This window comes from Hymenobacter aranciens (assembly GCF_030580865.1).
Lineage (GTDB): Bacteria > Bacteroidota > Bacteroidia > Cytophagales > Hymenobacteraceae > Hymenobacter > Hymenobacter aranciens.
The window spans coordinates 111,380-166,057 of the sequence record NZ_JAUQSY010000009.1 but is presented as its reverse complement, the minus strand read 5'-3'; the positions used below and the strand labels follow the sequence as shown (position 1 = coordinate 166,057).

Annotated in this window: 63 protein-coding genes and 1 tRNA gene (2 of these 64 only partly in view); 45 read left to right on the top strand and 19 right to left on the bottom strand. The window is 62.5% G+C overall.

The features are described from left to right. Nucleotides 1-497, bottom strand: the 5' portion of a protein-coding gene (locus Q5H93_RS14950; RefSeq protein WP_305007386.1) for a nucleotidyltransferase domain-containing protein. 265 nt of this gene lie to the left of the window's left edge; the window shows 497 of its 762 coding nt (coding positions 1-497); the start codon lies at nt 495-497; its stop codon lies beyond the left edge, outside the window. A gap of 16 nt (nt 498-513) precedes the next feature. Beyond that, nucleotides 514-3,315, bottom strand: coding sequence for a polynucleotide kinase-phosphatase (locus tag Q5H93_RS14945; RefSeq protein ID WP_305007385.1), 2,802 nt, complete (start codon nt 3,313-3,315; stop codon nt 514-516). Between the two features lie 70 nt (nt 3,316-3,385). Here Q5H93_RS14945 and Q5H93_RS14940 point away from each other — a divergent pair, with 70 nt between their 5' ends. After that, the gene (locus Q5H93_RS14940) at nt 3,386-3,772 is read left to right on the top strand and encodes a hypothetical protein (protein WP_305007384.1); all 387 of its coding nucleotides are present in this window, start codon (nt 3,386-3,388) and stop codon (nt 3,770-3,772) included. Nucleotides 3,773-3,857: 85 nt separating this feature from the next. Here Q5H93_RS14940 and Q5H93_RS14935 read toward each other — a convergent pair whose 3' ends face one another. Beyond that, complete coding sequence (locus Q5H93_RS14935; protein WP_305007382.1) at nt 3,858-4,136, bottom strand: hypothetical protein; 279 nt, start codon at nt 4,134-4,136, stop codon at nt 3,858-3,860. A 106-nt stretch (nt 4,137-4,242) separates the two neighbouring features. On the opposite strand from Q5H93_RS14935, the gene Q5H93_RS14930 reads away from it, so the two are divergent. Together Q5H93_RS14930 and Q5H93_RS14925 are read left to right on the top strand one after the other, a co-directional pair. Next, a complete protein-coding gene (locus tag Q5H93_RS14930; RefSeq protein WP_305007381.1) occupies nt 4,243-4,791 on the top strand; it encodes a Crp/Fnr family transcriptional regulator in 549 nt (182 codons plus the stop codon). Between the two features lie 152 nt (nt 4,792-4,943). Beyond that, complete coding sequence (locus tag Q5H93_RS14925) at nt 4,944-5,693, top strand: SDR family NAD(P)-dependent oxidoreductase (protein WP_305007380.1); 750 nt, start codon at nt 4,944-4,946, stop codon at nt 5,691-5,693. 64 nt (nt 5,694-5,757) lie between these two features. On the opposite strand, the gene Q5H93_RS14920 is transcribed toward Q5H93_RS14925, so the two are convergent. The 13 genes from Q5H93_RS14920 to Q5H93_RS14860 all read right to left on the bottom strand — a co-directional run bounded on the left by Q5H93_RS14920 (nt 5,758) and on the right by Q5H93_RS14860 (nt 20,188). Beyond that, entirely contained in the window at nt 5,758-6,498 is a 741-nt protein-coding gene (locus tag Q5H93_RS14920) for an SDR family oxidoreductase (protein ID WP_305007378.1), read from the bottom strand. A gap of 79 nt (nt 6,499-6,577) precedes the next feature. Beyond that, nucleotides 6,578-7,474 carry a helix-turn-helix domain-containing protein gene (locus Q5H93_RS14915; RefSeq protein ID WP_305007376.1) on the bottom strand — a complete coding sequence of 299 codons (897 nt, stop codon included), beginning with the start codon at nt 7,472-7,474 and terminating at the stop codon, nt 6,578-6,580. Between the two features lie 611 nt (nt 7,475-8,085). After that, a complete protein-coding gene (locus Q5H93_RS14910; protein WP_305007374.1) occupies nt 8,086-8,451 on the bottom strand; it encodes a hypothetical protein in 366 nt (121 codons plus the stop codon). Nucleotides 8,452-8,528: 77 nt separating this feature from the next. Beyond that, nucleotides 8,529-9,926: a phage integrase SAM-like domain-containing protein gene (locus Q5H93_RS14905; protein WP_305007372.1), complete on the bottom strand. Its 1,398-nt coding sequence runs from the start codon at nt 9,924-9,926 to the stop codon at nt 8,529-8,531. 112 nt (nt 9,927-10,038) lie between these two features. Beyond that, complete coding sequence (locus Q5H93_RS14900) at nt 10,039-11,904, bottom strand: T9SS type A sorting domain-containing protein (protein WP_305007370.1); 1,866 nt, start codon at nt 11,902-11,904, stop codon at nt 10,039-10,041. After that, nucleotides 11,904-12,149 carry a hypothetical protein gene (locus Q5H93_RS14895; RefSeq protein ID WP_305007368.1) on the bottom strand — a complete coding sequence of 82 codons (246 nt, stop codon included), beginning with the start codon at nt 12,147-12,149 and terminating at the stop codon, nt 11,904-11,906. Before Q5H93_RS14895 ends, Q5H93_RS14900 begins: the two co-directional genes overlap by 1 nt. A 118-nt stretch (nt 12,150-12,267) precedes the next feature. After that, nucleotides 12,268-14,073 carry a T9SS type A sorting domain-containing protein gene (locus Q5H93_RS14890; protein WP_305007366.1) on the bottom strand — a complete coding sequence of 602 codons (1,806 nt, stop codon included), beginning with the start codon at nt 14,071-14,073 and terminating at the stop codon, nt 12,268-12,270. 544 nt (nt 14,074-14,617) lie between these two features. Continuing rightward, nucleotides 14,618-15,001 (bottom strand): hypothetical protein, encoded by a 384-nt coding sequence (locus tag Q5H93_RS14885; RefSeq protein ID WP_305007365.1) that lies wholly within the window; start codon nt 14,999-15,001, stop codon nt 14,618-14,620. 62 nt (nt 15,002-15,063) lie between these two features. Further along, nucleotides 15,064-15,837 (bottom strand): ion transporter, encoded by a 774-nt coding sequence (locus Q5H93_RS14880; protein WP_305007364.1) that lies wholly within the window; start codon nt 15,835-15,837, stop codon nt 15,064-15,066. Nucleotides 15,838-15,903: 66 nt separating this feature from the next. Then, complete coding sequence (locus tag Q5H93_RS14875; protein ID WP_305007363.1) at nt 15,904-17,226, bottom strand: hypothetical protein; 1,323 nt, start codon at nt 17,224-17,226, stop codon at nt 15,904-15,906. 260 nt (nt 17,227-17,486) lie between these two features. After that, nucleotides 17,487-18,263, bottom strand: coding sequence for a hypothetical protein (locus tag Q5H93_RS14870; RefSeq protein ID WP_305007362.1), 777 nt, complete (start codon nt 18,261-18,263; stop codon nt 17,487-17,489). A 205-nt stretch (nt 18,264-18,468) separates the two neighbouring features. Further along, the gene (locus Q5H93_RS14865) at nt 18,469-19,551 is read right to left on the bottom strand and encodes a type I restriction endonuclease (RefSeq protein WP_305007360.1); all 1,083 of its coding nucleotides are present in this window, start codon (nt 19,549-19,551) and stop codon (nt 18,469-18,471) included. A gap of 163 nt (nt 19,552-19,714) precedes the next feature. Next, nucleotides 19,715-20,188 carry a helix-turn-helix domain-containing protein gene (locus tag Q5H93_RS14860; protein WP_305007359.1) on the bottom strand — a complete coding sequence of 158 codons (474 nt, stop codon included), beginning with the start codon at nt 20,186-20,188 and terminating at the stop codon, nt 19,715-19,717. 138 nt (nt 20,189-20,326) lie between these two features. Here Q5H93_RS14860 and Q5H93_RS14855 point away from each other — a divergent pair, with 138 nt between their 5' ends. The 3 genes from Q5H93_RS14855 to Q5H93_RS14845 are packed head-to-tail and all read left to right on the top strand — an operon-like array spanning nt 20,327 to nt 21,318. Further along, entirely contained in the window at nt 20,327-20,593 is a 267-nt protein-coding gene (locus Q5H93_RS14855) for a hypothetical protein (protein ID WP_305007358.1), read from the top strand. A gap of 1 nt (nt 20,594) precedes the next feature. Beyond that, nucleotides 20,595-20,957, top strand: a complete 363-nt coding sequence (locus Q5H93_RS14850; protein ID WP_305007357.1) for a hypothetical protein — start codon at nt 20,595-20,597, stop codon at nt 20,955-20,957. Between the two features lie 13 nt (nt 20,958-20,970). Further along, complete coding sequence (locus tag Q5H93_RS14845) at nt 20,971-21,318, top strand: hypothetical protein (RefSeq protein WP_305007356.1); 348 nt, start codon at nt 20,971-20,973, stop codon at nt 21,316-21,318. Between the two features lie 8 nt (nt 21,319-21,326). Here Q5H93_RS14845 and Q5H93_RS14840 read toward each other — a convergent pair whose 3' ends face one another. Then, the gene (locus Q5H93_RS14840) at nt 21,327-21,650 is read right to left on the bottom strand and encodes a hypothetical protein (protein WP_305007355.1); all 324 of its coding nucleotides are present in this window, start codon (nt 21,648-21,650) and stop codon (nt 21,327-21,329) included. A 138-nt stretch (nt 21,651-21,788) separates the two neighbouring features. Further along, nucleotides 21,789-22,106: a hypothetical protein gene (locus Q5H93_RS14835; RefSeq protein WP_305007354.1), complete on the bottom strand. Its 318-nt coding sequence runs from the start codon at nt 22,104-22,106 to the stop codon at nt 21,789-21,791. A 144-nt stretch (nt 22,107-22,250) separates the two neighbouring features. Here Q5H93_RS14835 and Q5H93_RS14830 point away from each other — a divergent pair, with 144 nt between their 5' ends. From Q5H93_RS14830 to Q5H93_RS14655, 36 genes are all read left to right on the top strand, one after another. Continuing rightward, on the top strand, nt 22,251-22,514 hold the full coding sequence (locus Q5H93_RS14830; protein WP_305007353.1) for a hypothetical protein: 264 nt from the start codon (nt 22,251-22,253) through the stop codon (nt 22,512-22,514). Next, nucleotides 22,514-22,846, top strand: coding sequence for a hypothetical protein (locus Q5H93_RS14825; RefSeq protein ID WP_305007352.1), 333 nt, complete (start codon nt 22,514-22,516; stop codon nt 22,844-22,846). The genes Q5H93_RS14830 and Q5H93_RS14825 overlap by 1 nt, the downstream gene beginning before the upstream one ends. A gap of 5 nt (nt 22,847-22,851) precedes the next feature. Next, the gene (locus Q5H93_RS14820; protein ID WP_305007351.1) at nt 22,852-23,247 is read left to right on the top strand and encodes a helix-turn-helix domain-containing protein; all 396 of its coding nucleotides are present in this window, start codon (nt 22,852-22,854) and stop codon (nt 23,245-23,247) included. A 22-nt stretch (nt 23,248-23,269) separates the two neighbouring features. Continuing rightward, the gene (locus tag Q5H93_RS14815; RefSeq protein WP_305007350.1) at nt 23,270-23,548 is read left to right on the top strand and encodes a hypothetical protein; all 279 of its coding nucleotides are present in this window, start codon (nt 23,270-23,272) and stop codon (nt 23,546-23,548) included. 46 nt (nt 23,549-23,594) lie between these two features. After that, entirely contained in the window at nt 23,595-23,768 is a 174-nt protein-coding gene (locus tag Q5H93_RS14810; RefSeq protein ID WP_305007349.1) for a hypothetical protein, read from the top strand. A gap of 87 nt (nt 23,769-23,855) precedes the next feature. After that, complete coding sequence (locus Q5H93_RS14805; protein WP_305007348.1) at nt 23,856-24,068, top strand: hypothetical protein; 213 nt, start codon at nt 23,856-23,858, stop codon at nt 24,066-24,068. After that, a complete protein-coding gene (locus Q5H93_RS14800; protein WP_305007347.1) occupies nt 24,068-24,241 on the top strand; it encodes a hypothetical protein in 174 nt (57 codons plus the stop codon). The genes Q5H93_RS14805 and Q5H93_RS14800 overlap by 1 nt, the downstream gene beginning before the upstream one ends. A 224-nt stretch (nt 24,242-24,465) precedes the next feature. Then, on the top strand, nt 24,466-25,770 hold the full coding sequence (locus Q5H93_RS14795) for a hypothetical protein (RefSeq protein WP_305007346.1): 1,305 nt from the start codon (nt 24,466-24,468) through the stop codon (nt 25,768-25,770). Between the two features lie 26 nt (nt 25,771-25,796). Next, nucleotides 25,797-26,075 carry a hypothetical protein gene (locus Q5H93_RS14790; protein WP_305007345.1) on the top strand — a complete coding sequence of 93 codons (279 nt, stop codon included), beginning with the start codon at nt 25,797-25,799 and terminating at the stop codon, nt 26,073-26,075. Continuing rightward, on the top strand, nt 26,072-26,467 hold the full coding sequence (locus tag Q5H93_RS14785) for a hypothetical protein (RefSeq protein WP_305007344.1): 396 nt from the start codon (nt 26,072-26,074) through the stop codon (nt 26,465-26,467). The genes Q5H93_RS14790 and Q5H93_RS14785 overlap by 4 nt, the downstream gene beginning before the upstream one ends. Before the next feature lie 92 nt (nt 26,468-26,559). Further along, entirely contained in the window at nt 26,560-27,084 is a 525-nt protein-coding gene (locus Q5H93_RS14780) for a hypothetical protein (RefSeq protein WP_305007343.1), read from the top strand. A 66-nt stretch (nt 27,085-27,150) separates the two neighbouring features. Continuing rightward, entirely contained in the window at nt 27,151-27,831 is a 681-nt protein-coding gene (locus tag Q5H93_RS14775; RefSeq protein ID WP_305007342.1) for a hypothetical protein, read from the top strand. A 3-nt stretch (nt 27,832-27,834) separates the two neighbouring features. Further along, complete coding sequence (locus Q5H93_RS14770) at nt 27,835-29,151, top strand: hypothetical protein (protein WP_305007341.1); 1,317 nt, start codon at nt 27,835-27,837, stop codon at nt 29,149-29,151. Next, complete coding sequence (locus tag Q5H93_RS14765) at nt 29,148-29,855, top strand: LamG-like jellyroll fold domain-containing protein (protein WP_305007340.1); 708 nt, start codon at nt 29,148-29,150, stop codon at nt 29,853-29,855. The genes Q5H93_RS14770 and Q5H93_RS14765 overlap by 4 nt, the downstream gene beginning before the upstream one ends. A 57-nt stretch (nt 29,856-29,912) precedes the next feature. After that, complete coding sequence (locus tag Q5H93_RS14760; protein WP_305007339.1) at nt 29,913-31,274, top strand: S49 family peptidase; 1,362 nt, start codon at nt 29,913-29,915, stop codon at nt 31,272-31,274. Nucleotides 31,275-31,330: 56 nt separating this feature from the next. Continuing rightward, the gene (locus Q5H93_RS14755) at nt 31,331-32,287 is read left to right on the top strand and encodes a hypothetical protein (RefSeq protein ID WP_305007338.1); all 957 of its coding nucleotides are present in this window, start codon (nt 31,331-31,333) and stop codon (nt 32,285-32,287) included. A 76-nt stretch (nt 32,288-32,363) separates the two neighbouring features. Next, the gene (locus Q5H93_RS14750; RefSeq protein WP_305007337.1) at nt 32,364-32,723 is read left to right on the top strand and encodes a hypothetical protein; all 360 of its coding nucleotides are present in this window, start codon (nt 32,364-32,366) and stop codon (nt 32,721-32,723) included. Between the two features lie 52 nt (nt 32,724-32,775). Then, the gene (locus Q5H93_RS14745) at nt 32,776-33,354 is read left to right on the top strand and encodes a hypothetical protein (RefSeq protein ID WP_305007336.1); all 579 of its coding nucleotides are present in this window, start codon (nt 32,776-32,778) and stop codon (nt 33,352-33,354) included. A 1-nt stretch (nt 33,355) separates the two neighbouring features. Continuing rightward, nucleotides 33,356-33,625 carry a hypothetical protein gene (locus tag Q5H93_RS14740; RefSeq protein WP_305007334.1) on the top strand — a complete coding sequence of 90 codons (270 nt, stop codon included), beginning with the start codon at nt 33,356-33,358 and terminating at the stop codon, nt 33,623-33,625. Nucleotides 33,626-33,701: 76 nt separating this feature from the next. Further along, on the top strand, nt 33,702-34,325 hold the full coding sequence (locus Q5H93_RS14735) for a hypothetical protein (protein WP_305007333.1): 624 nt from the start codon (nt 33,702-33,704) through the stop codon (nt 34,323-34,325). After that, entirely contained in the window at nt 34,303-34,977 is a 675-nt protein-coding gene (locus Q5H93_RS14730; protein WP_305007332.1) for a hypothetical protein, read from the top strand. The genes Q5H93_RS14735 and Q5H93_RS14730 overlap by 23 nt, the downstream gene beginning before the upstream one ends. Then, nucleotides 34,955-36,640: a hypothetical protein gene (locus Q5H93_RS14725; RefSeq protein ID WP_305007331.1), complete on the top strand. Its 1,686-nt coding sequence runs from the start codon at nt 34,955-34,957 to the stop codon at nt 36,638-36,640. The genes Q5H93_RS14730 and Q5H93_RS14725 overlap by 23 nt, the downstream gene beginning before the upstream one ends. Nucleotides 36,641-36,877: 237 nt before the next feature. After that, nucleotides 36,878-37,246, top strand: a complete 369-nt coding sequence (locus tag Q5H93_RS14720) for a hypothetical protein (RefSeq protein WP_305007330.1) — start codon at nt 36,878-36,880, stop codon at nt 37,244-37,246. After that, on the top strand, nt 37,243-38,634 hold the full coding sequence (locus tag Q5H93_RS14715) for a hypothetical protein (RefSeq protein WP_305007329.1): 1,392 nt from the start codon (nt 37,243-37,245) through the stop codon (nt 38,632-38,634). Before Q5H93_RS14720 ends, Q5H93_RS14715 begins: the two co-directional genes overlap by 4 nt. Beyond that, nucleotides 38,631-39,650 (top strand): DUF6712 family protein, encoded by a 1,020-nt coding sequence (locus Q5H93_RS14710; RefSeq protein WP_305007328.1) that lies wholly within the window; start codon nt 38,631-38,633, stop codon nt 39,648-39,650. Before Q5H93_RS14715 ends, Q5H93_RS14710 begins: the two co-directional genes overlap by 4 nt. Further along, the gene (locus Q5H93_RS14705; RefSeq protein ID WP_305007327.1) at nt 39,650-40,162 is read left to right on the top strand and encodes a phage holin family protein; all 513 of its coding nucleotides are present in this window, start codon (nt 39,650-39,652) and stop codon (nt 40,160-40,162) included. Before Q5H93_RS14710 ends, Q5H93_RS14705 begins: the two co-directional genes overlap by 1 nt. Nucleotides 40,163-40,173: 11 nt before the next feature. Next, nucleotides 40,174-40,686: a DUF5675 family protein gene (locus Q5H93_RS14700; RefSeq protein ID WP_305007325.1), complete on the top strand. Its 513-nt coding sequence runs from the start codon at nt 40,174-40,176 to the stop codon at nt 40,684-40,686. Between the two features lie 5 nt (nt 40,687-40,691). After that, nucleotides 40,692-41,186, top strand: coding sequence for a hypothetical protein (locus tag Q5H93_RS14695; RefSeq protein WP_305007324.1), 495 nt, complete (start codon nt 40,692-40,694; stop codon nt 41,184-41,186). Between the two features lie 292 nt (nt 41,187-41,478). Beyond that, nucleotides 41,479-42,288 carry a hypothetical protein gene (locus Q5H93_RS14690; protein WP_305007323.1) on the top strand — a complete coding sequence of 270 codons (810 nt, stop codon included), beginning with the start codon at nt 41,479-41,481 and terminating at the stop codon, nt 42,286-42,288. 7 nt (nt 42,289-42,295) lie between these two features. Further along, the gene (locus Q5H93_RS14685; protein WP_305007322.1) at nt 42,296-42,826 is read left to right on the top strand and encodes a hypothetical protein; all 531 of its coding nucleotides are present in this window, start codon (nt 42,296-42,298) and stop codon (nt 42,824-42,826) included. Between the two features lies 1 nt (nt 42,827). Further along, complete coding sequence (locus tag Q5H93_RS14680; protein WP_305007321.1) at nt 42,828-44,903, top strand: hypothetical protein; 2,076 nt, start codon at nt 42,828-42,830, stop codon at nt 44,901-44,903. Continuing rightward, a complete protein-coding gene (locus Q5H93_RS14675; RefSeq protein ID WP_305007320.1) occupies nt 44,900-46,345 on the top strand; it encodes a hypothetical protein in 1,446 nt (481 codons plus the stop codon). The genes Q5H93_RS14680 and Q5H93_RS14675 overlap by 4 nt, the downstream gene beginning before the upstream one ends. Further along, nucleotides 46,342-46,824, top strand: a complete 483-nt coding sequence (locus tag Q5H93_RS14670; protein WP_305007319.1) for a hypothetical protein — start codon at nt 46,342-46,344, stop codon at nt 46,822-46,824. Before Q5H93_RS14675 ends, Q5H93_RS14670 begins: the two co-directional genes overlap by 4 nt. A gap of 23 nt (nt 46,825-46,847) precedes the next feature. Continuing rightward, nucleotides 46,848-50,459: a phage tail tape measure protein gene (locus Q5H93_RS14665; RefSeq protein ID WP_305007318.1), complete on the top strand. Its 3,612-nt coding sequence runs from the start codon at nt 46,848-46,850 to the stop codon at nt 50,457-50,459. A 147-nt stretch (nt 50,460-50,606) separates the two neighbouring features. Continuing rightward, the gene (locus Q5H93_RS14660; RefSeq protein ID WP_305007317.1) at nt 50,607-51,074 is read left to right on the top strand and encodes a BLUF domain-containing protein; all 468 of its coding nucleotides are present in this window, start codon (nt 50,607-50,609) and stop codon (nt 51,072-51,074) included. After that, nucleotides 51,022-51,642 carry a recombinase family protein gene (locus Q5H93_RS14655; RefSeq protein ID WP_305007316.1) on the top strand — a complete coding sequence of 207 codons (621 nt, stop codon included), beginning with the start codon at nt 51,022-51,024 and terminating at the stop codon, nt 51,640-51,642. The genes Q5H93_RS14660 and Q5H93_RS14655 overlap by 53 nt, the downstream gene beginning before the upstream one ends. Nucleotides 51,643-51,742: 100 nt before the next feature. Here Q5H93_RS14655 and Q5H93_RS14650 read toward each other — a convergent pair. Continuing rightward, nucleotides 51,743-51,816 (bottom strand) — tRNA-Asp (locus Q5H93_RS14650). Between the two features lie 304 nt (nt 51,817-52,120). Here Q5H93_RS14650 and Q5H93_RS14645 point away from each other — a divergent pair. The 3 genes from Q5H93_RS14645 to Q5H93_RS14635 all read left to right on the top strand — a co-directional run. Next, nucleotides 52,121-53,068 (top strand): acetyl-CoA carboxylase carboxyltransferase subunit alpha, encoded by a 948-nt coding sequence (locus Q5H93_RS14645; RefSeq protein WP_305007315.1) that lies wholly within the window; start codon nt 52,121-52,123, stop codon nt 53,066-53,068. 93 nt (nt 53,069-53,161) lie between these two features. Further along, nucleotides 53,162-54,010 carry an MBL fold metallo-hydrolase gene (locus tag Q5H93_RS14640; protein WP_305007314.1) on the top strand — a complete coding sequence of 283 codons (849 nt, stop codon included), beginning with the start codon at nt 53,162-53,164 and terminating at the stop codon, nt 54,008-54,010. Between the two features lie 60 nt (nt 54,011-54,070). After that, nucleotides 54,071-54,678, top strand: the 5' portion of a protein-coding gene (locus Q5H93_RS14635; RefSeq protein WP_305007313.1) for a patatin-like phospholipase family protein. It continues 178 nt past the right edge of the window; only the first 608 of its 786 coding nucleotides appear in the window; it begins with the start codon at nt 54,071-54,073; its stop codon lies beyond the right edge, outside the window.

Sequence of the window (54,678 nt, the reverse complement as noted above, 5' to 3'; positions counted from 1 at the left end):
TCCCGAATCCAGCGGGCCGCCAGCGCTGAGCGCAGGGCGTAGAACAGCCGCTTGAGGCGCACTTCGGAACCCGCCATATCTTCCGTCACGCCGCGCCGCAGCTGGCCCAGGTAGTGGTGCAGCCCGGCCTTTAGGTTGAACGCGGCCGGTAGCAGCGGCATCAGCCGCGCCCGGAAATCCAGCGCTTCGTGGTAAATGACTGGTGATTGCAGCCACTCGAACAAGGCGGCATTAGAACTGCGCAGCAGGCGCAGGGCTTTGCGCAGCTCCCAGCCACCCAGGTCCAAGAGCTCATCGACGGGGAAGTTCAGCGTATCCGGCCCCTCGTCCAGTGCCAGGTACCACGCCGCCGGGTGGCAGTAAATGAAGCGCACGTCATAGTCCGAATCGGGTGAGGGAAAGCCCCAGGCCCGGCTGCCCGACTCGCAGGCGTAGAGAATGCGGATGCCGTGGGTGGCTTCGAGCTGGGCGAGGGCGGTGTGGATGCGGGGGAGCATGGGGCGTGCAATTATGTTACAGCCGCGGGTCCACCGCCTCACTTTCCAGCGCCAGCACGCCGAACACGCACTGATGCATCCGGCGTAGCGGCTGCCCGGCCACGAAGCGCTCCAGGCCCTCGACGCCGAGGGCGAACTCGCGCAGGGCGAGGTTGCGCTTGGCTTTCACGTTGCGCTGGCGCAGGCGTTCGAGGTTGCCGGGCAGCAGGTAATCGGGGCCGTAGATGATGCGCAGGTACTCGCGTCCCCGGCACTTGAGGGCAGGCTGCAGCAGGCCGCCTTTGCCCTGGGGCACGAAGTCGTAGGGCTTCACCACCATGCCTTCGCCGCCGGCGGCGGTGAGGTCGGTCCACCACTGGATGGCGGCATCCACGTCGGCCGAATCGGGGAGGGACACGACGCGGTAGGGCGTGGCGCGGAGCAGGCCGGGGTCGGCCAGGGCCAGGGTGCGCAGGGTTTCCATGTGCCAGGCGTGGTCGCGGTCGAAGTAGGTACGGCCCTCGGTGGCGAGCAGGTGGAAGGGCGCCAGCTTGAGGTCATCCAGCGACTGCACGGGCCAGCAGTAGCGGCGGTAGGCCTCGGCGTAGTGGGCGGCGGCCTGGTGGCGGGCCCCGGTGCGGGCCAGCAGCGCCTCGGCGCCATCGAGCTGGCGGGCAGCGGCTTCGGCAAGCACGGCTTCGACCTGCGGCAGGGCAGCCAACGCAGCGGCGGCCACGGCGGCGTACTGGTTTTTTACCAATTCCTGGGCCTTGGCCGACCATGGCAGCAGCTCGGCATCGAGGCACACCCAGTCGGTATCGAATTTCTCCCAGAATCCGGCCGTGCTCAACGCATCGCGCAAGCGGGCAAGGAAGGCGGCTTCGAGGTCGGTATCCGTAAAGAAGTTGCGGCCGGTGCGGGTATAGCATTTGCCGATGCCCTCGCCCGTGAGGCCCAGCCGGTGCTGAATGGCCGCCTTATCCTTGCCCAGCACCACCACCACACGGCTGCCCATGTGCTTTTCCTCGCACACCACGCGCTCCACGCCGAGGCGCCTGTAGTAGTCGAAAGCTTCGGCCGGGTGCTCGAGCAAATCGGGCAGGGCCGAGGTTTCGGTGGGCGACATAGTGGGCGGCAGATACAGCAGCCACTTAGGATGCAAAGCGAAGCGGCTCATCACCTCCAGGGCGGCCACGGCGTTTTCCTCGCGGATGGTAACCCCGCGCATCAGGCGCGTTTCGATGTATTGCTTGCCGGTCACGTCGCGGATGTCGAGCAAGTCGTCGTGTTCGTGCTGGGCAGAGGTGATTTGGCTTACGCCGTCCTTCGGGTCTGGTTGCTGGTTGCTGGTTTCTCGTTCGGTTTGCAATTGCAGGGCGCGGTAGTTGAGCGGGCGCACGGGCTCGCAGTACACCTGCGCGGCGGGCACGGCCACCAGTTCGCGCTCGGGGTAGCGCAGGGCGGTGAGGCGGCCACCAAACACGCAGCCAGTGTCTAGGTCGATGGTATTATTGAGCCACTCAGCATCGGGCACGGGCGTGTGGCCGAAAGCCACCATGGCCCGGCCCCGGTACTCGCGGGCCCACTCGTAGCGCACGGGCAGGCCGAATTCGTCAATCTCGCCGGTGCTTTCACCAAACAGCGCGAAGGCCCGCACGGCCCCCGAGCCGCGCCCCTGCATCTCCTCGGTGAGGCCGGCGTGGGCCACCACCAGCTTGCCGCCATCGAGCACGTAGTGACTCACCAAATCATCCAGAAACCGTCGAACCTCGCTCTTGAATGCCTCGGGCTCAGCTTCGAGCTGGGCCAGGGTTTCGGCCAGGCCGTGGTTGATGGTGACGTTTTTGCCGTTAAGATGGCGCAGGAGCTTGATGTCGTGGTTGCCGGGTACGCAGAGGGCCGTGCCGTCGCGCACCATGCTCATTACCAGACGCAGCACTTGCGGCGAGGCGGGGCCGCGGTCCACGAGGTCGCCGAGGAAGACAGCTTTGCGGTGCGGCCCCGTAACCTCACCCCCCGGCCCCCGAAGAAATGCTTGATGCGCATTTCCCAAAAGAGAGGGGGAGCCTGACGATTCCACTTCGGGCAAAACCGGTGCCCCCTCTCTTTTGGAGAGGGGGTCAGGGGGTGAGGTTGACGTGAGGGCGACCAGCGGCGGCACCACCCGCACGCCCAAATCCCGCACGTCCGTAATCGGCTCCTCAAAAACCTGGTAACCCAGCTTTTCCAGCAGCTGCACCAGTTCGGCGTAGCAGCCATGTACGTCACCGATAATGTCGAAAGGCCCGGTTTCTTCCTGGCGGTTATTGTAGAGCCGGTCGCGCACAATGCTTTGCACGGCGTCGATTTCGGCCACGCTGCGCAGGTGATGAATGTGGCGGAAGCCCTCGCTTTTCAGGTTGCGCAGGCTGCGGCGCAGCTGCTGGCGGTGGCTGGCAATGACGTGCCGGCCCAGGTGGCGGCGGTCGGGGCGCTGGGCGTTGCGGCGCTGGGCCACCTCGTCGGGCACGTCGAGCACGATGGCCACGGGCAGCACGTGGTATTGCCGGGCCAGGGCCACCAGGGGCTTGCGGCCTTCTTCCTGCACGTTGGTGGCGTCAATCACCGTCAGCAGCCCGCGCTTGAGGCGTTTGGCCACCAGGTAGTGCAGCAGCTCGAACGCATCTTTGCTGGCCGATTGGTCATTTTCATCATCCGCCACCAGCCCCCGGCAGGCATCCGACGACACAATTTCCGTAGGCTTGAACAAGCGCCGGGCAAATGTGGATTTGCCTGCGCCAGTGCTGCCAATGAGGATGATAAGGGAGAGTTCGGGGACTTTGAGGGTATCTTGGGGCATTGGAATACGGCACGGGGTAACGTTGCCGACTACAAGATTAGGCACAAGCACGCAGTATCGCAGCAGCAGCATGAAAATTGGCAAGCAATTTAATACCCTCACCTACCACGAGTATCTGCAGCTCATTGAGAACCGCAAGAGGTTCACTGATTTTAATACGCTGGGACTATTTCGCTCCATCGTGGAAACCACGAAGCTGAGCCTCGAAGAAAAGCTTGAGCTGCGGCAACTTGCTATTGCGACGTTTGCGAAGACGTTTGATTTTCTGCAGTTGAAAGACCCCAGGACCTTTTTTGAGGTGAGTACGCTGGGCGAGACATTAACCAAGCCGATGAAAGTCAGGCCTGGGAGAATATCAAACGTAATCAACAGAAAATCTGGGAGAGTCAGCGGTCTGGCCACCGAAACTTCGGCACGTATTCCAGGCATAGCTGCGGCTATGATACGTGCTTTATGAATGAATTGATAATTAAACAGGGCTCTCGGCTGGCTGACTACGGTAGCGCCCCCAGTGCACTTCTATTCGGATAACCGTCGCTGGGCTAAGCCTGCGAAAGCAGTGCGGCGCAAGCAAGCCAGAAAATCGGCGCAGCAACTAACAGCGCCGCACCTGACTGCGGAATAACAGTGCCTTCGTCGTGGCGCTGACTCCGGGCCCTATTGGAAATCAATAATATGGGTAAAACAGCCATTTCCATTGCGAAAATGGCTGTTTTACCCGTTTGTTGCGCGGCTTGCGCGGGCGGCACCGGGGTGTCGGTGGTGCCGGGGCGGAATACGGGCACGCGGATGCGGCGTTCCGGCAAATCTAGAGATTTCACGTTCGTACACACCAGCGCTAAACCTGAGGCGGCAGCGGGTGGTTTGCTACGCCGCACCTGCTGCGCCGGGGCTTTCGGCGGCTGGCTTTCCGAGTACGTTTCTGCAATGGAAGACTTTTTAGCTTACCTCGCCCAATTTGGCGAACTAACTTCCGTCCATCGCGGCCTGGTGGCGCAGAAAACTACCCGCTTGCACCTGCGCAAAGGCGACTATTTTCAGCGGTCCAGGGCGGCGGTGCAGCGCGTAGGGTTCGTCGTGGAAGGGGTTTTCCGGGTGTGCTACCTGACCGCCACGGGCGAGGAGGTGACCCATTATTTTGTGGAAGAGCAGAACATGCTCATCTGTCTGACCGGGCTGGAGCACCCGCCACAGTCGGCCCCGGACAGCATCGTGGCGCATTACGTGCAGGCCATTACCGATTGCCAGGTGCTGGTGATTACCGCCGCGGATTTGCAAGTCCTGTCGCAGACCATTCCCGGCTGGGATGCTATTACCCACAAAGCCATTGAGCAGGCGCTGAGCCAGAAAATGCGCCGCATCATCCCGATGCTGGGGCAGAACGGCACTACCCGCTACACCTCGTTTCTGAGGTCGTTTCCGTGCCTGGCCAACCGGGTGCCGCTGGCCTACCTGGCGTCTCTTACCTGGGCCTGACGCAGTCCTCCCTAAGCCGGATACGCAAGGCGGTGCGGTAGTTTGTTTTTGTCATTTGGCAAAAAAGCGCCCGGCTGGCAGCGGGACCTTTGTGTTGCTACTTTCAGCCTCACCCGGCGGCGCTAACCAAGCCGCCAAAGCAAGAAAAACGCATGCACTCTAAACGTATTGCCTTGGTGACGGGCGCCAATCAAGGTATCGGCCTACAATTGGCCAAGGAACTAGTCGCGAATGGCTACACCGTGCTGGTCGGCGCCCGCGACCTGACGAAGGGCGAAGCCGCCGCCGCCAGCATCGGCTCCGAAGCCCGCGCTCTGCAGCTCGACGTCACGGTTCCCGGGTCCATTATTGCCGCCGCCGCGCGCATTCGCAGCGAGTTCGGTCGCCTGGATTTGCTCGTAAATAACGCGGCCATCTCCCACGCCGGGGCCCCCGGCCGCTCGCTCGCCGAGATAATGCAGTCGACGCGCCCCAGTGTCGCCTCGCTCGACGAAGTGCGGGCCGTGTACGAAACAAACGTGTTCGGCGTGATTGCCGTGACGCAGGCCCTGCTGCCGCTGCTACGGGAAGCGCCTGCCGCGCGCATCGTCAACGTATCGAGCGGTTTGGGCTCACTCACGCTGGTTTCGGACCCAACTTTCCCTTTCCGCAGCGGATTCGATGTGGTGTACTCGGCCTCGAAAACGGCACTCAACGCCGTGACGGTAGCCTTCGCCCTGGAGCTGGAGTCGGCTGGTATCAAGGTCAACGCGGTAAGTCCCGGCTTCACGGCCACCGCGCTCAACAACTTCGAAGGCACTGATACCCTTGAAGAAGGCTCGCGCGCCCCGGTGTGGATGGCGCTGGATGAAACCGGCCCGACGGTCACCTTCGTGGGGCCCGACGGGCCAATGCCCTGGTAAGCTGCCGGGCGAGGAATGCGCCTCTCGACGCAGTTCCCATTCCTCGCCCGGTATGGCTTCCTGCTTAGGCCTGCGCCGTAGGCCGCACCACAATTTCGTTGACATCGACCTCGGCTGGCTGCTCAATGGCAAAGGCAATAGCGCGGGCAATGGCCGCCGGCGGAATGGCAATGTCACCCATTCGCTCCTTAATCTGAGCCTGCACTCCGGGGCTGCTCATGGAGTCGGGCAGGTTCGTTTGCACGAAGCCAGGCGAGATGCCGGTCACGCGCAGGTGCGGGCCGGCCTCCTGCCGCAGCCCTTCGGTGATGGTGCGGGCGGCGTTTTTGGTGCCGGCGTACACGGCCATTGTGGGCACGATACTCAGGCCTGCCGTCGATAACACGTTGACGAAATGGCCACTCTGCTGCTGCCGGAACACGGGCAGTGCGGCGGCAATTCCGTAGAGCAAGCCTCTGATGTTCACGTCAATCATGGTCTCCCAGTCGTCCACCCGCAACTCATCCAGCGGCGAGATGGGCGCGATGCCCGCGTTGCTGACCAGCACATCGAGCCGGCCGAAGCGCTCCTGCGCCAGTTGCACCAGTGCGGCCATATCGGCGTGCCGGGTTACATCGGTGGCCGCGTACACGGCCTCGCCGCCAGCCGCCGCGATGCGAGCGGTCAGGGCCGACAACGGCTCAGCCCGGCGGGCACCCAGTACCAGTTTGGCGCCGCGCTCGGCCAGTAGCAGCGCGGTGGCCTCGCCGATGCCGCTGCTGGCGCCGGTAACGATGATGACTTTATTGGTGATGCCGCTTTCCATAGTCGTTTCTGGGATTGGTTGAACGATGCAAAGTTCCGGCCCGGCCTCGCCAACGAACGTATGCTAATCAATCCAAAAGCTATGAAAGCGACGCCGCCTGTCGGCGGTAGCCGTTGGGCGTTTGACCAGTCTGTTTTTTGAAAAATGCGTTGAAATTCGACGCGTGGCCAAACCCCAGGCCGTGGGCAATTTCGGCCACGCTCCAATTGCTGTGCTGCAGCAGGGCCTGGGCTTCCTCGGCCAGCCGCCCGGCGATGTGCGCGGTGGTGCTGTGGCCCGTGAGAGCCTTTAGCACCTTGTTTAAATGGTTGGGATGTACGGCCAGCTGCCGGGCAAACTCATTAGCCGTACGAAGTGCCAGTGGCTGATAGGGCGAGGCTAGCGGAAACTGCCGCGCCAGCAAATCCAGAAACCGCGCCTGCAGCCGCGCCCCCGCATCGGCCGGCGTAGGCGCAGTCGGCAGCAGCCGTAGCGACTCGTGCAACAGCAGCTGTACGTAGCTGCGCAGCACCTCATATTTGTGCGGGTAAGGCGAAGGTAGCTCTGCTAACAGCTGTTCGAACAAATGCTTGATGCGCGCCACGGCCGCCGGCGTCGGAAACAGCACCGGCGTACCGCCCACCCGAAACAGCGGCGACTGCGCCACGCTGGCCGTGCGCAGCTGCGGTGTGCCAAACTCCTCCGTGAACAAGCAGGCAAAACCAGTTTCGCGCCCCGCCGTGCGCTCCCAGGCGTAGGGAATAAGTGGATTGACGAAAATAAGGGCGCAGCCTTTTATGCCCACACGCTGGTCAGCGTACGAGAGAATGCCATCAGCACCGCACAGGAGCTTGATTTTGTAGAAATCGCGCCGCACGTGCGGGTATGAGTCGGCCGCAGCTACGTCTTCGAGGCGGTAGGCCGTCACCTGGCTGGTGGTGGGCACGCCGTGGCCGTAGCGCTGGTAATAGTCGGCAATGGCCGTTTGAGTTGGCATGAAGCGAAGTTACGAAATTCACATCTCATCTGTTGACTTGGAGTTAGGTAAAACGAACCCTTCATCCTTTCCCAGGCACTACATCAACCAAGCATCATGTCAATTCAGTACCTGAGAGAAAATGGAACCATCCGTTCGCTGCACTCAACTGGATGAGGTGGCTGTTTACAGACTTTGGGTTATGTCCGTAAGCGAGCTTAGGTTGAGGATTCAGGTGAGGAGTGCCAGCCCAGCTGGTGGCCTACTAACGAGGCCTTCGTGGCTGAAGCGCCAGTTGAAAGGGTAAGGGCTGAGCCTACGAAAATCACTGATGCTACTGGGGGGCGGTCGGCACCGTGCATAAATACCTCGCCCCGTAAGCTTAATTTCGGGTGGCGGTCTGCCATCCTTCTTTGTTTGGACAATAAAAAAGGCCATTTCCGTACTGGAAATGGCCTTTTTGCAAACAGTTCGCGGTCTGGACGGGAGTTTTGAGGGGCTAGCTTGGCCCACCCTGGCGCGGACTGGCCCCGCCAACTACTCGAAAACGGCACTTTTACGCGCCGCGCCGCGTCAGCCTGCGCCAGACCGGGTGCGCTGCTGCCACCCTTTTTTGCCACCTCTTGGGCCGTTTAGTTCTGGGTGTATGGGGTCAGCCGACCGGCCGCGTCGAGGTATTCCATGACCACGGTGCGATGGGCGCGGTGCGTCACCACCACCCGCTCGTCGGCCGTGGCAACGGCCCGGGTGTAGTGGCGCGGCGACAGGCGGCGGCCGTTGGCACCGTGTACGGTGTAAGCTGTCTTGGTGCGCAGGCCCCAACTCTTGCGACTGACCAGATTGCAGCCTCTGACGCCTACGAAGCGGCTCGTCCGGCCAAAGCTGCGGTACTGGTGCGTGACGATGAAAACGCCCGAAAAGGCCCGCGCAGTTTCCGTGCGTTGAAAGGGCCAGAGCGGGGGCTGGGCTCCCAACGCGCTGGCTGAAGCCAGCAGCAAGAGTAAGAGGACAGGCAGTAGGCGCATTCGTCGTCGGCGAGAGTAGCTTCAAATATACGGTACACAAGGGAGTAGGCTTACGCCGCCGCGGCGCCCGGCGACTCGCCCTTCACCTTGCGCGCCGTCTTGCGGTAGTTCTCCACCAGCTCGGCCTCGTCGATGCCAGCGTAGCGGTTGAAGCTCTTTTCGGTTTTGTGGCCGGTGGCCTGCATGACGGTGGTGCGGGGCACGCCCTGGGCGAGCTTGAGGGTGACGAAGGTTTTGCGGCCCACCTTGCTCGTGAGCGCAATGCGCGTGAGGCCCACGAGCTCGGCCACCATGGGCAGGTACTCCTCCAGATGCAGGCCCACGGGCAGGCAGGTGGGCAGCTGCAGCGCCCGGTACTTCTCGATGAGCGCCACCGGCCGGAACACGTCGTCGTCGATAAAGGGAATCACGCAGGGCAGCTGGGTTTTGCCAGCCTTGAGGCGCACGAGGTGGTGGGCCCGGTCGATGTGGCGCGGGGCCATCCGGTTGGCGTCGGAGATGCGCAGGGCCAGGTAGGCGCACTGCAGAAACTTGTCGCGGGCCCGCTCGAGCGCGCGCAGGCGCTCCAGGATGCGGTACTCATCAACCTGGCTGCGGCGCTGGCCCCGGCGCCGGGGCTGCTCGGCGGCGGCCTCGTCGATGGCTTCGAAGTGTCGGCGCACCAGGGCGCGGCCGGCGTCGGTGTAGACGTCGAGCCCGGCGATGGCCAGCAGCTCGGCCTGGGTGAGGGCGTCGGTGCCGGTGGGCTCGTCGGGGGCCTGGAACTTGTGAAACTTGCTGTTGACGGCAATGTCGTTGCTCTCGCACCAGCCCAGGAAGGTCTTCAGCGCCCGCATGTGCTTGCCGAAGGTGTTGAGGCCCTGGCCCCGCACCTGGAAGAAATACTCCTGGAAGGCCTGGTAGAAGCGCGCGTCCATGCCGGCCAGCGTCAGCTCGTGGCCGGTGTGGGCAGCGAAGCCCTGCAGCACGGCCCGGGTGTTGGCCAGGCTGTCGAGGTAGGTCTTGCTCAGGCGCTGGCCGGTGCGCAAATTCACCGAGCGGCTCTGCTCGCCCAGCCAGCGGTCGTAGTACTCGCTGAAGGTGGGCGGCGGGGGCGGTGGGGGCGCCGGAATAGGAGGGAGGCCGGCCTCTGCGCGGCTCAGCTCCAGGAAGCGCCGGCGGATTTCGGCCTCCATGGCCTCCTTACCGAGTGGCTCGCCGGCCACCACCGAGGCGTGGTAGGCGGCGGTGGCGGCATCGGCGTAGTGCTCGAGCACCGGGTTGATGGTGTCGGAGTAGGTGCCGGGCCTGGCCTTGAGCAGCTCGCGCTTGGCGTCCCAGTCCCTGGGCAGGCACTTCTGGCCGCTGCTCAGGCGCAGGCGCTGCCCGTCCCAGCAGAAGGTGAGCTGGATGCGGCAGAGGCCGGTTTTGCCGGCGCGGTCGGTGAGCAGTTGGCGGGTGACTTCCATAGAGGCAGATAGATGGGAGAAACAGGGACCGCAAAGCAACGACAAAAGCAACAAGCCCGCCCAACCACAAAGGGCTGGACGGGCTTGCTGGCAAGGGGGCAGGGGGAGGCGGTTAGTGTTTCACCACGCGCAGAAAGCGCGGCGTGGCTGTTTGTAACTGCAGGGTATACACGCCCGCCGACAGCGCACGTAGGTCGAGTTGCTGCGCGTCGCTGGTGAGCGTGCCCGTGGCCTGCACGCGGCCCAGGCCATCCAGTAGCCGGTAAGTGGTGCCGCGATAAGCGGGCGAGCTTAGCACGGTAATAGGGCCCGTGGTCGGATTGGGATAGATGTCGCAGGATAGTTGCCCAACCGTTGCGGTGGTAGCGGATATTGTGCTGCTACTCAGGTACACATCCCAGTGGGGACTAGCAGTGCCGCCGAGCACTTCCGCGCCCTTGTCCGAGGTTGAGCTGCCCAGGCTGGTCACGACCAGGTCGGGCCGGGCATCGCCGTTTACGTCAAGCACGTTCCAGAGCTTGCGGCCGCTGACGCCCGTCACGTTGCTGAGGCCGTAAAACCCATAAGCGCCCGTGCCCGTGTGGCCGGTGGCTGGCACCGTCCAAGTCGTAGCCGTGGTGGCAAAGCCCGTGGCTGTACTCAGGTATACATCCCAATGGGGGCTGGCAGTGCCACCGAGCACCTCCGCGCCTTTGTCCGAGGTTGAGCTGCCCAGGCTGGTCACGACCAGGTCGGGCCGGGCGTCGCCGTTTACATCAAGCACATTCCAGAGCTTGCGGCCAGTAACGCTGGTCACGTTATTAAGGCCGTAAAACCCATAGGCGCCCGTGCCCGTGTGGCCGGTGGCTGGCACGGCCCAGGTCGTGGCCGTGGTGGCAAAGCCTTGGCCAGTGTTCAGGTACACATCCCAGTGAGGACTAGCGGTGCCACCAAGCACCTCCGCGCCCTTGTCCGAGGTCGAGCTGCCCAGGCTGGTCACGACCAGGTCGGGCCGGGCGTCGCCATTTACGTCAAGCACATTCCAGAGCTTGCGGCCAGTAACGCCGGTCACGTTATTAAGGCCGTAAAACCCATAAGCGCCCGTGCCCGTGTGGCCGGTGGCTGGCACGGCCCAGGTCGTGGCCGTGGTGGCAAAGCCCTGGCCAGTGTTCAGGTACACATCCCAGTGAGGACTAGCAGTGCCGCCGAGTACCTCCGCGCCCTTGTCCGAGGTCGAGCTGCCTAGGCTGGTCACGACTAGGTCGGGCCGGGCATCGCCGTTTACATCAAGGACGTTCCAGAGCTTGCGGCCGCTGACGCCCGTCACGTTGCTGAGGCCGTAAAACCCATAGGCGCCCGTGCCCGTGTGGCCGGTGGCTGGCACCGTCCAAGTCGTAGCCGTTGTGGCAAAGCCCTGGCCGGTGTTCAGGTACACATCCCAGTGGGGGCTGGCGGTGCCACCGAGCACCTCCGCCCCCTTGTCTGAGGTCGAGCTGCCTAAACTGGTCACGACTAGGTCAGGCCGGGCGTCGCCATTTACGTCAAGCACGTTCCAGAGCTTGCGGCCAGTAACGCCGGTCACGTTGCTGAGGCCGTAAAACCCATAAGCGCCCGTGCCTGTGTGACCGGTGGCCGGCACGGCCCAGGTGGTAGGAGCGGTGGCAAAGCCCGTGGCCGTGCTCAGGTACACATCCCAGTGAGGGCTAGCGGTGCCGCCGAGTACCTCCGCCCCCTTGTCTGAGGTCGAGCTGCCCAGGCTGGTCACGACCAGGTCGGGCCGGGCATCGCCGTTGAGGTCGAGCGTACTCCAGAGCTTACGGCCCGTGACGCCCGTCACGTTGCTGAGGTTGTAAAACCCATAAGCACCGGTGCCCGTGTGGCCGGTGGCCGGCACCGTCCAGGTGGTGGGGGCAGTGGCAAAGCCCTGGCCGCGGCTGGTCAGGGGGAAGGTGGCGCTCAGTAATAGCACGAGCGCTGTCGGAATAGTAAAGGGTTTCATCAAATGCTGCTGGGTAAAATAGGAAAAAGGCACTGCGGCCCTGAGGTGGCGGGCAAGGGGAGGCCGCCTCGCGATGCGGCCTCATAGATTTGTTGTTGTAAAGGTAAGTGTTGAGCCTTACACTGCTTGCGCTGGGCGTCCCAGTCCCTGGGCAGGCGCTGCCCGTCCCAGCAGAAGGTGAGCTGAATGCGGCAGAGGCCGGTTTTGCCGGCCCGCTCGGTCAGGAGCTGGCGGGTGACTTCCATAATAGGGGGCAGGTAGGGAGCATAGCAGCCGCAAAACAATAACAAAAGCAACAAGCCCACTCAACCACGAGGGAGGAGCGGGCTTATAGAGGCGCGCAAACCAGCTAGGCGGCGGGCCTTATTGCTTTACCACGCGCAGGCAGCGCGGCGCGGCCGTGCGCAGCTGCAGCGAGTAGACGCCGGCGGGCAGGGCCTGCAGGTCGAGCACCTGGGCGCCGGCCGTGACCGTGCCGGCCGCGCAGACCCGGCCCAGGCCGTCGAGCAGCTGGTAGGGCGCGCCCTGGTAGGCCGGGGCCGTGCGCAGGGTGAGCAGGCCGGCCGTGGGCGTGGGGAACACCTCGCAGGCCGCCAGCGCGGCGGTGGCCGGGGCCGTGGCCGTGGGCCTGCCGGAGTTCAGGTACACGTCCCAGTGGGGGGCGGCCGCGCCGCCGAGCACGTCGCGGCTGGTGCCGTTGCCGATGCTCGTCACGACGATGTCGGGCTTGGCGTCGCCGTTGAAGTCCATTACCTGCCAGCTGCGGCTGTAGTTCGTAATCGCCGTGTTGTAGAAGTCGTAAAAGCCGTAGCTGTTGGGGTTGGACGGCACGGCCCAGCTGGTGGCGGTCTGGTCGAAGCCGGTGGCGGTGTTCAGGTACACTTCCCAGTGCGGGTTATTGTAGGCCCCGATGACGTTGACGTACTGGCCGTCGCCGAGGCTCGTGGCCACCAGGTCGGGCCGGGCGTCGCCGTTGATATCGAGCGTGCGCCAGCCGCGCCGGTTGGCTTCCGTGGTGCTGTTATTCAGGTCGTAGAAGCCGTAGGAGTTCGTCGCGCCGGTGGCGGCGCTCGGGGGCACGGCCCAGGTCATGGCGGTGCGGACGAAGCCGGTGCCGGTGTTCAGGTAGGCCTCCCAGTGGGGGGCGGCCGCGCCGCCGAGCACGTCGCGGGTGGTGCCGTCGCCTTCGCTCGTCACGACGATATCGGGGCGGTTATCACCGTTGAGGTCGAACGTGCTCCAGCTGCGCTGGCTTATCCCCGTGTTGGTAACGGCCGGCAGGTAGAAGCCGTTGGGGCCGGCGTTCATGCTGGGGGGCACGACCCAGGTGGTGGCGGTGGTGGCGAAGCCGGTGCCGGTGTTCAGGTACACGTCCCAGTGCGGGGCGGCCGGCCCGCCGAGCACGTCGCGGCTGGTGCCGTTGCCGACGCTGGTGACCACGATGTCGGGTCGGGTGTCGCCGTTGACGTCGAACAGGCTCCAGCTGCGCCGGTTCTGCGCGATACCGTTGAAGCTCGTCGTGCCGAAGCCGTAGGTGCCCGAGCCGGTGTTGGCGGTGGGGGGCACCGGCCAGTCGGTAGCGATGGGGGCGAAGCCGGTGCCGGTGTTCAGGAATATCTCCCAGTGCGGGTTGGCCACGCCGCCGATGACTTCGTAGAAGCTGCCGGTGCCCACGCCGGTGGCCACAATATCGGGGCGGTGGTCGCCGTTGATGTCGAGCACGTCCCAGATGCGCCGGCCCACGCCCGAGGTGGTGTTGTGCAGGCCGTAGAAGCCGTAGGCCCCCGCGCCGGCGAGCTGGCTGGGGGGCACGGCCCAGGTGGTGGCGGTGGTCGCAAAGCCGCTGCCGCTGCTCAGGTACACTTCCCAGTGCGGGTTGGCGGCCCCGCCCACCACGTCGCGGCGGGTGCCGGTGCCCGCGCCCGACACGACGATGTCGGGGCGGCTGTCGCCGTTGATATCGAACACGTCCCAGCTGCGGTCGTTGGCGACGTCGGTATTTGTCGAGAAGTCCAGGAAGCCGTAGGTGCCCGAGCCGGGGCTGGCGTTGGCACTCGCGGGCACGGCCCAGGTGGTGGCGGTGAGGGGGAAGCCCTGGCCGGCGCCGGCCAGGGGCAGGACCAGGCCGAGCATCGCCGCGAGGGCTGCCGGGAGTAGGGGTGGTTTCATGAAATCAGGGGTAGGAGTATGGAAAAACGGGAGGCGCCAGTAGGAGCTAGTGCCGGCTAGGTCGGTATAAGTTGGCTACTGGGTAATAGCTCCCGCAAAGATAGTGGGCAACTGCCGTTTGGGAGCTATACGGTTAGCTTCTGCAGTAAGCCGACAGGATAAAAAACAAGCCTGGCACCTACTGAAGTACGTGCCAGGCTTGTTAAAAACGATAGAGTCAGCGAGAAGGTGAAAAAGCCCCCGCCGCCCCAGGGGCGGGTGATGCTGGTGTTGTCCTTTTTCGCCGTGGCGCTAGTGGGGAGCTTTGTAGAAATTAGCTACTGACACATGCTCACCATCCTAACTGCCTTCTTTGCCACGGATGCTTTCTGGCAGCAATTCGTGCAGGAATCTTGCTCGACGCGGCACGGTAATACATTGGCCGTGTATCGCTATAAGACCGAGCACCGAAACATCCGCCTGACATTCTTCGAGCACGATGCACTGGTAAAGCATGTGGCCGTAGTAGCCGACGGGCGCAAGGTAGTTGAAGGCTGGTACTTCCTCACGCTGGAGGAACTGACCCTGTTTCTTTCTCGTGTTCCGCAAATCCGCGCTGCAAACCCTTTATGTAGCGGTTCAGAATCGATAACAGCTTTGTCTTGCTCGTCGAAAACGACGAGTTGATTTTGGGCGTGCCAAGTTCTTCGAGGTGCTGCAGCGCCATGATGGCGTCGGTATGGGGCACGTAAAACCGGTCGCGCTCGCCGTGGTACACGGCCCGCAGCCGGTCGCGTACCTGGTTGAGGTAATCGCTGGGCTGGTAGGCACCGCGGCCGGTGGGCTTAGGCATCTCTTTGATTTCGTCGCGGAGCTCGATGACGCGGCGCAGATTGCTGCGTAGCGCCTGGACGGCATCGTCGGAGAGTTGAGCAGGAAGGTCGTACATGCGTAGCAGAGGTAAAAAGGTGAAAAAGCCCCCGCCGCCCCAGGGGCGGGCTGATGCTGGAGTTACAATTTGTGCCCACAATGCGGGCAGTAAGAAAAGGCCGCATCGGCCGCGTGCTGCTCGTGCAGTTGCTCGCTGAAGCCCGAGGCCAGGATACCGGTGGGAATGGCAAACAGCCCTAGCCCGAGCACGGCAATCACGCTGCTGAGCAGCTTGCCGGCCGGCGTGATGGGGAACACGTCGCCGTAGCCCACGGTGGTGAGCGTAGCCACGCCCCACCACATGGTGTCGGGGATGCTGCCGAATTTGTCGGGCTGGGCCTCGCTTTCGATGGTGTACATCAGGCTCGACACCATGAGCAGCATCAGGCCCAGCACGCCCAGGGTCACGAGCAGCTCGGCGCGCTTGCGGCGGATGACTTTGCCGATGACATGCAGCGCCCGCACGTAGCGGGCCACCTTGAGCACCCGGAACAGGCGCACCACACGCAGGATGCGCAGGTCGAAAAGGCCGAAGCTGAGGTAGAAGGGCAGGATGGAAAGCAGGTCGATGAGGGCCAGCGGGCTCAGCACGAAGCGCAGGCGGCCCAGCCACGGCCGGCGGTAGCGCCGGTCTTCCGCGCTCGACCAGACCCGCAGCACGTACTCCAGCGTGAAAATGAACACCGATACCAGCTCGATGCTGGCAAAAACGGGATGGTAGCGTCGGTCCCAACTTTTCACCGACTCCAGCACCACGGCGCCGGCGTTGAGCAGCACCAGGCCAATCAGGCCCCAATCCGTCACGCGCTCCAGCACCGTCTGGCCGCCGTCGTCGGCGTTCAGCAGTTGATGCATGTGGGCGCGGAGTGTATAAAGTGGAGGCACTGAGGGAAAGATGGCTTGCTATGGTAAAGCCCGAACTTATGGGGCAGTAATAGGACTAGTAGGGTTCCGCTTTTCGTATTCAGCTTTTGCCTTTTGGAACTTAGCAACTTCGTCTGCAGGAAGCAAGTCGGTCAAAGCAAGACCTTTGCTATCTAGTAGGTCATCCCGCGTTTTAATTAATGCCTGTAGATTTTCCTTCTGGGTAGGAGCGGTACAGTCAAAATTTCGTACTTGCAACAGCCGGCGTCCTATCTGATTGATAGCTGCAACAAGCTCTTGCTCACGTGTTGCTGCCTTAGTGTCTTCTGGAACGGCAAGTAGTTTGATTGTTAGAGCTGACGCTCCGGCAAATGCCAGTATAGCTGCGGTGGTTGTCTGAGTAGATGTTTGGGCAGGAAGAAGGCCAAATACGCCACCTACGCCACCTAGGATGGCAGCGCCAACATCAAATGTTGTGCGTAGACGACGGCGTTTTTCAGCTTGGGCATGTTCACTAGCGAAAGTCGACTGCAGTTTGGAGAGATATTCAGTGGTTGTTCCGATTTCGTTAGCATGCCTTACTGCATCCGTCTTACAATCAGGCCTATCTTCCACCACAACGAATATAGTCATTGTGTCCGAACGGTTGAATGAGTTTTTGGCCTCAAAAAACAAACGCTCGGTTATTTTACGGTCAGGGTCATCTGCCGGAACGACATCGAAACTTGGTATCCAAGTGAAGTTCGGATTGGCGCCAGTAGGGGTCGTAACTGCTCCTTTGCCTTGGGGGTGAGCGGTGACAATATTGATTTTCTGCCCGTCAGTAAAATCAAGCGGGATTTTAAAAAGGAACTCCTGACCTTCCTGAATAGAGAAAATTTTATTTGGTCGACGGAATTTAGGAGACTCTATGTTGGTATCGAAGATGGTAACGTTAAATTTCTGAACGTCCTGCTCTGTCGGATTTGCGCTGTTAATTACCTTAACCTCTAGTTCTTTCGTTTGATTTAGAACAAGGGCTCCTGCTTTAATAGCCTTCTTGACTGCTATATCAGCATCAGGGCCTGAAGGAGGCGTCCAAGATAGGATGCCGGTAGAAGGGTCAATCTTCAGAAAAGGGTTAGTGCTCCCCTTGAGAGACCACTGTAGTGGATGGCTATCAGGATTAAGAGCCGTAAACGAAAAGCTTTGAGTATTTGTCGTTTCGAGCGAAAAGTCGCTCGGAATCGAATTTATGCGTAAGGGTACTGGCAAGATTGGCTTTGGTAGGGCCAAATTTCTAGCAGTTTGAGGAGGAGACTGTTTAGTTAAATCTTCTTGAGCGTGGGTGCGAATAATGGCAGTCCAAGTCAGAAAAAAGGTAAGTAGTAGTGCTTTCATGAAAAGATTAGGTGTGAGTTAAGTATTAAGGGAGTGATGTTGTAAGAAAGCCCCCGCCGCCCCAGGGGCAGGGTGGTACAGCAGGGGCTGGGCTGTTGGGGAATTAACAATAGCCTCAGTTGCCTTTCGGTCAGGTTGTTATATAGATTTGCTATCTCAAAAAATTACACTTAGTGACCTAGTAGTTAGGTAGATGTTTCTAGCCGTTAAAGCGGAGCAGATAATTTATTTCTGCTATCTATCATCAGTGAACTTGACTTTCAAATATTATTGTCAACAAGGTACTTGTTGTATTGAGCGACAATGAGTTCAGGCGAAATACTAAACTCATTGCCCTTCAGTATTATCTCTCGAAAAATCATTGAATAATTTGTGGCTTCGTGCGGGTCTGGGTGTTCTGATTTGATGAGCAGTAGACGTTCACCAATAACACTCCCCTCATATTCTTTAGTGAGCTCCGCAATCTGTTCTTCTGGCGATTGAGGTAAGGTGATTCTCTTTAGAGTTAGGCGGCGCATAAGCAGACGAGTAGCTAGGTGGTGCCCTGCTACCTGAAACTGACTTCTTATTAAGCTTCTGTTTCGAAGCATTTTTCTGTCTGGCACTAGCCTATCGTAACCAAACATCGTAGTCAGTTCAACTATTTGGTCAACTGTAATGTCTGAATCAAATAGAACATTGAATCCACGCCCGCTGCGGTCAAAATGCGCGGCTTTATTACGAATCCTCTGAATGATTCGTAAAGCTTTGACCTCATTCTCGCGAATGAGGCCCAACGCAGATGCTAAAAGTATTCTTGAATCAAAGTCTCCTGCGGGAGTTCCTACTTTGAGTATGCTATCTGCAAGCGAGTTGGAAACGCATAGTTCTGCAATAAGCACACCAAGCAATTCCTCTAGGTAGGCTCCAAAGATTAGTATCGCTCCCCTATCTGATTCCTCCTTGAGCATTTCCAAAATCGCATCTGAATCTGGAATATCACGGAGAGAGTATTCAGATTCGTAAGGAGTATTTTCTTGTTTTTTAGAACGTGACATGTGTTTTAGCGTTGAATTTATTAGTAGTAAATCGCGCACGCATCCGTAGCCTGATTCAATAGTATGCTCGCCACGGATGGACCCGTGATATCCACGCAGGAGGCTGATTATTTCCTCCTTCGAGGCAATGGTGGCACTTAGTGTCTCCAGCAGCGCCCCCGCGCCGGAGGCTTCAGGTGTTGCAACGGCTACTTGTGCCGTATCCTTAGTTTGCTACAACTACCGCCTTGCGCGCATCAATCTGCCCAGCGGTAGCCAGCAGCTGGTCGCTGAACTTATAGAGGTCGTCCAGGCCGTTGATTTCTGTTTTCACGTCCTTCTTATCCTCGCCAAAGAAGGAAATGTAGTGCTTCGAGCCGTTGAGCCACAGGCGGCACACAATCTTGTTCTTGTTGTCGTCGAGCAAGACGTTGAGGTAGCTCGTGGTATCGCGGTGGGTGATGCGGCTGGCTTCTACTTGGGGGCGCAGGATGGTTTTCACGATGAGGAAAGCCTCGCGCTCTAACTCGGTAAACTCGGTGCCGCCTTTGGGGGCGTCATTGACCGGCGCTTCGTCCACTTGCACCTGGGCTACTTCCTCCTTGGCGAGCGCTGACTTGAGGCGGTCGTTAATGGTTTCGTTAAGCACTTGGTGGGCCGATTTCTTCACGAGCACGTTGAATTGCTCCATCACCTTCTCGGTGAGCTTGCCGGGGGCCACCTGCTTGGCGAAGTGCCGCACGAACTCAATGCTGGGGTCGCGTAGCTCAGCCGCTAGCAGCGTCTTGATTTCCCGGGTGTATTTCAGCTCCGAGGCGGTGCTGAGAATCTGGTCGACGTCGAAGCCAGTTTTGTGAAATTTCTTCAGCTCAAACACGTTCGCCTCGCTCATGTCAGAGATGTTGATTTCCCAGAAAGGCTTATCGTCCATCTTGTTGGGCTCTACCAAATCGGTATAGAAGCGGTAAATGATGCCGTTGGTAAGGATACCGAAGCGCGTGGTAGTGACATGGAAGTAACGGTGCAGCTGTGAATTATGCACGTCCAAGCCCTCTTTCCAGTGCTTGCACTCTACGATGATGATGGGTTGGTTATCCTTCTGGATGCAGTAGTCCACCTTCTCACCTTTCTTGATGCCTAAGTCAGCGATGAACTCGGGTATCACTTCAAAGGGGTTGAATACATCGTAGCCCAGGGCTGCGATGAAGGGCATCACGAAGGCATTCTTCGTAGCCTCTTCCGTTTGGATACTGTCTTTGAGGCGGCCTACCTTTTCGCCCAAGGCTTTGATAACGTCGATGAAGTCCATAGGGGTGAAAGAGACTGGTGAAGATGGGTTGATTGTAAGAAATGAATCAGTGACAATAGTGAGCACTGCAATGGGCAAAGGTCAGCAGCTTTTTTGTACTGTACACCCGTAAAAACACCTGTTTTCAAAAATATTTTCTAGTACAATTACTAGAAAAACAGGATTAATTCGGTCTATTGTACCCGCCGCGCAGAAAATTGAGCATTTCGTCCTTCGCCGCTATCAGCGCATCCTTGCTCTCCAGTTGCCCTTTCAGCAGTTCAATCTCCCGCTGGTAAGATGCCGCATCCCGCTTCACCGCCTCCAACTCACGCTGGCAGGACTCTAGGGTAACGAGCTGGTCGCCGGAGCCACTATTGATGGCGCCACCAGTAACTTTCTTTATCCGAGTGGATGTGTGCTGTGTGGGTGCTTCGCCTATAAATGGTTCGCCTTGCCCGGTAATAAGCCAGTGGATATTGACTGTCTTAAAATGCTCCGATATGCGCTCTATGTAGTCAGTGCTTGGCTTGGTTTCTTTGTCTAAGTAGTTCCGAGTAGTACTAACGGGCGTGTCGAGCGCAGCGCTGAAACCTCTGACGCTTAGTCCGAGCTTTTCAATCAAAAATTTAATGCGCTGGTTAATAGTCTCCTGCACTTTATTTGGCTCAAATGGTCTAAATAAAGACCGTTTCTGTTGGGCTATTTATAGTTCGGTGCCGTATGTTTGTGGCGTGTACAGTACCGAACTCCTGCAAGTAAGCAGTTGGCGGGTGAATTGTGCCAATCACGAACCATGACTGAGCGTCAGAAATACCTGCGGCTGCTCTCCATCGTCATCGAGGAGCTTCCCACCAGCGCTATTGATGCGGCCATCAAGGCCGACTATCCGGCCTCGGCCTCCATGCTCAACAACGTGCGCATCGGCCGCGTGATGAACCTGAAGCATCTGGTGGCGCTGATTGGCCACGGCCTGCCCAGCCTGGAGATTCCGGCCGAGCTGATGCCGGTGGTGCCCGCTCCCAAAGCAGACTTATTCAAGGCCGCTGCTGCCCAAGCCTAAGATGGAAGCGCCGGCCCCCTACACGCCCAACGGCCCCCGCAATCTCGTGGTGGACGTGGCCGCCTGGCTGCGCGCCCAGGGCTTCACGGCCCAGGAGCAGGCCGTGCCCGGCGCTGCCACCGTCGCCGCGCACTGGCACGGCCCGCAGCGCGAGCGGTTCCAGCTCACTTACGACTGGCAGGGTGGGCCCGTGCCGGCCGCTACCTGCCGCCTCACGGTGCATTACGCCGACGCGGTGTTCCCCGAAACCCTTTTCACGGCCCAGCAGGTGCGCCGCGTGGCCGACGTGCGCCGGCTGCTCTGCAACTGCGTGCGCTACGCCAACGCCCGCCTGGTTATGGCTTCTATCCCACTCATTTCCTAAAACTTTCTCTCGCATGCCCGACCAGATTCCGCACCCCTTCAAGCCCAGCGAGCACGTGCCCGGCGCCCAGGTCACCCGCGACGACCGCAGCACGCTGGAAGCCGGCCTGGCCGCGCACGTGCTCGGCCACCGCATCACCCACCTGGAGTTCACCCGCGAGCGCGACTTCGAAACGTCCGGCCATTTCAAGGCCCCCGTCGATGTGGTGGACCTGACCATCTACCTCGACAACAACGTGGCCTACTGCGCCCGGCTGGTCATGTCCTATTTCTCCATCGTGAGCCGGGGCGAGGCGCTGGCGCACATCCTGCCCGGCGAGGCGCACTACGTGGCCCCGGCCGCTGGCACCACCCCATGCTAATGCCCGCGCTACTCCGCCACCGGCAGTTCCGCCAGCTGCCCCAGCAGCTGCTCCGCCTCCTGCAGGCGGGCCAGGCGCTGCTCCCAGCTGCTCCCCGGCGCGGCGGGCAGCCGCAGGCGCTCGTATTGCTCCCACAAGGGGGCGGGCAGCTGCTGCAGCACCCAGGCCGGCACGGCCAGCAGGGCCCGGCTGGTGAGTTGCTCGGCCGAGCCCAGGCGGGTCCAGCCCGGCACGGTGCGGCGGCGCATGCCGACGAGTTGGGGGTAGTAGGGAGCCAGTTGGGCCAGCAGCGCCGCCAGAACGGGGGCTGCGAGCAGAACGGTGCGGTGCATGGCGGAAGCAGAACTGTAGAAAAGCTCCCGGAGAACGGGATTCTGCCGGGGCCAGGATTAGCCCTCCGGCTCAATGGTCGCTTTTTATCGACCAAGGGCACGATTCCCTCGTCCAATGGACCCTTGTTCCCCCGCCGGCTAGTAGTGCCCTTGTGCCACGGGCCCCTGCTGCACGAGCTGCCGCAACAGCTGCCGGGCCTCGCGCAGGCGGGCCGTGCGCTCGTCCCAGTTCGTGGGCGTGTGGTCCGGCGCGCGCAGCGCCAGGCGCAGGCGCTTGTAGTGCTCCCACACCGGCGGGGCAAAGTGCGCCAGCTGCGCGGCCGTGATGGCTTGCAGGGCTTGCTGGGTAAGCTGCTCGGCCTGCTCCAGGGCTTGCCAGCGCAGCCGGCTGCGCCGGGCCGGGCCGGTGAGCAGGGGGTAGTAGGGGGCCAGTTCGGCCAGCAGAGCGACGGGCATAGGACAGCGGGAAGGCGAATAAGGTGTGCAGTTTACGCTCACTTCTCTAGCCTTGGCTTACGCCTTTATGTCAACCCGGGTATTCGCTCGCCCAAGCCGGTCAATGCCTCGGCCAATGATTCTTTTCCTTTCACCCTCCCCGCTATGATGTACCTCAACACCTCTCCACCCACGCCCGCCACCGAACCTAACCCGCAGGAGTTGGCTGAGCTGCAAGCTACCCTGCTGCCGCCGGCGCTGGTGATGCTCGTGCCAGAAGACCAGCTCGAGCGCCGCTGCTACGAAATCAATATCACCCACCCGCACTACCGCGAAGAGACGCCGGTGGTGCTGAAGGAGGAGCGCCAGCGCCGGCAGCGGCTGAGCGGCAGCCTGCAGGTCGTCCACCGGCAAGAGCAAATGGCCTGATGAAAACGCCCTTCGCCCGCCCCGTCTCGCTCACCAGCGCCCGCACCGGCAAGCGCCTGCGCCTGCGCGCCCTACCGCCCGGCGCCGCCCTGGTGCCGGTGCCCGCCCCCGAGCCCATCCTAGGCTACACCTACCAGCGCGGCCACCTGACGGTGTACGTGGCCGGCCCCATGCCGCCCGAGCTGCGCACGGCCGTGGAGGACGGCACCACCGCCCACGAGGTGCTGCTGGTGCCGCAGCTGCCCGGCATCCGCGAAATCGACCTGACCGACTGCCGCCGCGAGTACCGCCTGCTGCTGCCCGATTCTGATTCCCTCACCAAAGCTGCCTAACTGCCATGACTGCCGCCGACTTGCTTACCGTGGGCCACGCCGACCAGTGGTTTCGTGCCATCCTCGAGCGCCTGCCCCCGCCGGGCAACGCCCCAACTGCCCCTGTCGAGGTGGTGCTCTTCAGCGTGGAGGCCCTGGCCCAGCGCCTCGACGTGGACGTGAGCACCGTGCGCAAGTGGCTCAAGAAGGGCAAGACGGGCAAGCGTGGCCAGCACATCACGCTCCAGGCCTTCTACTTCAACACCGAGGCCCGCATTCCCTGGCCGGCCGCCGTGGCCTACGGCCGTGGCGAGCCCTTCGACCTGGCCACGCTGCCGGCCCCCGCGCCGCCCCCGGCGGCCACGGCCACCGTGCCGGCCGCCCTGCGCGGCGACGAGCCGCAGATGCGCTTGGCTTCCTAACGGTTTTTTTCTCACCCCGCCCATGAACGCTCCCATTCACCTCTACACCCTGCACACGGCCGATTTGGGCGCGCAGGGCTTTGCGCTGGCCCTGGGCCAGAACCTGAACCGGGAAGTGGTGCTGCTGCCCCTCGCGCAGCTGCCCCCGCCCGACGTGTTGCGCCGCCAGCGCCTGCGCTGCGAGCGCGTGGAGTTGCTCGAGGCGCTGCGCGTGCCGGGCACCGACCGGACCGCCATTCACCAGCGCCTGGCTGACATTGACCAAGTGCTGGGGCAGGAGGGAGGGCCGGGCCGTGGCTAGCATTGTCGTCGCCATCAGCCAGGCCGATGCGCCTGCTTTTTGCGAAATGGTCGCCACGCACCACCTCGTGGAAATCGTGAAAGCGTCCACGCCGGCCAGGCCCGAGCATCCGATTCTCTTTACGCTGGATGCCGGTATCGGCAACAGCATCAACTATTACTACCTGGGCCAGGCCTGGGGAGCGGTCTTGCTGGCAAAAGGAGGCGCCCCACCATGCTAGCCAGCCACCGCTACCTGCTCAACGAGCGCGAACCCCTGCCGCCCTTCGGGGCGCGCTGGTCCCCTCATGCCCTTTCCCTCCCTATCCATGCCCCCGAAACCTCATCCCGCCGCCCTGCTCGGCGTCGCCAGCCTCGTACTGCTGCTGGGCCTGCTCAGCGCTAAGCTCGTGGGCCTGCTGCCCGCCCTGCCCTGGTGGGGGACCTGGGCTCCGCTCTGGGCCTGGTCCGCCTGGGTGCTGCTGCGCACGGCCGGCCGCTGGCTGGGCTACTTCATCCGCACTCAACTGCTGCGCCGCTGATGCCTGCCCCGTCTTTTCCTTCCACCCCGACCCTGCCCGCTGGAGCGGATGCCTGCCTGGCCCGGCACGCACGCCCCCACCGGTGGGCAGCACCCGGCTGCCACGCGCCCGAGGCGCACGAGCGCGGCCCGCCGGCCACCGGCACGGTACCGATTACCAGCCCCGTCGTCTAACGGAGGACCAGCCGTTTTCACTTTCAGGTAAGGAGTGTTTTAACGCCACGGCTGATGCCGGCTCGACGCCGGCCGGGTGCGCACAGGGCTTGCTGCCAGCAACCCGGCGACCGCGCGGGCGGGGATGACAGCCCCCGCCTGCGCGCCGCCCAGGCTTTTTCTTTCCTTCTCCCCAGCACGTTCGCCGAATGTTGTCGATACCCTTTTGCCCTTCCCAAGCGCGGGTGCGTTTCTCCCAATTTATTGACCGACAAAGTGAAAAGCTGCACAAAGTGTGGCGTAAGCGCACGCTCAAGGACGGGACCGTGCAGCACTACGCAGTGCGCCCGAGCATCCTTTCCGACGGCGCCGAGAAGACGGGCTGGGCGCTGATTCGCCTGGCCATCCGGGCCGTGCTGGAGCTACGCAAAACCCCGCTGCTGGCCCAGGAGCTGGCCAGCGGCGACCCACCGCCGCTGGCCGTCAACAGCGAGGAGCTGGCCCGCACCGGCGTGCGCGGCAAGCGCGTGGCCGGGCGCACCATCCGCAACCACATCACCGAGCTGCTGCAGGCGGGCATTCTGCTGCGCAAGAAATTTCGCGGCCGCCAGCACGACTACTACGTGTGGGTCAACCCCCGCTTTCTCTGGGAAACGCCCCAGGAGGCTGAAAAAACGACCCCCCAGGCCGATTTTCAAGCGACCGGCAATGGGGTAGCCACGCTCCCCCCAGGCACAAACTTTCCGCCTAAAGGAGTTCATGAACCAGTTAAAGCTACTGAAATGGAAACCGGGCATGTGGATAAGTTACTACCCGTATCCACGCTAGCGCAACCAATTCAGCATCAGGCTACACATTCAGGCTACACGGGGCTGCTGCCCGCCGACGAAAAGGCCGCGCCGGGGCCGGAAACGCCCCCGGACGCCTCGCAAGCGGCCGTAACGCCTTCGGAGTCAGTAGCCCCGCCGGCAAGCGCGCCAGGGCCCAAAACGCGCCTGGCCCGCCGGCAGCACGACATGGTGCGCGAGGCCTGGTGGGCCTTCCAGCGGGAGGTGTACGGCCCGCGGAATATGCGCTTCAGCGAGGAGCAGGGCCGCCTGGCGCTCAACGCCGCCTACTTCGGCATCTACGGCGGCTTCCCCGCCGACTGGCCCCTGACTTACCAGGAGCGCTACCACGAGCAGGTGCTCGAACGCATCGGTCTGGTGGCCGCCTACTTCACGCGAAATCCGGAGAAGTACCCCCCGATGCCCTACGCCGAGCACGTGGCCGGCAAGGGCTACTTCGACGCTGAAAACGAGCGCGGCTTCATCGGCACGATGAAGTGGTACCAGACCCACCTGATGCACCGCCAGCAGCGGGCAATGGCCGAGGGCCTCAGTCGGGCCCGGCGCGAGATGAGTCAGCACCTGCGGGGCGTGGCCCCCAAGAAGGTGCAATCGAAAACCACGCTGGAGCTCTACCGCTACCACGAGCAGCGCATGCGCACCATCAGCCCGCAGGCCCTGGAGCGCTTCTATCAGCACTTTTCCCGGCCCGTCGTGGCCTAACTGTCTCACCCTAGTTCTTTCACCGCATGTCTACTGCCCTCACCACCAGCTGGGCCCGCCAGCAGCCCCACACCAAGGCCATCGTGTACTTCAAAGCCGGCCCGGGCCAGGACGGGCGCACCTTCTACGCCCGCGAGCTCTACTTCAACAAGCCCGTCAACAACCCCCGCCAGTACGGCATCGACGGGCTCAAGCGCATGATTGACAACTGGGGCGCGGCGAAGGTCGCCAACGCCCTCATCATCGACCTGGCCGATAACCAGGAGGTGCACAAGTTCTGCACCGAGCGCGGCTGGGTCAAATGAAGCTGCCCCTGCTCGACCAGTTCGTGCTGCTCGCGCGCGGCGAGGCCGGCCTGCTGGCCCGGCCGGTGGCCGTGCTCGTGCGCGACGTGACCCGCGCCACCCGGCCGGTGGTGGCCCTCGAGATGCTCAGCCTGACGCCGCTCGAGGCCCTGCGCAAGCAGCTGGAGCGTGTCGATAAGGCCGAGCAAGCCCAGCCGCCCAAGCCTGGCAAGCGCCCGGCGCTCCGCAAGTTGCGCGTGCCCTACGACCAGCTGGTGGCGCTGCTGCACCACCGCCACGCCCTCTACCACTGCGGCCTGTCGGACGAAGAGCACCTGCGGCTGCACGGCGTGGTGGGCAAGTTCCAGCAGGCCTCACTCAACCTGGCCCGCTACATCAAATTCCCCGGCTGAAGCGGTACTTTGAATGGCCCGGGTATTGTTCTAAGTTTGAGAAGTAAAACAGAAGCCCCTTGGAATACATCGACGTACCCGTTCGCCCCCACGTGCTAAAGTTCCTCCAGTTCTACCTGGGCGAGCATTATTTCCTCTCCGAGGATGACCAGTTTGGCTCCTACCTATTCGCGCAGATGCGTCGACCACGTCGGGATGCGCGCCGCGACCACGTGCTGGAGGGGTATGCTGGCCAGTGGCGGGTGTATTACGGCGCCGTGCCTGCCAAAAAACTGGGCTTGCGCCTGACTGGCAAAGTAGTACAGAAGTTTAATAAGTGGGTTGATGGGGTGATGAAGACCGAAATGGTCGGCTACATCAACTGCGAGGTGAAGCATGGCAACAAAATCAAGTATGCCATCGAGGAGTATTTGACCGAGCACGGCATGAGCGAGGAGGACGTGCAGGTAGAAACCCTCTACAAGCACTACCAGCGCAAAAGCAACAAGCGCAAGGCCAAAAAGAAGGAAGGCGTGGTGCGACCTGGGCGGCCGGAGGCAGAGTTGCGGAAAGACCTGCGCCGCCTCCCGCTGCCGGTGCCGGCGGTGCCTAGCGTTGTGGCGCGCCCGGTGGCCTAAAAAAAGTGGTGTTGCAAGTGTCCGTTTTGGTATTGCAAATGTCCGGTAATTTTTAACTTTTGTCCGGTGGCCGTCGTCAACCCCAATCCGTCCGAATTCGATAAATCCGTGTCGAGCCGCCTTGGCTCGCTCGCGCAGGCCCCGCAGCAGCCGCTGGCCGGCTACGCGGCCGCCTGGTACCTGCCGCAGGAAGATTTGGTGCAGGAGCCGGTGGTCGTCGGGGGGCAGGTCGTCGGCGACCTGGTGCTGGCCAGCGGCGCTGGCTGGCGCGTGCTGCCGCACACGCGGCACACGCTCAAGTTCGACGAGAAGCCCAAGCCCGAGCGTGGCAGCACCATCTACCATGTGAAGCTGCAGGCCGAGCGGCCCACGCCCACGCCGGCCGTGCTCGGCGCGCTGGCCGGGCTCGAGCGCCGCCGGCTGCTGCTGCTGGTGCAGGAGCACTCGGGCGCCCGGCGCCTGGTGGGCAGCCGCGACGAGTACCTGCGCCTGCTCAGTGCCAGCGAAGGCCAGCACCCGGGCACGCACGCCGGCCTGAGCCTGGAGCTGAGCGGCGAAACCACCCGCCTGGCGCCTTATTACGCGGGGGCCCTGGTGGTGCTCGACGGCGAGGCGCCCGGTGCCGACGCCGTGGGCAGCGGCGTGGTCGAGGTGCGCGATAAGGCCGGCCGACTTATGGCCACCGTGCCCGCGGGCAACACCTTAATCATAACGAGCGGCTTTCGGGTGGCGCTTAGCATTCAGTAAATCATGGCGGTACTTACCCAGACCGAATTCGACGAGAAGTACGAACTGCTTTTCGCCGACAACGAAATCCAGAATATTGTCGAAGGCACGCTTCGCGAGCTGAAGGATGATATTAAGGACTCCTTTGTTAGCCTGAAGAGTCTCACGGTAAAACAGGTGCGTGGGGCCGTGTACCCGGTGCCCTACACCGACAACCTGGACCTCATCCCCGTAGGCTACCGCATCCTGGGCATGGAGGCCGTGGCGCGTAATGGTGTCGACTCGGCCACGGGGGGCGCCGGCGTGGTGGCCCGGCCCATCACCTACCAGCTTATCCAGGACTCGGACGGCGGGGTCGACGCACTTATCGACGAGCAGCCTGACACGACGACCACGGTAAAGGCCCGCTGGGTGCGCACCAGCGGCACGGACGACGAGAAAATTGCCTCTTTCCCGGTGCTGCTGCTCGAAGACCAGAATTACAAGGCTGGCGATATCCGGCAGTACACCTTCCCCGGGGGGCAGACGCGCCTGGTGCAGTGGAAAGCCGACAGTGTGGGCTTCACGCACCCGGCGCCCACGGGCGAGGATACCGACCCGATTTACCGCAACTTCGCGCCGCTGACGGCGGCCGGCGGCGGGGGCAGCAGCACCTTCGCCGGACTGACGGACAGCCCGCTGGCCAATGCCCTGCTCGCCGGCCTGCTCGGGGACAAGGCGCCGCTGGCCTCGCCGGCCTTCACCGGCACCCCCACCGCTCCCACGCAGGCCGTCGGCAACAGCTCGACCCGCGTGGCCACCACGGCCTTCGTGATGAATGCCCTGGGCGCGACGCTGGCCAAGCCCTGGTCGGCGCGCAGCTATGGGCAGTATGAGCTGGCCACCGCCGGCGGCGGCCTGTTCGTGGCCAAGCTGGCCCACGCCAGCGCCACGAGCCCGCTGCTCGATGCGGCCTGGGCCGACAAGTGGGAGGTGCTGAGCCCGCCCACCGCCCTGCGCCTGCTCGATAACCCCACCGCCGCCACCGGCGATATTTTGTCGTCGGTGACCTGGAACGGGCTGCAGGAAGCGCGCTGGCTGCTGCGCAACGGCCAGCCCCGCACCATCAACCTGCCGGCCACCTTTCTCGAAAATGTGACCCGGGAGCTGCACATCCAGACTGACAGCTTCGCGGGCAACGACCTGGTGTGGGCGTGGCCGGCCGGCTATAATCTGTACGTGGTGCAGGGCCGCAGCCTCTCGCCCTCGCCGGATGCCAGCGGCCGGACGGGCTACACAGTCAAGCGCGAAGGCACGGAGTTCTGGGTAACCGTTGGCCCTAACTACCAGCTCAAAGTATGAGTGCCGCCGCTGTCGTCGGCCACCACAGCCTGAATGTGGGTGGCCCTTTTGGGGTGTATGGCCTGCAGTTTGGCTCCGGCAAATACGTCAGCACCAGCACCGCCATCACCGGCAACGCCAGCCGCACCTACCTGGTGTTTGTGAAGCCCACCAAAACGCTGGGCTACGCGTGGGGCACGGCCGTCATTCCCATTTTCTGCTCCGGCACCACCGCCACCAACCAGGACTTTACCCTGCGTTACTATGGCAGCATCACGGCCAGCAGCTGCTACCTGGCCTTCAATGGCTGGAGCAATGACTTCAACCACTACATCACCCTGGAGGCGGAGGTGTGGACGTGCATCGTCGTGACCTACGACGGGGCGAAAGTGAAGCTGTTCGTCAATGGCGTGCAGCCCATCAGTGGTACCGGCGTGCCGGCGGAGAAAGCCACCACGGCCCTCAACACCGCCACCGGCCCGCTGCGCTTCGGCACTGACCACAACGGGAACTCGACCGGCGCCACTTTCGCCGGCTTCCGGGTGGAGACCGTCGCCCTCACGGCCACGCAGATACAGAGCACCATGAGCACGCTGCTGCCTCCGCACGCCAGCCTCTACGCGCAGTGGCCGCTCACCGAGGGCAATGGCGCCACGGCCGACGACAACTCGGGCAACAACCGCACCCTCACGCTGGTCGGCAGCCCGGTCTGGGTGGGGCTGTAGCTGTCCTTTTTATCGGCCGCACGTGCGGGGAGCTTTGCATCGTCTTAGCTACCACCGATGCGCGTCAACCACCTCCTTTCAGCTATTCTTCGCGGGCCGTTTGCGCTCCAGCACGAAACTGTGCTGGCCTATTTGCCCCGCGTGGCCACGATGCTGCGGGGCGAGGGTGAGCAGGGCGAGTTGCCCAAACCTAAAGTACGGTCGCTCGTCGTTGTAGCTGGCACGGACGGTCTGATGGCCGCCACCGTGGCCAGCCGGCAGCGCGTGAAGGCCTACGACGATGCCCCCGCCGGCTCGGTAGCCATCCACTCGCTCAAGGGCGTGATGATGAAGCAGGACCAGTGGGGCCTGTGCGAAGACACGCCCGGTACCGCGAGCCTGACCCGCGCCCTGGTCGCGGCCGATGCCCACGAAAACGTGGTGGCGCACGTGCTCGACATTGACTCGGGAGGGGGCACGGTAGATGGCACGGCCGAATTCGCGGCTACCATCAAAGGACTGACCAAGCCAATTGTCGCTTATTCGGATGGTATCGTGGCCTCGGCTGCCTATTGGGCGGCTTCGGCCTGTCAGCGCATTGTGCTTAATAATAGCACGTGCGCGGTAGGCAGCATCGGGGTGATGTGCAGCATTACCGACTACAAGCCGATGCTGGAGGAGTTGGGCGTGAAGTTTCACGAACCGCGGGCCGATGATTCGGACGAGAAGAACGAGGACTTCTACCAACTGCTGCAGGGCAATTACAAGCCCTACGTCACCAACGTGCTCAACCCGCTGCGCGAGATGTTCGCCAGCACCGTGAAGCAAAACCGGCCGCAACTGGCCACCAAAGACGGGGAGAAGCTGCTGCGCGGCAGCATGTACTTCGCCGAGACCGCCACCGCCAGCGGCCTGGTGGATGAAATCGGTCCCTTCTCCCGCGCTGTCGAGCTGGCTTTGGAGCTGGCCGCCGGCGATTCCGGCTCCGACGCCGGCACCAGTGCTACTTCGTTAACCACCAATACCATGTTTGGGAAAAACAAATTTCCGGCCGTCGCCGCTCTGGCCGGCCTGCAGGGCGCAGCCATGACTCCGGCCCTCGTGTCGGCCGCCAACGACGAGTTGGAAGCCGCTAACATCACCGCCGCTGCCCTCATCAGCCAGACGGCCTTCGACGAGCTCACGGCCAAGGCCGGCCGCGTCGACCAGGCCGAAGCGACTGTGAAGGCCACCACCGACGCCCTCGCGGCCGCTGGCGCCAAAGATGTGGCGGAGCTCATTGCTCAGCGCGACGAGGCCCGCACCACCGCTGAAGAATACGGCAACCAGCCGGGCGAACTGCCCACCAGTTCGGAGAAAATAAAGTCCGACGTCGAAGAGTCGGCCGAGACGCCCGACAAGGAATGGGAGGCCATTCATGCCCGCATGCTCAACAGCTAGGCCCAGCCGCCTTGCTACTTCATTCAACCGATTTCCAACGCTTTCACCGTTAAGCCATGCTTACTATCACCGACGTAGTCTCCCAGTTTGGGTCGTACTACATGAACAACGGCCAGAACCTGCAGCGCCTCTTTACGCTGCTGCGCTCGGCCACGACCACCGAGTCGATGTTCACGCCCATCAACACCGACGACACGCTGTGGCGCGCCGCTAAGTCGCTCTTCAGCCGCGTCGTGCAGCCGTTCCAGAAGCAGTGGACGCCGCTAGCTGGCGTCACCTTCGTGCCGGTGGCCATCCAACAGTTCAAGTTCAAGGTGGATGCCAACGAATACCCCGATGAACTGGAGGCAACCTGGTTGGGCTTCCTCGACGGCGAGGACATCGACCGCAAGGCCTGGCCGTTCGTGAAGTGGTACTGCGAGGTGTACCTCATCCCGCAAATCAAGCAGGACATCGAGCTGAACGAAATCTACCAGGGCGTTTTCGTTGCTCCGACCGCCGGTACGCCGGGCGCTGCCGGCACGTCGATGAACGGCCTGAAAGTGACCATCAACGGCCACATCACTGCCGGCCGCATCACGCCCATCACCACGGGCGCCATCGACATCACCAACCCCGAAGCGGTGGTGGACCAGATGGAGGCTTTCGCCGACGGTATCGACAAGCGCTACTGGAACATCCCGATGATGCTGGGCTGCTCGGAAGGTATCGAGCGGGCCTTCAACCGCGGCCAGGAGCGCAAGTACGGCAAGAACACCAAGGGTGGCGAGCTGGGCAACAAAATCAACAACACCAACATCACCCTGTTGGGCCTGCCCTCGCACAACGCCACCCAGAAAATCTGGTGCACGCCCAAGGCCAACGCCATCATGCTGCGCAAGAAGCTGGCAAACCAGACGAAAATCCAGGTGGAGAGCGTCGACCGCCTGCTCAAGTTCTTCACCGACTTCTGGATGGGCATTGGCTTCATCATCCCCGAAATCGTGTTCACCAACGACCGCGACCTGAGCTAGTAATCGAATAGCCGGCCGCTCCCTGCAGAGGGAGCGGCCGCTTTACGCAGTCATTCATTTTTAAGCAACTACTCGCATGACCGAGAATCAAGAAGAGAATAAGCCCAGCTACGCCGAGCTGGAGGCCCTGTATGTGCAACAGGTGAAGCGCAACGAGGATTTGGAGGGCGAACTGGCCACCTCGACCGAACTGGTCGTCGACCTCAACACTCGACTCGACAATGCCACTGTCAGCGTGGAGTTGAGCCCGGTGATTGTCGTGACCCACGAGCAGAAGAAGTACCGCGTCATCGGTGCCAAGTTCAAGCACAAGGGCATGGAGTACGCCGCCGCTGACCTCAGCAAGCACGCCGATGTGGTGGCCGCACTGGTGGAGTCGGGTTCGGAGCTGCTGCAGCTGGTGCCGGCCAAGGCCAAAGCAACTGCGTCGAAGTAGCTCGCCGGCTACTTCCGCCATGGTTTCATTTTAAGTTAAGGAGAACAGCAACATGGCTGATTTAACTGACCTGCCCGGCCCGCAAGGCAAAGACAACACGCCGGGCCTGAAGAGCATCATCTACATCGCGCCCCTGATTTGGTTTTCCCTCATCAAAGGCTTCAAAACCACGACCGCCGCTGGCGACTCGGTGACCATCGACGGCTCGCACCAGTTCTTGCCTGAGAAGGGCTTTATCAAAGCCTACGGCACCAACGACTCGGCCGAGCTCAAGCTCGACCCGACCGGCGAGCGCGACGGCCGCGGCAAGAAGGCCACGTTCGAATTCTTCAACCCGGGCAACACGCCTGAGGCGGCCGAGTTCGACCGTACCATCAAGAACCTGGACTGCATCGTGCTGCTGCAAACGCCCGATGGCGTGGTGCAGCAAGTCGGCGCTGATGGCCTGGGCTGCGAAATCCTGGGCAGCTATGCCTCGGGCAAGCTCTCGGGCGGACGCCGCGGCTACACCTTCAAGGGCGAAGCCTACCAGAACGGCAACCAGTTCTACAAGGGCGACATCGTGCTCAAGGATGGCTCGAGCGTGAACGCGGCCACTGGGGTGATAACGCCCGCACAAGGAGGCGGCTAAGATGGTCACGCAACGACTGCCGGCCGAGGTGGCCGCGCTCTACGAGCAGACGACCCACTCCACGCGCTTCTACGTGCAGCGCCTGGGCCGCGAGGTAGACCTGACCAAGCTCACGCTCGCCGAGGCTGCGGAGTTGGTAGTCCTGCCGGGTGGCTTCGAGTGGCTGAAGCGCAAGGAAGCGGCCCCGGAGCCGGCGGTCGAACTAACGGCGCCAGAGGCGCCCAAAAGGCGCCCGCGGGCCACGAAAAGCAAGGGCGCAGGGGGAATGTGAGAAGGGAAGCGCGCCCTTGCAAAAACGCCTCAGCCACTGGCTGGGGCGTTTTTTTTCGTCCTTTTTAGGGCTACTTGTGCCGGCCACCTTTGCATCGATGGAGGATGTGAGAGACTGGCTGGAAGGAGAGGAGCGCGACTACAATGCCGGCGTGGCGCTGTATGAGGTGCACGGCACCAGCACCGTGGTGCGCAAACTGCTGGCCCTGGGCGAAACGGAGTTTACGCGGGGCAAGCTGCTGCAGGCGCTGCAGCAGCTGGTGAGCACCGTGCCGGTAGTGGTGCCAGTGCCGGCACCGGTAGCGGCGCCACTACCGGCGCCAGTAGCCGCGGTCGACCCGCAGCGCCGCGATTGGTTTGCCGAGCGCAACTACCTGCATGCGCAGCTGGGTCTCGTGGCCACCGATGCCGAGCGGCGCGAGCTGGCCTTCCGCATCCTCGCCCTGGGCGACCTCATCGCCGAGAGCTACGACCAGGCGGCCGGCCGCGCACCGGTGCCGCCACCGGTGGGCGAGCCCTCGCCGGGCCTGGCCAGCATCCAGGACGAAGGTGAAATCCGCCGGCGGCTGCTGAACCTGCGCCCGCAGCGCTCCAAACTCAAAACAAGGCCCCACCGGGCGGCTGACCTGGCCCAGGTGGAGGCTGACATCTACTTACTGGAAACGAAGCTGAAACGTGATGGAGGAGAATCCCAACTATAACAAAAGCACCGAAACGGCCCTCGACCGTATTCGGGCGTCGTTTTTCGACGACGAGGAAGATTCCGGGCTCTCGACGAGCGACCTGGAGCAGAAAGGCCAGCTCGTGGCCACTCATGCCTGGCTCACCCAAGGCAAGTCGGTGGAGAAAACCGTGGTGCTGCTCTGCGCCCGCTATACCATCGGCCGGGCTACGGCCTACCGGCGCATCCGCGACACCACGGCCCTGTTTGGCGAGGTCACGCGCACCCACAAGGAGGGCGTCAAGCACATTCTCTACGAGATGGCCATGGGCGTCTTCCGCAAGGCCATGAAGGCCCAGGATAAGTTCGGTAACCCCGACCTGAAGGCCGCCAACGCCGCCATCAAGAACATGGCCATCCTCAAGGGCCTCGACAAAGAGGATTCGACGGCGCTGACGCCGGAAGTGCTGGGCAATAAAACCTACGTGCTGCAAATCAGCCTCAACGGGGCCGATGGCAAGCCCAAAACGGTGCAGCTGGATAAGCTCGATGACATGGACGCGGCGACCTACGCCGAGCTGGTGGAGACGGTCGAGCGCAGTGACGTGAGCCTGGACGGCATGCGCCACTTGCTCCTAGAAGCGCAGGAAGCCGAAGAAAACGACGACGATGACGAAAGCACCGAAGATTAAGCCGCTCAAATTCAACCGGCCGCAGCTACGCTTCATGATTTCGAAGCTGGCCAGCGCCGTGAGCCTCTGGGGCCGGGCCACCGGCAAGAGCACGCTCATTGCCTGGCTGATGCACCTCATCGTGACGCGCATGCCGCGCTCGTGCTGGGGCATCGTGGGCTCGACCTACCAGCAAATCCTCACGCGCACGCTGCCGAGCACCATCGCGAGCCTGGAGCGGCTGGGCTACTACAAGGACGTGCACTACTTCATCGGGCGCAAGCCGCCGCCCTCGTGGCGGTGGCCGGAGCCGTTCCAGCGCCCGGTCAAGTACGACCACTTCATCATTTTTTATACGGGAGCGGGTTTTCACCTCATCAGCCAGGACGGCAACGGCTCCAGCAGCCGCGGCGTGAACCTCGACGGCTACATCGGCGACGAAGCTCTGCTGCTCGACCGCGATAAGCTCGGCACCGACGTCATTGCCTCCAACCGGGGCAATAAGGACTTCTGGAAGGGCTGCGACCTGCACCACGGCAAGTTTTTGTTCTCCTCGATGCCCTGGGGCGATACGGGCAAGTGGCTGCTCGACGATTCGGCCTACTACGAGCGGGATGGGCATCCGTTCCAGCAGACCCGCGACCAGCTCATTAAGCTGCAGCTGGAGTTCGTTGATTCGCGCTCGCTGGAGACCCGCCTGAAGCTCTACGAGGAGATTCTGGCCCTGAGCGCGCAGCTGACGTTTTACGCCAACCCCACCAAGCTCAAGAAGGCCGGTAAGGAGGTGCCCCGCGGCCTGCTCTACTCGGAGGCCAACATTTTCGACAACATCGAGAACCTGGGCATCCCCTACCTGGAAGAGCAGCGGCGGGAGCTGTCGGATTTCATGTTCCTCATCGAAATCCTCAACCAGCGGCCCAAATCGGTCGAGGCGGGCTTCTACCCACGCCTGGCGCCGCGGCACATCGAGGAGTGTCCCAACAACGACTACGTGGCCGGGCTGGAGTTCAACCTCAATAAGCTCAAGACGCACGATAGCAGGATGGATGGGGACTGCCGCAGCCACCTGCCCATTCGGGGGGCAGTGGACTGGGGGAGCAAGATTAGCACCTTCACCGTAGGTCAGATACACGAGGATAATCGGGAGTACCGCTTCCTCAAGGGCATGTACGTCAAGCATCCGAAGCTCATCAACGACCTGGCCGATATGTACGCCAAGTACTATGAGTATCACCTGCGGAAGGAATTCCACTTCATCGAGGACACCGAGTGGGGCAATGCCCGCAAGCCCGATGCCGACCTGACCTATAACCAGCAGTTTGCTGAGCGCCTGAAGAGTCACGGCTGGCGCGTGCGCCACTTCAACCAGGGCCGCGTGCCCAGCTACGCCCACCGCTACCACCTGGCCCACGAGCTGCTGGGCGAGGAGGATGAGCGCCAGCTGCGCATTCGCTTCAACAAGGTCAACTGCAAGGACGTGCTCACGGCCATGAGCCTGGCCCCGGTGCGGCAGGACAGCCGCGGCGCCATTGCTAAGGATAAGAGCAGCGAGAAGAAGCTCACCGTACCAGGTCAGGAGGCCACCCACTTCACCGATACGGTCGACCTGCACTTCCTCTCCATCGACAAGCACGTGGCCCGGGCCATCGGCAGTGGGCATGGCCTGCTCCTTGTCACGTCGTAACGGCAATTGCCACGCGCCAACATGCAAAACCCCGTTTCCACGCTGGAAACGGGGTTTTTTAGTGGTATATCCCCTGGGCGCGCTCTGGCAATTGCCATTTTTTGCACAGTGCGCGTCGGGGTGTTCAACGACTAAATGAGACGGAAAACGCCTCAAAACGGCCAAAAAAGGCCTTCCCGGTAGCGCCAGGGCACTTTGCCGTGAGACTGGCTTTTTTCAGGCGATTCCGGCAGGCGATTGCTGTCCTTTTTTCAGGTGCGCGGGGCCTGGAATTTTGCCTCGATGATTGCGAACAGTGTGCGGCTGACGGAGGTGCTCCGGCAGATGGAAGAAGGGGAGGAGCGATTTTCAATCCGGTTTGTGACGGCTGACCGCCGGCGCAAAACGGGCGGAAAGGTGGAGGCCTGGCAGGATTGCCAGCTCTCGCGCCGGCGTCGGGAAGTGGGCCAGCGGCCCGCCCCGGCGCCGGCCACCGACTCCCCGAGCCGGCTGCCCAGCCACTACCAGAACGCCACGCGCAACATCGTGCAGAAGAACAGCTCGCAGGTGCGGAAAGTCCACATCTGGCTGATTCTGGAGTTCAACGGGCTAAAGGTGGTACTGTGAGGAGGGTAGTAGTAAATCAGGACGCCACGCTGGCGTACACGCAGCATTCGGGCACGGCCTTTCGACTGAATTTGAGCGCCAACTCGGCGGCGGCCGTGCGCGGCGCTGGAGGCAAGTCGGTGCAGGAAGAGGAACCCACCTCGCCGGAGAAAAAGCCGGATGGGGGGGGCGACGTCATCCCCTGGGGAGAGGACAATCTGTTTCCGCAGGCCGTCATCAAGGACGTGGAAAAGAATACGATACTGCCCTCCCTGCTGGAGAAGAAGACCAGCATGATGTACGGGGGCGGCATCGTCTACGGCATTGTCACCGGCGTCAACAAGGACGGCTCCAAGATTTTTGAGGCGCAGGAAGTACCGGAAATCGAGGAGTTTATGGACGCCGCGAACGTGGGCCTGTACGCGATGGAGGCGCTGCTCGACATCAACTACTTCGCCAACGCTTTTCCGGAGCTGGTGGTGAGCAAAAACCGGCAGAAAATCGTCGGTATTTCCACCCAGGAGGCGCCCTGGACGCGCTACCTGAAGCCGACCAAGGGCCTGCCCACCCACGTGGTCATCAACGCCAACTGGGACAACGGCGGCACGGCCACCGACGCGTACGCCACGCAGGTGCCCATCCTCGACCCCTACTATGACGCGGTGGGCAGCCTGCGCGCGCGCACGGATGGCTTCAAGTTCATCTATCCTATCAGTATTCCCTCGCCCGACAAGGCCTACTACCAGCTGGCCAGCTGGAACGCGGTGCGTCGCTCGGGGTGGCTCGACGTGATGGCGGCGATTCCGGAGTTTAAGAAGTCGCTGTTTAAAAATCAGTTGTCGGTCAAGTACCTGGTCACGATTCATTCGGCCTACTGGGAGTGGAAGTATGGCGACTGGGAAGGCCTGAGTCAGGACGAAAAGGTGCGCCTCATCAATGAGGAGCTCACCAACTTCGACAACGTGATGGCCGGCACCAATGGGGCTGGTAAAACGGTGATGAGCACCACCATCCTCGACAAGCGGGATGGCAAGGAGGTGGAAGCCTTTAAAATCGAGGCCATCGACGACAAGCTCAAGGACGGCCTCTACATCGAGGACTCGGGCGAGGCCAGCTCGCACGTCTACACCGCCGTGGGCGTGCCCGGCGCGCTGATGGGCGTCTCGCCCGGCAAGAGCATGGGCGATGGCGCCGGTGGCGGCTCGGAGCCGCGGGTGCTTTTCAACAACTTCATCAGCACGGCCCAATTCCACCTCGACCTGGTGCTGGCCCCGCTCAACCTCATCGCCCGCTACAACAACTGGACGGTCAACGGCAAGCCCGTCAAGTTTCGCTTTCTCAATCCTTTCGTGATGCAGGCGGAGGCGAAAAATACGCCGGCGGCTGACCCGAAACAACAATCGAAATGAGCGCCTTCATCCGCACCTTCCAACAATTCGTCGACCAGGTCGGCGTGAACGTGAACGGCGAACTGGCCGAAGTGCAGCGCTCGCTGCGCGTGGCCGAGGGCGGCCGGCTGCGCGAGCTGCTCGGTCCGCTCTACGCTTCCCTGCAGGCGCTGCCTGACGAGGACGTGGCCAGCCTGCTGGAGCCTGGCAGCCCCGACGTGCGTGCCGAGTTGCTGCGGCTGGTGCAGTGCGCGGCCGCCAACCTGGCCATGGTGCATTACCTGCCCTTCGTGCAGGTGCAAATCGACAGCGTCGGCGTTAGCTTGCTGGTCACCAAAACGGCGTTTCAGTGGCAGATAAACGACCTGAAGGGCGCCTTCACGGCCACCGGCTACACGGCCCTGGAGGACGTGCTGCGCTACCTCGAAGCCCACCGCGAGTCTCCGGAGCTGGCGGCTTGGGCCACGTCGCCGGCAGCGGCCCGTAGCCGGCGCCACTTCCTGGCCACGGCCACCGAGTTCTCGCTGCACTACGACATCGCCGATTCACGCCTGACCTACCTGGCGCTGCTGGCCACGCTCCGCAAGGTGGAGGCCTTCCAGCTGGAGCCGGTGCTCGGCACCTCTTACTTCCAGGAGTTGAAGGGCGAGCTGCTCACCGGCACGCTCAGCGCCGACAGCCAGCTGGTGCTCGACGAGTACCTGCGCCCGGCGCTGGCGCACCTGGTCGTGGCCAAGGCCGTGCCCGAAGTGGGCCTCACGTTCCAGGGCAGCTCGTTACAGCTCAATATCTACCGCTTCGACGACGCGAACAACAAGGAGGCCGACGCCGGGCTCGACGCCCTGCTCACGCTCAAAATCGACCAGGCCCGCAAGGATGGCCTGGTGTACCTGACCAAGCTGCGCACCTTCCTGAATGCCAACGCCAGCGCCACGCGCTTCGCCACCTACTTCGCCTCGCCCACCTACACCGACCCCACCGCGCCGCGGCCGGTGGTGAGCAATGCTGCTGAAAACAAAACTTACCGCTTCTTCTAATGCTATTGATTCTGCCGTCGCTGCTGGCTAAAGTGCTGGCTGTATTTGAGAAATACGTCTTCAACGACTGGCAGGCCCTAGGCTTCCTGATGGTCGTCTTCCTGCTCGACACGGCGCTGGGCATGGCCCGCAGCTTTAAGCAGGGCCGCTTCCACTCGCGAGGTATGCGTCAGATGCTGGTCAAGCTGCGCGAGTACGCCATCGGCATCGTCATCGCCCACGTCTTCTGCAATCTGGAAATCGACGGCAGCAAGCTGCCCTGGGCGCAGTACATGGCCATGGGCGTGAAGGGCATCATCTACTCCTTCATCCTGCTCATCGAAACCAAGTCCATCGACGAGAATCTGCGCGGCCTGGGCGGCCGCGGCCTGCCCCTGCCGGCCTTCCTGCGCAAGGGCATGACGGACTGGGAAGAAAATGGCGCCTTCCGCTCCAAAGAGCCGCCAGCCAACGCCGAGCCTACGCTCGCAGCGCCCGCGGCGGAGCCGGCCGCCCCTGAACCTGCCACCTAATTCATTGTCCGATGAAACAACTACTTACCGTCGTGCGGCAGCCTTCTGCCGCCGACTGGACCCTTTCACGCCTCTTCGTCAGAGCCGCTGATTACTGCGCCGGCATCGAGGACGAGGCCCGGCCCGCCGGCCGCGAAGTGTACGCCGAAACCTGCGTGCCGCTGGGCACCTACCCGTTGGGCCTGCGCCAGAGCCCGGCCTTCAGCACCTCGTTTTATACCCGGGACGGCGTGAACCTCATCGAGCGTGCTGCCTGGCTGCAGCTCAAATCGGCCGAGAAGCTGCTCTACAAGCCGCACGACCTGATTTGGGTGAAGGGCAGCCTGGAGAAGCGCCTCATTCTCTTGCATTGGGGCAACACCGACGACGACACCGCCGGCTGCTATATCGTCGGCGAGAAGCACGGCACCATCGGCCATCAGGCCGCCGTGCTCAACTCGCGCCGCACTTACGTCAAGCTCTACGCGGCCATCATCGGCGCCATTCGTGCCGGTGGCCAGTCCATCGAATACCGCCTCGCCTAACGACTATGCGCGCACTTCTTCCATTGAGCCTGGCCCTGCTGCTGCTCGGCAGCTGCGCCGGCTCGCGCCAGGCCTCCGAGCCCGGCCTCGACCCGCTGAGCACCTGCCTGGCCATCGCCGACTCGACCGCCGCGCAGCTGCCGGCGTACCTAGTACCGCCGCCGGCCGGCTCCACGCCCCGCCAGCGCCGGCAGTGGCAGCGGGCTCAGGCCACCAACCTGGCTCGCGCCGGTGTGCTGCCCACGACCGTTAAAATCAAGCACAGTGCGGTGGCCACCGCGCCCGGCGCCGTGGCCCTCACCAAGCCGCGGGCCTCCGTCGCCGCCGGCGAGGGCGCCGTGGCCAGCACCGTGGGCAAGGCCAAGGCGCCGGTGGCCACTGGCCATGGCGCGCATGCCGAGCAGGTGCAGCCGCCGCGCTCGTTTCCCTGGTGGGTATTGGCCGTCGTAGCGGCCCTGCTCGGGCTCAACCGCCTGGTGCGCGGCCGCTGGCTGCTATAGTTTGTGGTATCTTCGCCCCGCTAACACTTTCGGGAAATACAATCCATACGGCCGGGGAGGAGCGTGACCTCCATGCTTTGGGCCGATGGTCCGGAAGTGTTAGCAGCGATTTCCCCGGCTTTGCCGACCTGCCTGTAACGAAAAAGGCCCCGACCGAAGTCGGGGCCTTTCTTTTTCATTCACCAACACAGTTTCTCACGACTGCGTTGATGGGGCAAGGATAGCAGCTTTTTAGTGTCCTTTTTCCGGTTAGGGTAGCAGCGGAGCTTTGTTAAAACAACTGCTTCCTGCTGTGCATACTGTAGAACTAGATGGCCACACCCGGCAGGTGCCGGCCGAGTGGAATGAGCTTACCCGGCCGCTGCTGCTGGAGCTGGTGCCGGCGCTCTACTCGCCGGCCGACTCGCCCACGCAGCTGCGCCTGCGAGTGCTGCGCGTGCTGCTGCAGGTAAGCTGGAACCAGCTGCTGGAACTGACCAATGTGCAGCTGGCCCAGGTGCTGTGGCTGGCCGACCCGTTTGTCGATGAGGTGCGCCTCATAAAGCAACTCGTCCCCACGCTGCAGGCGCCGGGCCGCGCGCGCTGGTGGGCGCCCCGGGAGAACTTCCGCAACGTGAGAATGCTGGAGTTCATTTTCGCCGACGCCTACTTCGTGGCCTTCAGCCAGGACCTGAGCCGCACCGACTACCTCGACCAGCTGGTGGGCGTGCTCTACCGCCCCGAGCGCACGCCCTACCGCCCCAATGCCCCCGACTACGCCGGCGATAGGCGCGAGGAGTTCAACCCGGTGCACGTGGCCAAACGGGCGGCTGGATTGAAGGGCAAGCTCCTGAGCGAAAAGCTCGCGGTGTACACCTGGTACCGCGGGTGCCGCGAGCAATTGGTGCAGGAGTTCCCGCAAGTATTCCGCACGCCGGACGAGCAGGCGCCCGACCCCCAGCAGGGCGGCTGGGCCAAAGTCGCCCGCGACCTGGCCGGCGGCATTTTTGGCACCCTGCAACAGACCGAGCAGCAGCTCGTGCGCGACATCCTGGCCAAGCTCCAGGACGATGCCCAGGAGGCCGAGCGCCTCCGTCAGCAAGCCAAATCCACCAATCCGTAAGTACGTTATGCGTTTTTCCGCCTACACCCAGCTCTTCCGCGACCTGGCCCAGCGCCACGTCGAGCTGCAGGCCACCGAGGCCAACAGCCGCTTTTTGCGCGTGCGCATCGCCAGCGACCCCATTGCCCAGCAGCTCGACCTGCACGAGTTTCACAACTCCCTGCGCTCGAAGCTCAATGCGCCCGCCGGCCAGGCCCTGTTCGTGCTGCAAAACTATACGCTGGACTACGGCGACAACGAGGGGGATTATTTCACCCGGCAGCCGCAGGGCGCCTTCTGGGTGCTGCGCCGCGAGTCGCCCACCGACACGGGCGCCATCGAGGCCGCCATCGACGCCTGCGAGGCCATTGCCGAGGAAATCCTGGCCGCCGTGGTGCACGAGCAGCAGCAGAATTACCAGGTGCGCATCAGCGTGGGCGACGCCTACGCCGAGCACATCGGCCCGCTGGCCAACCAGTATTTCGGCGTGTGCATGCACTTCACCTGGCGCGAAACCGCCACCCAGGACCTGACCTACAACCCCGCTAAATTCCAGTAACATGCCCGGCGAACGTTTAGCTAAATTAACCCTTTCGGTCAACGACTTAGTTGCCGGCGGCGCCGTACGCCTCAAGTTGCGGGGCACCTGGGTGGCTTTTGCCCGTGGTGGTTCGAATCAGATGATTCGCAATGGGCTGAATGGAATGGACTTCTACCAGTTTAAGGGCTATCCTGACCTGGCGCAGGACGTCGACAGCCTGCTGGCCGCTATCCGCTGGGTGTGCACGGACCTGGCGGCGGCGTACGTCGTGTCCGCCAAACGCGAGCTGACGGTGCCTGGGGGCGATAGAACCTTTGCCTTTGACGTGGAGGCGGCGGTGTACCAGCCCAGCTACGACCTGGACTTTACGGATTACTGGCCGGAGTTTAACCGGTTTGCCGTCGTGGCCAACCGGACCACTATCCGTCCGGTGGTGGCCTACGCCGCCATCAGCAACGCCACCATCTTCGGCTCGCCCACCGGCTCCATCCTCGTCTTTGCCGAGAACGGCAATGCCGGCGTCTACACCTACGTGTGGCAGGATACGAACGCCCCCACCACGCCCGGGCGCTCCAACGTGCCCAACGGCACCTACCTGTGTACCATTACCGACGCCAGCGGCGCCTACACCGTGCTGCAGGTGGTGGTGGGCTCCGACCCGCGCCTCGACGTGCTGGTGGCGCGCACCGGCGACGACGTGACGCTGGTGCCCAGCGGCGGGCTGCCGGGCTATACCTACGCCTGGGCCGATGGCCCCACCACGGCCACCCGGCCCGGCCTGGCCGCCGGCACCTACACCTGCACCGTCACCGATGCCCGCGGCGCCACCCGCGTGGTGAGCGTCGTGGTGGAGCCCTACCGCTATTACTGGAGCCTGAACCCCGTCACGCTCTACCTCGACGCCGGCGCCGACTACCGGCTCGACCCCGCCACCAAGCCCAACCTCTCGTTTGTGTGCCAGGTATGGGTGGAGAAAGGGTACCTGAGTGGCGAATACGAGCAGATTGGGGCCGAAACCGAGCAGCCGGCGGACGCTGCCGGCCGCACCGTATTCGACGTGCAGGCCCTGCTCGACGCCTACCTGGGCGAGCAGCTGCCGGCGCTCAACGAGGGCCGCATCCAACGCGCCGGCGCGCACTTCCGGCGCTTCTACCTCAAGCACGCCGAGAAGTTTGGCGAGCCGCCGGTGCCGGCGCCGCTCAGCCAGCAGCAGCAGCACTACGTGGTGCTGGGCGGGCTCGACTTCCTGAACTACCCCACCGGCGCCTGGCTGGCCTACCAGCAGCAGGTCAAGCCCTTCCTGACCTGGGAGCCCAACGACAAGAAGGTATTGCCGGCCCAGCCCGAGTACCTGGCCTTTATGCCGCTCACGGCCAGCCTCACCGGTTTTCGGCAGTGGGTGCGCCTGCGCTTTGCCGATGGCAGCACCCAGACCCGCCGGCACGAGGAAGTGCCCACCGGCGTCAGCCGCTTCGAGGTGTACCACCTGCCGGCCGGTTACGCCCAACTGCAACTCACTGACCCGCCGGGCCTGGACCCCGGCCCTAAAAGCGTCGTGGCCTGGGACGTATGGGTGAGCGACCTCAACGACGTGCCCGTCTCGGAGGTGCGCCGCTACCAGCTCGACCAGGCGTACTATCCCTACCAGCGCTTTTTCGTGTACCTCAATAGTCTGGGCGGCTGGAACACGCTGGCCGTGACGGGCGAGGCCAAGCGTACCCTGGAAGTGGAGGCGGAGGACGCCGACCGCGGCCTGCCGCCCGGCTACGACCCGCTGCTGGGCACCAGCCTGGCGCTGCAGCGCTCGGCGCAGGGCCAGCTGAGCCTGGCCACGGCCCCGCGCCGCCGGGCGCAGCTGCTCCACGACCAGGAGTTGCTGCTCTCCAAGCGCGTGCTGCTGCAGAGTGGCGGCCAGTACTGGCCGGGCACCATCACGGCCAAGAGCGTGACGCTCGTCGACGAGGCTCAGGGCCTGGGCCGGCTCGAGCTGGAGTTTAAGCTGGCCAAGTCGCCGCTCTTCACCCCGCGGCTGCCGGTGGTGCCGGCCGGGCGGCCCATCGCGTCGGTCGCCGGCGGGGAAGGAGCCCAGCCATGATGCGCCTCGTGACCCTGGCCCCCGCCGAGGAGCTCGACCTGCCCGGTGCCGACCTGCGCCTGGAAATCAGCAACCCGTACTTCAGCACCGACAGCATCCCGGGCACTATTACCCAGAGCCTGGACCTGCCGTGGACGCGCCCCAACCTGCGCGGCCTGGGCTTTCCCGACCGCTACCGCGGCCCGGGCGGCCCGCCGCCGGTGCCGGCCGACTGCTACGTGGACGGTGCCCGCTGGCGCCGCGGCAAGCTCGTGTTCCGCGAGTGCGACGTGCCGGCCCAGCGCCTGCGCTACCACTTCGTGGCCGACGCCGCCGACCTGGCCACGCAGCTTAAGGACGTCAAGCTGGCCGACATTGCCCTGGGCAGCGTGCCCTTCAGCCGCGTGCCGAGCACCGCTGACTATGCCCTGCTGCCGGTGCGCAACGCCCTGTTTTTCGGTGATGACGAGGAGCAAATTCCCGCCGGCTACCACGGCGTGCTCAACTACTACACCGGCGGCGTGTACCCGGGCGACGCCCAGCTGGCCCCGCAGCTCTACCTGGTGCCGCTGCTGCGCCGGGTCATGGCGCATTTCGGCTACACCGTGGAGGGGAGCTGGGTGGAGGATGCGGAAATCCAGCAACTCGTCCTCTACTCCGACCGCGTGGTGGGCCTGGGTACCTTGGAATTAGAACTGGCACAGCACGTGCCCGACATGACCGTGCCGGACCTGCTCATCGCGCTCCAGCAGCTTTTCTGCCTGGGGCTGTACTTCGACACGATGCGCCAGGTGCTGCGCCTGACGCCCCTGCGCGACGTGCTGGCGGCCGCCCGCCGCCAGTACCGGGTGCGCGCCGGCCAGCGCCAGACCACTGTGGCCAACGACACCAACGGCTTCGAGCTGCAGCTGCGGCCCGCGGGCGACGACGAGCTCGACAAAACCCTCGACCGCAGCTGGCAGCAGGCCCGCTTCGGTGCCGGCGGCGAGAAAATCGAGGTCACGGCCGGCACGCTGCACCTGGTCTACGCCACCGACGAGCAGCACGTGGGCCGCTCGTGGCTGCTGCCGGCCATCGAGGCCGCCGGCGCCGTCGCGGGTGAGGCCTCCAAGGCGGGCCTGCGGCTGCTCTTCGACCGCGGCCTGCAGGCCGACAACCTGGGCGCGCTGTACCCGCTGGGCTCGCCGGCCACGCGCAGCTATGACGGCCATATCGTCGGCCAGTACTCGCTGCTGGCCGGCGACCTGGTAGCCGACTGGCACGCGGCCTGGCTCACGTTCCGGAGCCGGGCCGTGCAGCACACCTACGAGGCCGCGTTCCGCCTGCCCGACCTGCTGGCCCTCGACCCGGGCCGCGCCGAAATGCTTGACCACCACCTGCACCTGTGGGAAAAGGTGAGCCTGACCATCAGCGCCACCAGCGCGTTGCAGCGCGCCACCATCACCTACCGCGAACTGCTATGAGCCAGCGCCGCACCCCCGATGGCGTCTTGCCGGAGACCTTCGCCCGCAACGAGCGCGACCTGGCCGTGGCCTGGCTGAAATACAGCATTGAGAAGTTTCGCGCCAACATCAAGCGCCTGAAAATCGGCTCCACCCAGGAGCTGTACAACTCGCTGAAGGGGGAGCTGCTCAGCAGCGCCGGTGCCGACGAGCTCAAGATTCGCCTCAGCTACGCCGTGCACGGGATGTTCGTCGACATGGGCGTGGGCCGCGGCATGGCCGCCGGCGTGACCAAGGCCTACGGTGCCGAGTATCGCCGGCGCCGTGATGGCCAGGGCCGCCTGCTCCGGCACGAGCGCCGGGCCAAGCGTTGGTTCAGCAAGCAGATGGGCCGCGAGACCAAGCGCCTGAGCGAGCTGGCCAGCGAGTTGTGGGGCCAGGTCATGCTGGCCAGCGCGGAGGCCGCCGTGCCGACCACTGCAGCAGAAATTATCTTTTAAGTTAACCAACGGAGGAAGAGGGGATGGCAAAGACCAGCGAAGAACGGACGATAGAAATTGTCGTCAATGGCCAGAAGGCCAACGCGAGCCTGAAGGAAATGGGGGCGGCCGCGGCAGTGCTCAGCAACCAGGTGCGCAAGATTGCGGCCGACGACCCCAACCGGGCCGCGTTGGTGGCGCAGCTGCAGGAGATGCGCCAGCGCATCGCCGCCACCACGGCGGAGGTCAACGGCCTCACCCAAAGCGAGGAGCAGTTGGCTGTCGCTGCGGCCGAGCTGGCGCAGCAAAACCAGCAGACCATCGCCACCGGCAAGGCCGCCGGCGCCTCGTTCAACGAGATGAAGGCCGCGGCCGGCCAGCTGGAAAAGCAGCTGCACGAGCTCAGCCAGGACGACCCCGGCCGGGCCGCCATGATTGCCGATTTCCAGCACCTGAAGGCGCGCATGGCCGAGGCCCGGGACGAGATGGAGAAAACCCGCAAGTCGGAGGCCCAGCTCAAGCAGGAGCAGGACGAATTGCGGGAGTCCAACCACCAGCTCGTGGTGAACGGGCAGAAAGTCTCAGCCTCGATGAAGGACATGGGGCAGGCGGCCGCCGTGCTCGAGCGTGAACTGGAGGAACTCTCGCGCACCGACCCCGGGTGGGCGGCGAAGGCGAAAGAGTTAAAGGAGATGCGGCAACGCATCGCTGAAGTGTCAGAGGAGGCCGGCAAGGTGGGGGAGAGCACGTCGGTGTGGGCGCAGGCCTTCGCCACGGCCGGGCTCACCGTTGGCATGGAAGCCGTCGTCGACGTGGTGAAGGAAGTGGGCCAGGCTGTGGCTGAAACCACCCAAGAGTTTCTCACCTTGCGCTCCAGCATCAACACCCTGACCGGCGCCACCGGCCCGCAGCTGGACACGCTCACGGCGCAGGTGGCCGGCATTGCCAAGACCTTCGGCAAGGAAAATCAGGAAGTGCTGCTGGCCGCCAATACGCTCAGCAAGCAGATGGACGTCAGCCAGCAGGAGGCGCTACGACTGATTTCGCAGGGCTTCCTGGCCGGCGCCGATGCCAGCGGCGAGTTTCTCGACCAGGTGAAGGAGTACCCCACGCAGTTCAAGGCGGCCGGCCTGAGCGCCAGCGAGGCCATTGCCGTGATTTCGCAGTCCGTGACCACCGGCGTCTTCAGCGACAAGGGCGCCGACGTAATTAAGGAGTTCGGCCTGCGGATTCGGGAGCAAACCTCGACCACGAGCGACGCCATGGTAGCGGCCTTCGGCGAGCCGTTCACCCAGAAAATCTTCGACGGCATCAACAAGGGCACGCTCAGCACCACCGAGGCCCTGCGCATGGTAGCCAAGGAGATGGACGAAACAAATGTGCCGGCCAACCGCCTGCAGACGGTCATCGCCGACGTGTTCGGTGGCCCAGGCGAAGACGCTGGCATCGATTTCCTGAAGTCGCTGAAGAACGTGGGCACTAGCATCGATGAGCTCGTGGACTCGACGAACACCTACACCCGGCAGCAGCAAGCCTTGCTGGCGTCGGAGCAGGAGCTGGCGGCCGCCCAGAACGGGCTGGCCAAGGAGTTCGAGGGCTCCAGTAACAGCCTGACGACGCTGGGCAACCAAGCCAAAACGGTGGGCTACACGCTGCTCATGTCCTTGGTCGTGACGTTCAAGGAGCTGTTTCAGCCGCTGCAGGAAATCTGGACTTCGTTTGTCAAGTTGGGCCAGCAGCTGCGCATCTTCGGTGGCGAAGGGCTCACGGCCAAGGCCGTAGGTGAGGGCCTGGGCGCCATGTTCCGGCTCATCTGGACGCCGGCGCGTCTGCTCTACCAGGCCATCAGCTGGGTAGTAGGTGGCATTACGGAGTGGATTGTAGCCTCGCCGAAACTCATCACCTTCCTCAAAGCCTATACGGCGCCGCTGCAAATCTTCTTCGATATGCTCCTGCATGCGCCGGCGTATTTCGAAGGCTTCAAGGCGGCGGCCTTCGCCACGTTCGGCTCGGTGGGGCGCATCATCAGTGCCGCGTTTCGGGGAAATTTCGCCGAAGCCAAGGCCGAGTTTATGAATATGGGCAACGGGGCAGGCAAGGCCTTTCTCGATGCGTACCATAAGCAAATCGCGGAGGCCGATGCAGCTGCCGCAGCAGAGCCGGCCATGGAGGAGGAGGAGAAGCCCAAGCGTAATGCCGATGGTGACGGCCAGACGGCCAAGGACAAGGCCAAGGCGGAGAAAGAGCGGCTGGCAAAATTGAAGAAAGACCAGGCTGACCGGGAGAAAGCGGCCAAAGAAGCCGAGGAGGCCGAGCGCCGGCATCAGGAGATGCTCTACAACCTGGCCGAGGCGGCGGTGATGCGGCAGGGCGACCTGCGGAAGGCAGAGTTGGCGAAAATTCAGTTCGACGCGATGCGCAAGGCCTTGCTGGTGAAAGGCACGGAGCAGGAACGGAACGCGGCCATTGCCCTGATTAACGAGGAGGCGCAGGAGAAAATGCGCGCCAAGCAGGCCGAGTGGGATAAGAAGGATGCGGATGAGAAAGAGAAGCTCCAAGACGCCTATCTCAAGCAAATACTCGGCGACATCGAGGAGACGATGACCCGTAAGGAGTCGGCGCTGGAGGTGATGCGGGAGGCCGGACTGCTCAGCGAGCAAGCCTACCAAGACCAGCTTTACGAGGTGCAGCGGGAGGGCTTGCAGAAACAGCTTGACTTGCTGGAGAAAGCGGGCAAAGGCCAGTCCGATGAAGCTCGGAAAATTCGGTCAGCCCTGGCGGAAACCGAAAAGAAGGGTACGCTGGCCAGTATCAAGAACGTCCAGGACGCGGAGAAAAAGAAGCAGGCACTCCAGGAATATGGGGTGAAGGTCGCCGGTGATGTGATTAGTACAGGTATCCAACTGCTGGGGCAGGATGAGGAGGCGCGCAAAAAGCACCATACCTTGTACGTGGGCTTGTCGGCGGCGAAAATCCTAATGGATGGCTACCAGGAAGTGGCCTCCATCTGGCGCTACTCGGCCGAGAACCCGGCCAATGGCATGTCGATGGGAGCCGCTGGTATCATACTGGGTGGCATTCAGACGGCGCTCGCCGTGGGGCGTACCATGATGGCCATCTCGAATCTCAACGACATGCCAGGCTATGCCGCCGGCGGTGCCACTGGGGACGGCATGGTCGTCTCACCTGGTACTGGCCGGCGGGTGTCGCCCTGGAGCGCCATGATGGAGTACTCGGGCATCAGCATCGGCAGCAACGGCAAGCTCACCGATGGCAGCGGCTTTGCCGTGGCCGGCGTGGTGCACGAGGACGAGTACGTCATTCCGAAGTGGCTGCGGCAAGACCCGCAGGTGGCGGCCTTCGAGGAGTGGGTGGAGGCCAAACGCATGCGCGGCTTCTATACCGGCGGCCGCACCAGCGACTCCGGCCCGGCTTCGGTTGACCAGGTCTTCGCCGACCTGGGCTCCGATGGCGCCACCACCGGCCTGCTCACCGACATGCTCGGCGAGATGCGCACCATGAACGGCCGCCTGGCTGGCGTCGAGTCCTGGCAGCGCCAGCTGCAGGTGAACTTCGACGTGCACGGCCACCGGAAAGTCACGGCAGAGCTCAAGCAGGTCGAGTTCGACTCCGCCATCCGGAAGAGCCCGAAGTAGTGTTCAAATTACTCTCTTGAAAAAAGGCCCCAAAAACCGCGTTTTTGGGGCCTTTGCGCGGGGTCGAAAAAGTGTTCAGAAAAGAAATCTATTTTGAACAGGGGCGGTCGCTACATTTGTCGCTCTTTTTCTGCCTTCTCTACCCGAATGCACCACCTCATATACCTGAGCTATGCGCACCAGTTATTTTCAGACGAGGAACTCGCGTCGCTGCTCGTGCAGTCCCGGCAAGCGAATAAACAAATGCACATTACAGGCGTACTGATGTATTCAGAGGGGCTGTTTATTCAGTTGCTGGAGGGGGAGAAAGAAGTCGTACACCTGCTCTACGCACGTATCACGCAAGACCCGCGCCATTTCCATCTCGTGAAGCTGGTTGATGAGGCCGTGAGTCGGCGCAGCTTCACTGAATGGTCTATGGCCTTTCAACTATACACCAGGCAGCAACTCAAAGCGCTGGCTGGCTACGTATCGGCTGACCAATTGGCGGCAGACCTAACGACGCTCGGCCCCGCCCATGCGGTAATCCTGCAGCTAGCCAAGAAATTTGTCTTCCCTGACCATGACACACCAACTGACGCGGGTAGCTCTCTACGCCCGGGTATCGACGTCTGACAAAGACCAAAACCCCGAAAACCAACTCCTGCTGCTACGCCGCGAGACCGAGCGCGCCGGTGATACTATTATAAAAGAGTACGTCGACGAGGAATCCGGCGGCAAGGCCACCCGCCGCCAGTTTCAGCAACTGTTGGCCGATGCCAAAAAGCGGCGCTTCGACTTGGTACGCGTGACGGCGCTCGACCGCTTCAGCTCCGAGGGCATCGAGGCCGTGTTCGGGCACCTGGCCACACTCGACCAGTGCAACGTCAGCTTCTGGAGCTACCACGAGCCGCTGCTCAACACCACCGGCCCCATGCGCGACCTCTACCGCGCCATCATTGCCTGGGCCGCCGCTTATCGCAACCAGCGCCACTCCGAGAACGTGCGCCTGGGCCAGGCCCGTAAGAAAGCGCAGGTGGAAGCCGCCGGCGAGCAGTACCAGCACGGCCGCCGGCCCACCGATGAAAGCGTCGTGGCCGAGGTGCGCCGGCTGAAAGGGGAGGGGCTGAGCCTGCGAAAAATTGCGGATGCCACCGGTGTGTCGGTCGGCACAGTGCACAAATACCTCGCCTCGGAAGCTTGATTTCTGGTGGCAGACTGCCACCCTTTCTGCCACCCTTTTTTGTTTGGACAATAAAAAAGGCCATTTCCGTGCTGGAAATGGCCTTTTTGCAAACAGTTCGCGGTCTGGACGGGACTCGAACCCGCGACCTCCGCCGTGACAGGGCGGCATTCTAACCAACTGAACTACCAAACCGTTTGCTTGGCGGAAAGCGTTGCCGTTTTCCGTTTTGGTGATACAAAGGTAGGGCAGGAAAATTGCCTTCTGCAAGCCTGGGGGCAAAGTTTTTTCGGAAAAAGCTTCTTGGGATGTCTTGCAGACTGTTTTTCAAGCCAATTAATTTTTGCCGGATTTGCCGACGGCGGATGTTTTACCTTTGTTACTCGCCCAGCAGGAAAAAAGCAGGCGTGTGAGGTCAGGGTTTTGAGCCCCGTCCAAACTGCGCCTGTTTGCCTGCGGCTGCCCGAATCAGATTTCCAAACCACCCCACCCGTCGTTCATGCTCCTCGATTTTGAACAACCCATTGCCGCACTTGAAGGCAAACTAAAAGAAATGCAACAGCTTGCGGCCGATTCTGACGTGGACGTCAGCGATGCCGTCGCGGCGCTGGAGAAGAAAATAAAAGACCTCAAGAAGGAAACCTACGCTAACCTGACGCGCTGGCAGCGCGTGCAGCTCTCGCGCCACCCAGAGCGGCCCTACACGCTCGACTATATCGGCGGCATGGCCGAGAAGTTTGTGGAGCTGCACGGCGACCGCACCGTGGCCGACGATAAGGCCATGGTAGGCGGCTTCGGTGAGCTCGATGGGCGCACCGTTATGTTTATCGGCCAGCAGAAGGGGCACAATACCAAGCAGCGCCAGTTCCGCAATTTTGGCATGCCCAACCCCGAGGGGTACCGCAAAGCCCTGCGCCTGATGAAGATGGCCGAGAAATTCGGTAAGCCCATCGTGACCCTGATTGACACGCCCGGCGCTTTTCCAGGCCTAGAAGCCGAGGAGCGAGGTCAAGGCGAAGCCATTGCCCGTAACCTCAAGGAAATGTTCATGCTCAAGGTGCCGGTTATCTGCGTCATCATTGGCGAAGGGGCCAGCGGTGGGGCTTTGGGCATCGCCATCGGCGACCGGGTACTGATGCTGGAAAACACCTGGTACTCGGTAATTTCGCCTGAATCGTGCTCCAGCATTCTGTGGCGCTCCTGGGATTATAAAGAGCAGGCGGCTGAAGCCTTGAAGCTGACGGCGACCGATATGCAGAAGGCAGGCCTTGTAGATGGTATCGTGAAGGAGCCCCTGGGCGGCGCGCATACCGACCCCGACACGATGATTAAGACACTGAAGAAAACCCTCATCAAAACGCTGGATGAACTGGCGGCCGTGCCCGCCGATGAGCGGATTTCGCAGCGGATTGATAAGTTTTCGGCCATGGGGGTGGTAGTGGAATAAAGTCAATGAGCAATGTGCAATCAGCAATGGACAATGATTTTTGCTGATGCTGGGCTATTGCTCATTATTAATTGCTGATTGCACATTGACTTCATGACAATTCATACCCTCGATACCGGGCTTTTTAAGCTTGACGGCGGCGCCATGTTTGGCGTGGTGCCCAAGGCTATCTGGCAGAAAACCAATCCGGCCGACGCCAACAATATGTGCACCTGGGCCATGCGCTGCCTACTAATTGAAGACGGCAACCGGCTGCTGCTCATCGATACTGGTATCGGGAACAAGCAGGACGAGAAGTTTCGCGGCCACTTTTATCTGCACGGTGATGCCTCGCTGGAAAGCTCCCTGCGCCAGCTGGGTTTCAGCAGCACCGATATTACCGATGTGTTTCTGACGCACTTGCATTTCGACCACTGCGGCGGCTCGGTGCAGCGGGAGGCCGATGGCACCTTGCGGGTGGCGTTTCCCACTGCTACTTTCTGGAGCAACCAGGCGCATTGGGATTGGGCCGTGATGCCCAATGCCCGCGAGAAAGCCAGCTTCCTAAAGGAAAATATCCTGCCGATTCAGGAAAGCGGGCAGCTGAAGTTTATCAACTCAGCAGCCGAAGGTTTGGTGGCGCTGCCGCAGTTTAGCGACCTGATTTTCGCCGACGGCCACACGGAGAAAATGATGGTGCCGGTGCTGAATTATAAAGGCCGTAAGCTGGCGTACATGGCTGATTTACTGCCTAGCACAGGGCACATCCCGCTTCCCTATGTGATGGGCTATGATATGCGGCCGCTGCAAACGCTGGCTGAAAAAGAAGACGTGCTGCGCCGTGCGGCCGATGAAAACTGGGTGCTACTGCTGGAGCATGACTCGGTGAATGAGGCTTGTACGGTGCAACATACGGAGAAGGGAGTACGGCTGAGAGAAACGTTGCGGCTGGCTGATTTGTAAGTGCTTGGAGTTGCATTTCGGAACACCCAACACGGCAAGCTAAACCCTACTCCGCATTCCATGAACCACTTATCCCTTGCTCTTTCCGGCGGCGGAGCCAGGGGGATTGCGCACATCGGCGTGCTGGCGGCGCTGGACGAGCTGCAAATCCCGGTGGCGCGATTGGCGGGCGTCAGCTCCGGGGCCATTGTGGCGGCGCTGTATGCGGCGGGGATGCCGCCGCGGAAGATTCTGCAGGAAATCGAGCGAGCAAGTTTGGTTAAGTTGCTAATGCGGCCGGCTTTTAGCTGGCGCGGAATCCTTTCGACGGGCGGTATTGCGCAGGAGCTAGCGCGGCTGCTGGGTGGGAGTGAGGCGCAGTTCGAGCAGCTGCAAAAGCCTTTAATCGTGGTTGCTACCGATTTGCTGGCAGGTGCTGCGGTGGGCTTTGATACGGGCCTGCTGCTGCCGCCGCTGCTAGGCACTACGGCGGTGCCATTGTTATTTAAGCCCGTCGAATACCAAAGCCAACTCTTGGTTGACGGTGGTATTCTGAACCTGCTGCCGGTGGAAGCACTGCTGGTCACGGCGGCTCCGACCGAGAAAGTAGTAGGCGTAAATAGTAACCCCGTAGGTCAGCGCACGGCAGCACAGCTAGGTGGGCTGCCCCGGCTGCTGGAGCGCACATT

Bases quoted from the DNA above. Each gene is read 5' to 3' on its own strand.
- Q5H93_RS14680 (WP_305007321.1), top strand. From the start codon at position 42,828: ATGCCCGGCGAACGTTTAGCTAAATTAACCCTTTCGGTCAACGACTTA.
- Q5H93_RS14645 (WP_305007315.1), top strand. From the start codon at position 52,121: ATGCTCCTCGATTTTGAACAACCCATTGCCGCACTTGAAGGCAAACTA.
- Q5H93_RS14805 (WP_305007348.1), top strand. From the start codon at position 23,856: ATGCCCCCGAAACCTCATCCCGCCGCCCTGCTCGGCGTCGCCAGCCTC.
- Q5H93_RS14760 (WP_305007339.1), top strand. From the start codon at position 29,913: ATGCGCGTCAACCACCTCCTTTCAGCTATTCTTCGCGGGCCGTTTGCG.
- Q5H93_RS14675 (WP_305007320.1), top strand. From the start codon at position 44,900: ATGATGCGCCTCGTGACCCTGGCCCCCGCCGAGGAGCTCGACCTGCCC.
- Q5H93_RS14745 (WP_305007336.1), top strand. From the start codon at position 32,776: ATGGCTGATTTAACTGACCTGCCCGGCCCGCAAGGCAAAGACAACACG.
- Q5H93_RS14825 (WP_305007352.1), top strand. From the start codon at position 22,514: ATGAAAACGCCCTTCGCCCGCCCCGTCTCGCTCACCAGCGCCCGCACC.
- Q5H93_RS14765 (WP_305007340.1), top strand. From the start codon at position 29,148: ATGAGTGCCGCCGCTGTCGTCGGCCACCACAGCCTGAATGTGGGTGGC.
- Q5H93_RS14830 (WP_305007353.1), top strand. From the start codon at position 22,251: ATGATGTACCTCAACACCTCTCCACCCACGCCCGCCACCGAACCTAAC.
- Q5H93_RS14920 (WP_305007378.1), bottom strand. From the start codon at position 6,498: ATGGAAAGCGGCATCACCAATAAAGTCATCATCGTTACCGGCGCCAGC.
- Q5H93_RS14665 (WP_305007318.1), top strand. From the start codon at position 46,848: ATGGCAAAGACCAGCGAAGAACGGACGATAGAAATTGTCGTCAATGGC.
- Q5H93_RS14915 (WP_305007376.1), bottom strand. From the start codon at position 7,474: ATGCCAACTCAAACGGCCATTGCCGACTATTACCAGCGCTACGGCCAC.
- Q5H93_RS14855 (WP_305007358.1), top strand. From the start codon at position 20,327: ATGACTGAGCGTCAGAAATACCTGCGGCTGCTCTCCATCGTCATCGAG.
- Q5H93_RS14660 (WP_305007317.1), top strand. From the start codon at position 50,607: ATGCACCACCTCATATACCTGAGCTATGCGCACCAGTTATTTTCAGAC.
- Q5H93_RS14730 (WP_305007332.1), top strand. From the start codon at position 34,303: ATGGAGGAGAATCCCAACTATAACAAAAGCACCGAAACGGCCCTCGAC.
- Q5H93_RS14870 (WP_305007362.1), bottom strand. From the start codon at position 18,263: ATGTCACGTTCTAAAAAACAAGAAAATACTCCTTACGAATCTGAATAC.
- Q5H93_RS14925 (WP_305007380.1), top strand. From the start codon at position 4,944: ATGCACTCTAAACGTATTGCCTTGGTGACGGGCGCCAATCAAGGTATC.
- Q5H93_RS14710 (WP_305007328.1), top strand. From the start codon at position 38,631: ATGAGCGCCTTCATCCGCACCTTCCAACAATTCGTCGACCAGGTCGGC.
- Q5H93_RS14695 (WP_305007324.1), top strand. From the start codon at position 40,692: ATGCGCGCACTTCTTCCATTGAGCCTGGCCCTGCTGCTGCTCGGCAGC.
- Q5H93_RS14785 (WP_305007344.1), top strand. From the start codon at position 26,072: ATGAAGCTGCCCCTGCTCGACCAGTTCGTGCTGCTCGCGCGCGGCGAG.
- Q5H93_RS14835 (WP_305007354.1), bottom strand. From the start codon at position 22,106: ATGCCCGTCGCTCTGCTGGCCGAACTGGCCCCCTACTACCCCCTGCTC.
- Q5H93_RS14930 (WP_305007381.1), top strand. From the start codon at position 4,243: ATGGAAGACTTTTTAGCTTACCTCGCCCAATTTGGCGAACTAACTTCC.
- Q5H93_RS14790 (WP_305007345.1), top strand. From the start codon at position 25,797: ATGTCTACTGCCCTCACCACCAGCTGGGCCCGCCAGCAGCCCCACACC.
- Q5H93_RS14945 (WP_305007385.1), bottom strand. From the start codon at position 3,315: ATGCCCCAAGATACCCTCAAAGTCCCCGAACTCTCCCTTATCATCCTC.
- Q5H93_RS14800 (WP_305007347.1), top strand. From the start codon at position 24,068: ATGCCTGCCCCGTCTTTTCCTTCCACCCCGACCCTGCCCGCTGGAGCG.
- Q5H93_RS14725 (WP_305007331.1), top strand. From the start codon at position 34,955: ATGACGAAAGCACCGAAGATTAAGCCGCTCAAATTCAACCGGCCGCAG.
- Q5H93_RS14700 (WP_305007325.1), top strand. From the start codon at position 40,174: ATGAAACAACTACTTACCGTCGTGCGGCAGCCTTCTGCCGCCGACTGG.
- Q5H93_RS14840 (WP_305007355.1), bottom strand. From the start codon at position 21,650: ATGCACCGCACCGTTCTGCTCGCAGCCCCCGTTCTGGCGGCGCTGCTG.
- Q5H93_RS14810 (WP_305007349.1), top strand. From the start codon at position 23,595: ATGGTCGCCACGCACCACCTCGTGGAAATCGTGAAAGCGTCCACGCCG.
- Q5H93_RS14640 (WP_305007314.1), top strand. From the start codon at position 53,162: ATGACAATTCATACCCTCGATACCGGGCTTTTTAAGCTTGACGGCGGC.
- Q5H93_RS14815 (WP_305007350.1), top strand. From the start codon at position 23,270: ATGAACGCTCCCATTCACCTCTACACCCTGCACACGGCCGATTTGGGC.
- Q5H93_RS14905 (WP_305007372.1), bottom strand. From the start codon at position 9,926: ATGGAAGTCACCCGCCAACTGCTCACCGACCGCGCCGGCAAAACCGGC.
- Q5H93_RS14820 (WP_305007351.1), top strand. From the start codon at position 22,852: ATGACTGCCGCCGACTTGCTTACCGTGGGCCACGCCGACCAGTGGTTT.
- Q5H93_RS14880 (WP_305007364.1), bottom strand. From the start codon at position 15,837: ATGCATCAACTGCTGAACGCCGACGACGGCGGCCAGACGGTGCTGGAG.
- Q5H93_RS14845 (WP_305007356.1), top strand. From the start codon at position 20,971: ATGCCCGACCAGATTCCGCACCCCTTCAAGCCCAGCGAGCACGTGCCC.
- Q5H93_RS14890 (WP_305007366.1), bottom strand. From the start codon at position 14,073: ATGAAACCACCCCTACTCCCGGCAGCCCTCGCGGCGATGCTCGGCCTG.
- Q5H93_RS14850 (WP_305007357.1), top strand. From the start codon at position 20,595: ATGGAAGCGCCGGCCCCCTACACGCCCAACGGCCCCCGCAATCTCGTG.
- Q5H93_RS14740 (WP_305007334.1), top strand. From the start codon at position 33,356: ATGGTCACGCAACGACTGCCGGCCGAGGTGGCCGCGCTCTACGAGCAG.
- Q5H93_RS14885 (WP_305007365.1), bottom strand. From the start codon at position 15,001: ATGTACGACCTTCCTGCTCAACTCTCCGACGATGCCGTCCAGGCGCTA.
- Q5H93_RS14770 (WP_305007341.1), top strand. From the start codon at position 27,835: ATGGCGGTACTTACCCAGACCGAATTCGACGAGAAGTACGAACTGCTT.
- Q5H93_RS14655 (WP_305007316.1), top strand. From the start codon at position 51,022: ATGACACACCAACTGACGCGGGTAGCTCTCTACGCCCGGGTATCGACG.
- Q5H93_RS14895 (WP_305007368.1), bottom strand. From the start codon at position 12,149: ATGGAAGTCACCCGCCAGCTCCTGACCGAGCGGGCCGGCAAAACCGGC.
- Q5H93_RS14705 (WP_305007327.1), top strand. From the start codon at position 39,650: ATGCTATTGATTCTGCCGTCGCTGCTGGCTAAAGTGCTGGCTGTATTT.
- Q5H93_RS14875 (WP_305007363.1), bottom strand. From the start codon at position 17,226: ATGAAAGCACTACTACTTACCTTTTTTCTGACTTGGACTGCCATTATT.
- Q5H93_RS14940 (WP_305007384.1), top strand. From the start codon at position 3,386: ATGAAAATTGGCAAGCAATTTAATACCCTCACCTACCACGAGTATCTG.
- Q5H93_RS14670 (WP_305007319.1), top strand. From the start codon at position 46,342: ATGAGCCAGCGCCGCACCCCCGATGGCGTCTTGCCGGAGACCTTCGCC.
- Q5H93_RS14685 (WP_305007322.1), top strand. From the start codon at position 42,296: ATGCGTTTTTCCGCCTACACCCAGCTCTTCCGCGACCTGGCCCAGCGC.
- Q5H93_RS14750 (WP_305007337.1), top strand. From the start codon at position 32,364: ATGACCGAGAATCAAGAAGAGAATAAGCCCAGCTACGCCGAGCTGGAG.
- Q5H93_RS14865 (WP_305007360.1), bottom strand. From the start codon at position 19,551: ATGGACTTCATCGACGTTATCAAAGCCTTGGGCGAAAAGGTAGGCCGC.
- Q5H93_RS14900 (WP_305007370.1), bottom strand. From the start codon at position 11,904: ATGAAACCCTTTACTATTCCGACAGCGCTCGTGCTATTACTGAGCGCC.
- Q5H93_RS14755 (WP_305007338.1), top strand. From the start codon at position 31,331: ATGCTTACTATCACCGACGTAGTCTCCCAGTTTGGGTCGTACTACATG.